38 protein-coding genes and 3 riboswitches are annotated in these 51,804 nt (G+C 55.4%); of the genes, 33 read left to right on the top strand and 5 right to left on the bottom strand.

From position 1 onward, the window contains the following. From G5B47_RS24280 to G5B47_RS24310, 7 genes are all read left to right on the top strand, one after another. The coding region (locus G5B47_RS24280) for a hypothetical protein (RefSeq protein WP_206107528.1) at nt 1–789 on the top strand (789 nt) is incomplete at its 5' end. A 248-nt stretch (nt 790–1,037) separates the two neighbouring features. Beyond that, a complete protein-coding gene (locus tag G5B47_RS24285; protein WP_038595499.1) occupies nt 1,038–1,967 on the top strand; it encodes a PLP-dependent cysteine synthase family protein in 930 nt (309 codons plus the stop codon). Further along, nucleotides 1,964–2,392 (top strand): Mov34/MPN/PAD-1 family protein, encoded by a 429-nt coding sequence (locus G5B47_RS24290; protein ID WP_165103932.1) that lies wholly within the window; start codon nt 1,964–1,966, stop codon nt 2,390–2,392. Before G5B47_RS24285 ends, G5B47_RS24290 begins: the two co-directional genes overlap by 4 nt. A 4-nt stretch (nt 2,393–2,396) precedes the next feature. After that, a complete protein-coding gene (moeB, locus tag G5B47_RS24295; RefSeq protein WP_165103934.1) occupies nt 2,397–3,857 on the top strand; it encodes a molybdopterin-synthase adenylyltransferase MoeB in 1,461 nt (486 codons plus the stop codon). A 196-nt stretch (nt 3,858–4,053) separates the two neighbouring features. Further along, nucleotides 4,054–5,007 (top strand): family 2A encapsulin nanocompartment shell protein, encoded by a 954-nt coding sequence (locus G5B47_RS24300; protein ID WP_165103936.1) that lies wholly within the window; start codon nt 4,054–4,056, stop codon nt 5,005–5,007. Further along, nucleotides 4,994–6,580 (top strand): family 2A encapsulin nanocompartment cargo protein cysteine desulfurase, encoded by a 1,587-nt coding sequence (locus G5B47_RS24305; RefSeq protein WP_165103938.1) that lies wholly within the window; start codon nt 4,994–4,996, stop codon nt 6,578–6,580. The genes G5B47_RS24300 and G5B47_RS24305 overlap by 14 nt, the downstream gene beginning before the upstream one ends. A gap of 94 nt (nt 6,581–6,674) precedes the next feature. Next, nucleotides 6,675–7,619 (top strand): serine O-acetyltransferase, encoded by a 945-nt coding sequence (locus G5B47_RS24310; protein ID WP_235957320.1) that lies wholly within the window; start codon nt 6,675–6,677, stop codon nt 7,617–7,619. 138 nt (nt 7,620–7,757) lie between these two features. Here G5B47_RS24310 and acnA read toward each other — a convergent pair whose 3' ends face one another. Further along, nucleotides 7,758–10,496 (bottom strand): aconitate hydratase AcnA, encoded by a 2,739-nt coding sequence (gene acnA, locus G5B47_RS24315; RefSeq protein ID WP_165103939.1) that lies wholly within the window; start codon nt 10,494–10,496, stop codon nt 7,758–7,760. Between the two features lie 296 nt (nt 10,497–10,792). On the opposite strand from acnA, the gene G5B47_RS24320 reads away from it, so the two are divergent. The 9 genes from G5B47_RS24320 to def all read left to right on the top strand — a co-directional run bounded on the left by G5B47_RS24320 (nt 10,793) and on the right by def (nt 18,567). Further along, nucleotides 10,793–11,812 carry an amidase domain-containing protein gene (locus G5B47_RS24320; RefSeq protein ID WP_165103941.1) on the top strand — a complete coding sequence of 340 codons (1,020 nt, stop codon included), beginning with the start codon at nt 10,793–10,795 and terminating at the stop codon, nt 11,810–11,812. A 19-nt stretch (nt 11,813–11,831) separates the two neighbouring features. Then, nucleotides 11,832–12,926 carry a D-alanine--D-alanine ligase gene (locus G5B47_RS24325; protein WP_165103943.1) on the top strand — a complete coding sequence of 365 codons (1,095 nt, stop codon included), beginning with the start codon at nt 11,832–11,834 and terminating at the stop codon, nt 12,924–12,926. Nucleotides 12,927–12,968: 42 nt separating this feature from the next. Further along, the gene (locus G5B47_RS24330) at nt 12,969–13,286 is read left to right on the top strand and encodes a hypothetical protein (RefSeq protein WP_025333099.1); all 318 of its coding nucleotides are present in this window, start codon (nt 12,969–12,971) and stop codon (nt 13,284–13,286) included. After that, the gene (gene uvsE / locus G5B47_RS24335) at nt 13,283–14,290 is read left to right on the top strand and encodes a UV DNA damage repair endonuclease UvsE (protein WP_165103944.1); all 1,008 of its coding nucleotides are present in this window, start codon (nt 13,283–13,285) and stop codon (nt 14,288–14,290) included. Before G5B47_RS24330 ends, uvsE begins: the two co-directional genes overlap by 4 nt. A 97-nt stretch (nt 14,291–14,387) precedes the next feature. Continuing rightward, nucleotides 14,388–15,158, top strand: coding sequence for an enoyl-ACP reductase FabI (fabI, locus tag G5B47_RS24340; protein WP_165103946.1), 771 nt, complete (start codon nt 14,388–14,390; stop codon nt 15,156–15,158). Between the two features lie 84 nt (nt 15,159–15,242). Further along, nucleotides 15,243–16,121, top strand: coding sequence for an inositol monophosphatase family protein (locus G5B47_RS24345; protein ID WP_165103948.1), 879 nt, complete (start codon nt 15,243–15,245; stop codon nt 16,119–16,121). A gap of 26 nt (nt 16,122–16,147) precedes the next feature. Further along, the gene (locus tag G5B47_RS24350) at nt 16,148–16,426 is read left to right on the top strand and encodes a hypothetical protein (RefSeq protein ID WP_165103949.1); all 279 of its coding nucleotides are present in this window, start codon (nt 16,148–16,150) and stop codon (nt 16,424–16,426) included. Between the two features lie 191 nt (nt 16,427–16,617). Further along, nucleotides 16,618–17,895 (top strand): stalk domain-containing protein, encoded by a 1,278-nt coding sequence (locus tag G5B47_RS24355; RefSeq protein WP_165103951.1) that lies wholly within the window; start codon nt 16,618–16,620, stop codon nt 17,893–17,895. Nucleotides 17,896–18,000: 105 nt separating this feature from the next. Beyond that, nucleotides 18,001–18,567: a peptide deformylase gene (def, locus tag G5B47_RS24360; RefSeq protein WP_165103991.1), complete on the top strand. Its 567-nt coding sequence runs from the start codon at nt 18,001–18,003 to the stop codon at nt 18,565–18,567. Between the two features lie 205 nt (nt 18,568–18,772). Here def and G5B47_RS24365 read toward each other — a convergent pair whose 3' ends face one another. Together G5B47_RS24365 and G5B47_RS24370 are read right to left on the bottom strand one after the other, a co-directional pair. Further along, nucleotides 18,773–20,089, bottom strand: coding sequence for a glutamate-1-semialdehyde 2,1-aminomutase (locus G5B47_RS24365; RefSeq protein WP_206107529.1), 1,317 nt, complete (start codon nt 20,087–20,089; stop codon nt 18,773–18,775). Between the two features lie 134 nt (nt 20,090–20,223). Then, nucleotides 20,224–21,273 carry an LCP family protein gene (locus G5B47_RS24370; RefSeq protein ID WP_165103953.1) on the bottom strand — a complete coding sequence of 350 codons (1,050 nt, stop codon included), beginning with the start codon at nt 21,271–21,273 and terminating at the stop codon, nt 20,224–20,226. 133 nt (nt 21,274–21,406) lie between these two features. Here G5B47_RS24370 and bcp point away from each other — a divergent pair, with 133 nt between their 5' ends. From bcp to G5B47_RS24395, 5 genes are all read left to right on the top strand, one after another. After that, nucleotides 21,407–21,874, top strand: coding sequence for a thioredoxin-dependent thiol peroxidase (gene bcp / locus G5B47_RS24375; RefSeq protein ID WP_165103954.1), 468 nt, complete (start codon nt 21,407–21,409; stop codon nt 21,872–21,874). A gap of 127 nt (nt 21,875–22,001) precedes the next feature. Further along, a complete protein-coding gene (locus G5B47_RS24380) occupies nt 22,002–26,279 on the top strand; it encodes a 2-hydroxyacyl-CoA dehydratase (protein ID WP_165103956.1) in 4,278 nt (1,425 codons plus the stop codon). A gap of 324 nt (nt 26,280–26,603) precedes the next feature. Continuing rightward, the gene (locus G5B47_RS24385; RefSeq protein WP_165103958.1) at nt 26,604–27,053 is read left to right on the top strand and encodes a MarR family winged helix-turn-helix transcriptional regulator; all 450 of its coding nucleotides are present in this window, start codon (nt 26,604–26,606) and stop codon (nt 27,051–27,053) included. Then, the gene (locus G5B47_RS24390) at nt 27,050–28,549 is read left to right on the top strand and encodes a DHA2 family efflux MFS transporter permease subunit (RefSeq protein WP_165103959.1); all 1,500 of its coding nucleotides are present in this window, start codon (nt 27,050–27,052) and stop codon (nt 28,547–28,549) included. The genes G5B47_RS24385 and G5B47_RS24390 overlap by 4 nt, the downstream gene beginning before the upstream one ends. Before the next feature lie 158 nt (nt 28,550–28,707). Next, nucleotides 28,708–29,967 (top strand): MFS transporter, encoded by a 1,260-nt coding sequence (locus tag G5B47_RS24395; RefSeq protein ID WP_165103961.1) that lies wholly within the window; start codon nt 28,708–28,710, stop codon nt 29,965–29,967. Here G5B47_RS24395 and G5B47_RS24400 read toward each other — a convergent pair. Next, entirely contained in the window at nt 29,942–30,589 is a 648-nt protein-coding gene (locus G5B47_RS24400) for a DedA family protein (protein WP_165103963.1), read from the bottom strand. The two genes, G5B47_RS24395 and G5B47_RS24400, sit on opposite strands and share 26 nt — an antisense overlap. A gap of 136 nt (nt 30,590–30,725) precedes the next feature. Between G5B47_RS24400 and G5B47_RS24405 the strand changes: the two genes are divergently transcribed. From G5B47_RS24405 to guaA, 4 genes are all read left to right on the top strand, one after another. Further along, nucleotides 30,726–32,135, top strand: a complete 1,410-nt coding sequence (locus G5B47_RS24405) for a polysaccharide deacetylase (protein ID WP_165103964.1) — start codon at nt 30,726–30,728, stop codon at nt 32,133–32,135. Between the two features lie 98 nt (nt 32,136–32,233). Beyond that, on the top strand, nt 32,234–33,715 hold the full coding sequence (locus G5B47_RS24410; RefSeq protein WP_165103966.1) for a DUF58 domain-containing protein: 1,482 nt from the start codon (nt 32,234–32,236) through the stop codon (nt 33,713–33,715). Continuing rightward, on the top strand, nt 33,684–36,266 hold the full coding sequence (locus G5B47_RS24415) for a DUF4129 domain-containing transglutaminase family protein (protein ID WP_165103968.1): 2,583 nt from the start codon (nt 33,684–33,686) through the stop codon (nt 36,264–36,266). Before G5B47_RS24410 ends, G5B47_RS24415 begins: the two co-directional genes overlap by 32 nt. A 555-nt stretch (nt 36,267–36,821) precedes the next feature. After that, nucleotides 36,822–38,360: a glutamine-hydrolyzing GMP synthase gene (gene guaA, locus G5B47_RS24420; protein WP_165103970.1), complete on the top strand. Its 1,539-nt coding sequence runs from the start codon at nt 36,822–36,824 to the stop codon at nt 38,358–38,360. A gap of 102 nt (nt 38,361–38,462) precedes the next feature. Here the strand turns inward: guaA and G5B47_RS24425 are convergent, their stop codons facing one another. Next, nucleotides 38,463–39,302 carry an AraC family transcriptional regulator gene (locus G5B47_RS24425; RefSeq protein WP_165103972.1) on the bottom strand — a complete coding sequence of 280 codons (840 nt, stop codon included), beginning with the start codon at nt 39,300–39,302 and terminating at the stop codon, nt 38,463–38,465. 178 nt (nt 39,303–39,480) lie between these two features. Between G5B47_RS24425 and G5B47_RS24430 the strand changes: the two genes are divergently transcribed. The 8 genes from G5B47_RS24430 (at nt 39,481) to G5B47_RS24465 (ending at nt 51,588) form a co-directional block, all read left to right on the top strand. Further along, nucleotides 39,481–41,385, top strand: a complete 1,905-nt coding sequence (locus tag G5B47_RS24430; RefSeq protein ID WP_165103973.1) for a glycoside-pentoside-hexuronide (GPH):cation symporter — start codon at nt 39,481–39,483, stop codon at nt 41,383–41,385. A 311-nt stretch (nt 41,386–41,696) separates the two neighbouring features. After that, nucleotides 41,697–42,290 carry a YdeI/OmpD-associated family protein gene (locus G5B47_RS24435; RefSeq protein WP_165103975.1) on the top strand — a complete coding sequence of 198 codons (594 nt, stop codon included), beginning with the start codon at nt 41,697–41,699 and terminating at the stop codon, nt 42,288–42,290. 158 nt (nt 42,291–42,448) lie between these two features. Continuing rightward, nucleotides 42,449–42,548, top strand: a riboswitch (purine riboswitch). 120 nt (nt 42,549–42,668) lie between these two features. Continuing rightward, the gene (locus G5B47_RS24440; protein ID WP_165103977.1) at nt 42,669–44,069 is read left to right on the top strand and encodes an NCS2 family permease; all 1,401 of its coding nucleotides are present in this window, start codon (nt 42,669–42,671) and stop codon (nt 44,067–44,069) included. Nucleotides 44,070–44,428: 359 nt separating this feature from the next. Continuing rightward, nucleotides 44,429–48,250 carry a phospholipid carrier-dependent glycosyltransferase gene (locus G5B47_RS24445; RefSeq protein WP_165103979.1) on the top strand — a complete coding sequence of 1,274 codons (3,822 nt, stop codon included), beginning with the start codon at nt 44,429–44,431 and terminating at the stop codon, nt 48,248–48,250. 34 nt (nt 48,251–48,284) lie between these two features. Beyond that, nucleotides 48,285–49,289 (top strand): glycosyltransferase family 2 protein, encoded by a 1,005-nt coding sequence (locus G5B47_RS24450; protein ID WP_165103981.1) that lies wholly within the window; start codon nt 48,285–48,287, stop codon nt 49,287–49,289. Then, complete coding sequence (locus G5B47_RS24455; RefSeq protein ID WP_165103983.1) at nt 49,282–49,752, top strand: GtrA family protein; 471 nt, start codon at nt 49,282–49,284, stop codon at nt 49,750–49,752. Before G5B47_RS24450 ends, G5B47_RS24455 begins: the two co-directional genes overlap by 8 nt. 13 nt (nt 49,753–49,765) lie before the next feature. Next, on the top strand, nt 49,766–50,425 hold the full coding sequence (locus G5B47_RS24460) for a class D sortase (RefSeq protein ID WP_165103985.1): 660 nt from the start codon (nt 49,766–49,768) through the stop codon (nt 50,423–50,425). Nucleotides 50,426–50,530: 105 nt separating this feature from the next. Then, nucleotides 50,531–50,611: riboswitch (cyclic di-GMP riboswitch) on the top strand. A 73-nt stretch (nt 50,612–50,684) separates the two neighbouring features. Then, nucleotides 50,685–50,765, top strand: a riboswitch (cyclic di-GMP riboswitch). Between the two features lie 13 nt (nt 50,766–50,778). Further along, nucleotides 50,779–51,588, top strand: a complete 810-nt coding sequence (locus G5B47_RS24465; protein WP_165103987.1) for a transglutaminase-like domain-containing protein — start codon at nt 50,779–50,781, stop codon at nt 51,586–51,588. The last annotated feature ends 216 nt before the right edge of the window (nt 51,589–51,804 follow it).

Below are 51,804 nucleotides of genomic sequence, written 5' to 3' on the forward strand. Positions count from 1 at the left end.
ATCTCGAAAACGGTGTTTTCTTATCAAGGAGCCGTTCTCTCCAAATCAGAAATTCCGCTAAGCCTTAAGGACGGGGATAAGAACAAATGGGTTGCTCCTGCAGGAAAAGCAAATGAAAGAATTATGGTTCAAAGATTAGATGCTTTCAATCTGTATCAGTTTCCTTGGAAAAAGCCAAGCGTCAGCTATGACGCCAAGGTCGTTGACAACGGTTGGGAGTTCGTCAGTGTGATGGACTGGGATTTCGAGCGTTATCCTTATTTGGCGATCAAATACATGGCATCGGGCATTATGAACCAGGTTTATTTTGCGAAAACGGTGAATCTGTATACGAAGAAAGAGGCTCTTTTCAAAGACTTTAATACGGATTTCAAGCTTGAAAGCAGCGGAAGAAATACGTTATTGTTCACCTCCAACGTGTATGATTCGGTGTACCAGCCTTTTCCGCCCAATGTCCTTCGGCCTAAATCTACTGAAATCCAGCCGTACTACCAAATCATTAATGCGGATAAGGGGATCAAGAGCAAGGTGCTGGAAGGAGTTTTTGCCGACAAGGGCGATCACTCGGGGTGGCAAACGGAGCTCATTAACAATCAGTTATTTGTTGGGGATTTGGCGGAGCATACCTGGTCCTTGTATTCGGCAAATGGGTCGGCGATTGTGATGAATCAAGCCTGGCCGGGCAACAGCGAGTCCAAGTTTGCCGGTTACAACGCGGCTGCGGGGATTAGCTACTTTTTGGAATACCGCTCGGGCAAAGCCTCAATTACTGCTTATCCGGTTCATTAATAATATATGTTACTTAAAAAAGAAAGGCGCGGGTCCTAACACGGGAATCCCGCGCCTTCTTGTATGCTCTGCACCTTGTCTATTTCAAGGAGACGAATGTCATTTTTTTTCAAAGAAGCGGCTAGACAGAAAAATGTCGAACTGCTATAATGAGATCAACTTATTCCTACAATATTGCTCGGAATAGTTGGACATGGTATGGATGCGGAGAAACTGGCGAAAAAGCCAGCAGGTTAGGGGACTTCACATTGGCAAATAACCATTACGGGATTATTGAATCTATCGGCAATACACCGCTTATACGTCTTGTGAATGTGACGAAGGATCTGGGGCGAACCGACGTAAGCGTGTATGTGAAGGCCGAGCAGCTTAATCCGAGCGGTTCGGTCAAGGACCGCGCCGCGAAGGCCATGATTTTGCAGGGAATCCAGTCAGGGCAATTGACCAAGGAGAAATCCATCATCGACGGGACGAGCGGCAATACCGGCATTGCCTACGCAATGATCGGCGCGGCTCTCGGGTACAAAGTGACCCTGTGCCTCCCGGGTAACGCGAATGTCGAACGCAAGCGGATTCTGCGGGCTTACCGCGCGGAAATTATCGAGACGGACCCGCTGCAAAGCTCGGATGGCGCTCAGCTTGAAGCCAAGCGCATAGCGGAGCTTGAGGCCGACCGGTATTTTTATCCCGATCAATACAATAATGATGCGAACTGGAAAGCGCACTACGAGACGACCGCCCCGGAAATCTGGGAACAGACGGATCATAAGGTTACTCATTTTATCGCCGGCATGGGCACATCTGGAACCTTTATCGGAACCTCCAGAAGATTGAAGGAGCTTAATCCCGCGATCCAGACCGTTGCGATGCAGCCGGATTCGCCTCTGCACGGATTGGAGGGAATGAAGCATCTGGCAACGACGCTTAAGCCGGGGATATACGACCAGTCGGTAGCCGACGGGCTGATTGAGGTTGAAACCGAGGAAGCGTATGCCATGACGCGCAGGCTGGCGCGGGAAGAAGGGCTGCTGGTCGGAATCAGCTCCGGGGCCAATGTACATGCCGCGCTGAAGCTGGCTGCGACCGTCCCTCCCGGATCAGTCGTCGTTACCATTTTATGCGACAGCGGGCTTCGATATTTAAGCGACGACTTGTGGATAAGGGGGGATGCGACATGATCCATCTGAAGCGGGAGCATATCGACCAAATCAATAAACACGCCGAGGAGGATTACCCGCATGAATGCTGCGGTATTGTGTTCGGGAGACTGGGCGAGGAGCAGTCAAAGGTAGTTAGCGAGCTGCTTCCGATTTCCAATTCACGGGAAGAGCAGGCCAGGCATAACCGCTTCCTCATCACCTCGGAAGACATCATGAGAAGCGAGCTGTACGCGCGAAAGCATAAGCTGGATGTGCTCGGCTTCTATCACTCGCATCCCGATCATCCTGCGCGTCCCTCCGCGTTCGACTTGGAGCATGCCTGGCCGACTTACTCTTACCTGATTGTCGCAGTTGCACAAGGGCGGGCGGGAGAATTGACTTCCTGGGAGCTGAACAGTGACCGTTCCGCGTTCCATTCTGAAACCATTAATAGGGAGGATTAGCCGTATGACAGTAAGTTTGCTTATTCCTACCGCCCTGCGCTCGTTTACGGACGGTTTGTCGGAAATCGGTTTGGAGGCGGCCACGGTTGAAGAGGCGCTGGCTGTACTAACCGAACAATATGTCGATCTTCGGCGGCATTTGTTTAACGATCAGGGCCAGCTGCGCAGCTATGTGAATATCTATGTGAATGAAGAGGATATCCGGCAAAAAAACGGTCTGCAGACAGCCTTGTCGGATGGAGACGACGTCATGCTTGTGCCTTCCATTGCCGGCGGCTCGCCGGCGGAAACGGAAGGAATCGGGAGCCCGGGCCTTGACGGGCTTCCCGAACTGACCAAAGACGAAATTACCCGGTACAGCCGGCACCTTATTCTGCCGGAGGTCGGCGTGGAAGGACAGCGCATCCTCAAGAAAAGCCGGGTTCTGCTGATCGGAACCGGAGGACTGGGCGCGCCGATCGCCATGTATTTGGCCGCTGCTGGCGTCGGGACGCTTGGCATTGTCGATTTTGACTTCGTGGATGAGACGAATTTGCAGCGCCAGATTATTCACGGCACGCGCGATATCGGCAGACCGAAGATTGCGTCCGCCAAAGACCGGATCAAGAGCATTAACCCGAAAGTTAACGTCATTGCCATCGAACAAAGACTGTCCAGCGAGAACGCCCTCGATATTATCAAGGATTACGATGTGGTCGTGGATGGAACGGATAATTTCCCGACGCGATATTTGGTCAATGACGCCTGCGTTTTATTGGGCAAGCCGAACGTGTACGGCTCCGTATTCCGGTTCGAAGGACAGGTCAGCGTATTCTATGCGCAGGAAGGGGCCTGTTACCGCTGTCTGTATCCGGAACCGCCTCCAGCCGGACTTGTTCCCACTTGCTCCGAAGGCGGCATACTCGGCGTTCTTCCCGGCATCATCGGCTGCATTCAGGCAAATGAAACGATCAAGCTGCTCCTTGGCAAAGGTGAACCTCTAATCAATCGGCTGCTGCTGTTCGACGCGCTGAAGATGAAGTTTCGGGAGCTTAAGCTCAGCAAGGACACGAACTGCCCCATTTGCGGAACACATCCTACCATTACATCCCCTATTGATTATGAAGAATTTTGCGGTTTGAAGAAGCCTGCCGAAGAGGAGCCAATCGAGGAGATTACGGCTGCCGAGCTGAAAAGACGCTTTGATGGCGGGGAAGAGGTGCAAATCCTGGACATCCGGGAGCCTCATGAGCTTGCGATCGGGAAGCTGCCGGGAACAAAAGCCATTCCTTTCGGTCAGATCGTTCGCCGCAAAGCGGAGCTTGATCCCCAGCGGGATACGATCGTCATATGTAAAATCGGCCAGCGCAGCGTGATGGCGATTCGTACTTTACGGGATTCCGGCTATACCGGCAAACTGCTGAATTTGAAAGACGGCATGAACGCATGGGCGCAGGAAATAGATCCCCGGATTGCGCAGTACTGATGCATATCTGACTTATAAAACTCATTATAGTAGGCCCATTGCCGAACCAATGCGCTTATGCACGCGGGCATGGAAGGCTCACCGGACCGGTTGGTTTGGCGCGGACTTTGCCGTATCGCTCTAGTAATAAGTACATACCGTTCCGGCGATGGGCCATATTATATATTTTTCATTATTATCTTAAGGGGGCTTTACTATGTCCGAACAAGACAATGGCAATCTGGCCGTACCGGCGCTCGGTTCATCGGCAGCTTATCAACTGGCAAATGTCACCAAATCTGCACCTCAATTCGATTCCCTTACACCGCGCTGGATCACAAGGCTGTTCGAATGGAAGGGACTTGAAACGGGGATTTACCGGCTGAACAAGGTACAGGAAGGCGATACGCCGCTTGATGTATTGTGCAGTACCGGCGACACCTCGAATATTACCGAAGGCTTTGTCGATTATAGTACAAGCCCGCGCGAATACGTGCTGAATTCCATTTCGACGATTATCAACGTCAATACCTGCGTATCGGACATATACAGCAGCCCTTTCAACCAGATTCAGGAGCAATTGCGGCTTGCCATTGAGAGCATCAAGGAAAGGCAGGAAAGCCAGCTCATCAACAGCGATGATTACGGTCTTTTGAAAAATGCGGCGCCTTCCCAGCGCATCCAGACACGCAACGGTGCGCCTACGCCGGATGATCTGGACGAGTTGATCTCCAAGGTGTGGAAAGAGCCTTCCTATTTCCTGGCTCATCCGCGGGCCATCGCGGCCATCGGCCGGGAATGCACAAGACGCGGCGTTCCGCCGCAAACGGTGCAGATCTTTGGTTCGCATTTTCTGACCTGGAGAGGCATCCCTATTATTCCTACGGACAAGCTGTTCGTCGACGGTCATAAGAACCCAAAAGGTAAGGCGGGCAAAACGAATATTCTGCTTGTGCGCACCGGAGAAAATAAGCAGGGCGTTCTCGGTTTGTACCAAACCGGTCTTCCGGGCGAGCAGTCCCGCGGGCTTTCGGTCCGGTTTACGGGCATCGACAAGCAGGGCATCGGCTCGTATCTCCTCTCCTTGTACTGCTCCGTTGCGATTCTTGCAGATGACGCGGTGGGCGTGCTGGAAGATGTGGATGTAGGTAACTACTATGACTACGAATAGCAATCATCCATCCCTTCCGGACCCATCCGTCCTGGCGGCGCTGGCGAGTGCATACTTTCCGGAATTTTCATCTGGGAAAGCGGCTGCGGCCGCTTCATCCGCTCCGGAATCTGCACCGTCCGTACAGAATACGGTTCCTTCGCCTCCAGCCTTTGCACCGTCCGTACAGGGGGGGTCTCCTGCGGCGCCATCGTACCATGGATTATGGACCGAGGCGGACTTTCTGCGGGCGATTCCCGGCGCGTTTGAATCGGACAATCTGGGGACAAGCTCTTTGCCGGGCAGCTATGCACCGTCGATTGAGTTCTTGTCAGGCAGCCAAGCTCCATCCGCCGTTTCGGCTCCCTCGCTATCCTTCGGGGCGTTTGATGTAAACGCGGTGCGAAAGGATTTTCCGATTCTGGCGGAGAAGGTGAACGGTAAAGATCTGGTGTGGCTGGACAATGCCGCGACGACCCACAAGCCCCGGCAGGTTATTGAGCGGATCAAGTACTATTATGAGCATGAGAATTCCAATGTGCACCGCGCGGCTCATGAGCTGGCGGCGCGCTCCACAGATGCTTACGAGGGCGCCCGAGAGAAGGCGGCCCGGTTTCTGAACGCCCCTTCGGCGAAGGAAATCGTATTCGTCCGGGGAGCGACCGAGGCAATTAATTTGGTAGCAAGCAGCTACGCCAGACATCATTTGCAGAAAGACGATGAAATTCTTATCACGTGGCTGGAGCATCATGCCAACATCGTGCCCTGGCAATTGGTCTGCGAGGAGACCGGGGCGAAGCTCCGTGTCGCGCCTGTCGATGAGAGCGGACAAATCCTGCTGGACGAATATGCGAAGCTGCTGAGCTCCCGGACGAAGTTCGTCTCCCTGACGCATGTATCCAACGCGCTCGGTACGGTTACTCCGGTAGCGGAGATGGTCAGCCTGGCCCACCGTTACGGCGCCAAAGTGCTGGTTGATGGCGCGCAGGCCGTCTCCCACTTGAAAGTGGACGTGCAGGCGCTGGATGCCGATTTCTACGTGTTCTCGGGTCATAAAGTGTTTGGTCCCACAGGAATCGGCGTCCTGTATGGTAAACCCGAAGCGCTCGAAGCCATGCGTCCCTACCAGGGCGGGGGCAATATGATCGTGGATGTAACGTTCGAGAAGACCATTGTTCACCCGGCCCCGGCCCGTTTTGAAGCGGGAACCGGTAATATTGCTGATGCGGTCGGGCTTGGCGCGGCGCTGGACTACGTTTCCTCAATCGGCCTGGATGTGATTAACCGTTATGAGCATTTTCTGCTGGAGTACGGCATAGAATCGCTTTCCCGCGTCCCTGGCCTGCGGCTCATCGGCACGGCAAAGGAAAAAGCGGGCGTGCTGTCCTTCGTTCTCTCAGGGTTTACGACGGAGGAGGTTGGCAAGGCCCTTAGCAATGAAGGGATTGCCGTTCGTTCCGGCCACCATTGCGCTCAGCCGATTCTCCGCAGATTCGGGCTTGAGAGCGCGGTAAGACCGTCGCTGGCATTCTATAACACCTGCGGGGAAATTGACGCCTTGACGTCTGTGCTGTTGAAGCTGAAGCATAGCTGAAGCGTACTGAAACGGCTGCGGTATCCGCCGTCAATCCCCTATCATCTCCGGCGCCGGACGATGCCATATAAGCAGGGGGAAAGGAGGTTGAGTCTTGAGCAGCATTAATGACAACCGAATGAACCGTCTCGTTGCGGAGATTGCGGCCAGCTACCGGGAACAGCCGATTAATCCTTTACTGGATTATTCTTTGCTTCCGAGCCGCAAGCTGGTTATTGAGAGCATACATTTGGTTTGGGAACTGCTGTTTCCCGGTTATTTCGGCAAGCAGGATTTGAATGACGAGACGATGGAGTATCACATTGGCTCTGTTCTGATACAGATTCAGGAGAAGCTGTCCGACCAGATTGGCCGCTCTCTGCTGTACCGGAGGGGACAGAATTCCCATTCCTCCCAAGAGGTAAGACCGGAGGCGGAGGAAATCATTCATCAATTTTTGGCGGAAATACCGCGGATACGGAGCGTGCTGGCCACCGATGCCCAAATCGCTTTCGACGGAGATCCGGCGGCCAATGATTTGAGCGAGATCATTTTCTCCTATCCCGGCTTATTCGCGGTGGGGATCTACCGTATGGCCCATGAACTGGAACTGCTGTCTGTCCCGCTTATTCCCCGGATTATGACCGAATATGCGCACAGCGTCACAGGAATTGATATCCATCCCGGGGCGAAGATCGGCAGTTCCTTCTTTATCGACCATGGTACCGGGGTAGTGATCGGAGAAACGACGGAGATCGGTGATCGGGTGAAGATTTACCACGGGGTGACGCTGGGAGCCTTGTCGCTCCGAGAGGGCCATTCGATGTATGGGAAAAAGCGCCATCCGACGCTTGAGGATGATGTGACGGTATATTCCGGCGCATCGATTCTGGGCGGGGATACCGTCATCGGCAAAGGGGTCGTGATCGGCAGCAATGTCTCCATCTTCAAGTCCGTGCCTGCCGGCGCGAAAGTAACTGTAAAGAACCCGGAACTGATCATCAAAGGCCAGGCGCCGCAAGAATTCCCGCAGGAATTCACCTGGGATTGGGTGATTTGAAGCTCCGATACTCAAAAAAACGAACCCGACTTCCACTCAATAATCAGTGGAAGGACGGGTTCGTTTCTTCTTGTTTAACAGGTTAAGCGGGTCATGCCTGGAATGGCATCATAGGATAGCCCCGCGCCGTTTTATATTTTACTCCGCTGCCGAAGCAGTAGGAGACGCGTCCGCCAGCATCTGGCGCAGCACCGTTTGCAGGATGCCGCCGTTGCGGTAGTAATCGACATCAACCATACTGTCCAGCCGTGCGATGACCGGGAAGTCGAACTTCGTGCCGTCCTCGCGGGTGGCGGTAACCGTCAACTCTTGTCCAGGCTGCACGTCATTGCCGAGGCCGGTAATATCGAAGGTCTCGCGGCCCGTCAGCCCCAGATTGCTCCAGCCGTTGCCTTCCTGGAACTGCAGCGGCAGTACGCCCATGCCGACGAGGTTGCTGCGGTGAATCCGCTCGAAGCTCTCGGCGATGACGGCTTTGACGCCCAGCAGGAACGTGCCTTTGGCCGCCCAGTCGCGCGAGCTGCCCGTGCCGTATTCCTTGCCCGCGATAACGACGAGGTTCTGTCCGTCGGCCTGATAACGCATGGAAGCGTCATAGATCGGCATCACTTCGTTGGTCGGCAGGTAGGTGGTGACGCCGCCTTCCGTCCCCGGAGCAACCGCATTCCGGATCCGGATATTGGCGAACGTTCCGCGCATCATGACTTCATGGTTGCCGCGGCGGGAGCCGTAGGAGTTGAAGTCCTTGCGCTCAACGCCGTGCTCGCTGAGGTATTTGCCTGCAGGGCCGGACGTTGTAATATTACCGGCAGGCGAGATATGGTCGGTCGTTACCGAATCGCCCAGCAGGGCGAGTACGCGCGCATCGTTGATATCCTCGATGTCGCCGAGTCCGTCGGCCAGATGCTCGAAGAACGGCGGGTTCTGGATATACGTCGATTTCTCGTCCCATTCGTAGAGCTCGCCTTCCGGAACGGGAATCGCGTTCCAGCGCTCGTTGGCCGTAAAGACGTTCTCGTATTTGCTGCGGAACATCTCCGGGCTGACCGACAACTGAATCGCTTCGCGGATCTCAGCGCTTGTCGGCCAGATGTCTTTCAGGTAGACCGGCTCTCCGAGCGAGTCGTAACCGAGCGGATCGTTCTGCAGGTCGATATTGACCGTGCCTGCGATCGCATAGGCCACAACCAGCGGCGGGGAAGCGAGATAGTTCGCCTTGACCTGGGCATGCACGCGTCCTTCGAAGTTCCGGTTGCCCGAAATGACGGAAGCCACGGTCATGTCGTTCGCCGCAACCGCCTGGGCCACCTCATCCGGAAGCGGTCCCGAGTTGCCGATACAGGTGGCGCAGCCGTATCCGGCGACGTAGAAGCCGAGCTCTTCCAGCGGCTTCAGGAGACCTGCCTTCACCAGGTAATCCGTCACGACAAGCGAACCCGGCGTCAGGCTGCTCTTGACATAGCCCGGCTTGGTCAGGCCGCGCTCTACGGCTTTCTTAGCAAGCAGACCCGCACCAAGCATAACGCTTGGGTTCGAGGTGTTCGTACAGCTTGTGATCGCCGCGATGACGACTGCGCCGGTGGACAGCTCGCTTTTGCTGCCGTCTTTATGCTGAAGCTCGACCTTTTGTGCGATTTTCTCGTCGCTCAGGCCGTAACCGCCTTTGTCGATCGGAGTGCGGATAATGCCTTCGAAATTCTCTTTCATATGTGTAAGCTCGATCCGGTCCTGAGGACGCTTCGGTCCCGCCAAGCTTGGCACAACCGAGGCCAGATCCAGTTCAATCGTATCGCTGAATACCGGGTCCGGCGTTTCCGCCGTACGGAACATGCCTTGGGCTTTGTAATACGTCTCCACCAGTTCGACCTGCTCATCGGAACGGCCCGTGCTGCGCAGGTAGAACAACGTCTCGTCGTCCACAGGGAAGAAGCCGATCGTCGCGCCGTATTCAGGCGCCATGTTGGCGACTGTCGCCCGGTCAGCCAGGCTGATATTGGCAAGGCCCGGGCCGTAAAATTCGACAAATTTGCCGACCACGCCTTTTTTGCGCAGCATTTGGGTAACGGTCAGCGCCAGATCGGTTGCCGTAGCGCCTTCCACCAGACTGCCTGTCAGCTTGAAGCCGATAACGTCAGGGGTCACAAAATAGAGCGGCTGCCCCAGCATGCCGGCTTCCGCCTCAATGCCGCCGACGCCCCAGCCTACAACGCCCAGACCATTAATCATGGTTGTGTGGGAGTCGGTGCCCACCAGCGAATCCGGATACACGGTCGTTTCGCCGTCCACCGTCTTCGTGGCCGCCACCGAAGCCAGATACTCCAGGTTGACCTGGTGCACGATGCCGGTTGCCGGAGGAACGGCGCGGAAGTTGTTGAATGCCGTCTGCGCCCAGCGCAGGAACCGGTAACGTTCCTCGTTGCGTTCGAATTCAACGTTCATATTGTATTCCAACGCGTCCTTGGTGCCGAAGGCGTCAACCATGACCGAATGGTCGATAACGAGGTCGACCGGCACGAGCGGATTGATCTGCTTCGGATCGCCGCCGGCTTTTTTTACAGTATCGCGCATGGCCGCAAGGTCTACAACCACCGGTACGCCGGTGAAATCCTGCAGCACGATCCGCGCCGGGATGAAGGGAATTTCCTTCCCGCGGTCGATGTCGCCCGCCCAGCCGGCGAGCTGTTTGACATGCTCTTCTGTAATGGCTCTTCCGTCGAATTGGCGGACGGCCGCCTCAAGCAGCACTTTAATGGAAAAAGGAAGGGAGGAGATATTGCCGAGTCCCTGCTGTTCAAGCGCTTGAAGATCATAGTAGCGGTACGTTGTGCCGCCCGATGTGAGCGAGCGAACAAGATTGAAATTATCCTTGCTTGGCATGAATTTGCCTCCTTGTTTCATCTGTTGAAACTCCATTTCATATTCATCTCTGCCTTTTAGTATAACGGTTACAGGAGGGGGAGTAAAGTTTTTTCCTTCATTTTAATCGAAAAATCCGCATCCCTTCGGCCTCCGATTTATTGTCCGTATAGCCGCCCGTTCCGCCTCATATATATAGTACGGCAGCATACTGCCCTGGCAGAGCTTAACCGGCTTTGCTTATCGGAGTCCTTTGCGGGCAGCGCGTAAGTGCGGCGTAATTTTGGATTGGTGCGGAAAGGGGCGGGAAACGGGCAATGGATCAGAAATGGAAGAAAAGTCTGTATATATATGTAGACCAATACAACAAAAGCCGGGTGGTGCCTGAAACCGAGGTCTTCTCCGGGAGCGGCTCAGGCCTCGATCTTGGGCAACAGGAGCGCGGCCGGAGAATGGCGAAATGGTACGAGGACAGGGGGATTAAGCCCCGGCGCTGCGAGACGGGGGTGAAGGTGCTGCGGTCTGCGCAGCGGAATGAGGGGGACATCCTGGCGGAAGTCGCCCTGCACAGCGCCTTTTTCTATGAAAAAGGCGGGATCACGCACCGTGAGGACAAGGTGGAGCGGGAGCGCTTGATCTTTGCGGGCGGGAACGGAGAGGCCGGGTGGGCCTTGGCTGGTGTGGAGCGCGACATTCCGGAGCGGGGCTTTCGAAGGGGCAAGGGGGGGGCCGCCAGCGTAGAAATTCATACCCTTGAAGAAGCGTTCGGCCAGCCGTCACTTCCGGGCCCGCTGCTCAGCCGCAGGGTGCTCTCCACTGCTACCCGCGATGTCCGTTACCGGCGGGAAGACGCCGCGGCTTATGCGGACCGGTGGTGGAATGATTTTAATCCGGAATATGAAACCTTCGCCGTCGACTGCACCAATTACGTATCCCAATGTCTCTTTGCAGGGGGAGCACCGATCAACTATACTGGTAAAAGAGAAACGGGCTGGTGGTACAAAGGTTATGTAGGCGGACAGGAAGGGTGGAGCTACAGCTGGGCGGTCTCGGACAGTCTCCGCCGTTACCTGGATGGAGAGCGGCGCTCAGGCTTGCGCGCCCAGATTGTGGAGCGTCCCGAGCAGCTGATGCTTGGAGACGTCATTCAGTATGACTGGGACGGAGACGGCCGCTATCAGCACAGCACCGTCGTTACGGCGTTTGACGCGGGAGGCATGCCGCTTGTCAACGCGCATACGGTTCCCAGCCGCCACCGCTATTGGGACTATCGGGATTCCTATGCCTGGACCGACAGAACGGCTTATCGTTTTTTTCACATTTACGACTACTTATAATTCAGAGAGAGGTTAAGGGATGGATAATGCAAAGCTGACCGTGGGCCTGGCGTACGGCGGGAAATCGGGGGAGCACGAAGTATCGCTGCAGACCGCTTTTGCCGTGATGAACGCTTTTGACTACGATAAATATGAGATTCTGCCTTTTTATATATCAAAGCAGGGGCTGTGGAAGATCGGGGAGAAGCTGCAGGCCCCCTTCAGTCGGCTGGAGCAGCTTAAGCTGGAAGGAGAGTCCGCGGATACGGGCAAGGCGCTGAACGCCGTATTCAGCGGACTGGACGGCGGCGAAAGAGCGGTGGACGTGATGTTCCCGCTGCTGCACGGCACGAACGGGGAAGACGGGACGATTCAAGGCCTGTTCGAGATGGCTAATATCCCTTATATCGGAGCGGGTGTGCTGGCTTCGGCGGCGGGCATGGATAAAGTCATCATGAAGAAGCTGTTCGCGGAGGCGGGGCTGGAGCAGTGCAAGTACTGCTACTTTCACGCCAGCACATGGAAGCGCAAGAGCCATGATCTGATCATCGAGGTCGAGGATAAGCTGGGGTATCCGGTATTCGTCAAGCCTGCGAATCTGGGTTCCAGCGTCGGCATTTCCAAGGCTGTCGGCAAGGAGTCCCTGATCAAAGCCGTCGAGACCGCCTTCCGTTACGATACCAAGGTAATTATCGAGGAGTTCGTCGAGGCGCGCGAGCTGGAGGTCAGCGTGCTGGGCAATGACGAGCCGGAGGCATCCGTTCCCGGCGAAATCGTCTCCTCCGGCGAATATTACGATTATGCGGCCAAATATATCGACGGGAAGTCGCAAATGCTGATTCCGGCTCCCGTCGACCCCGAGACCGCCGACCGGCTGCGGGAATTGGCGATAGCCGCTTTTCGCGCAATTGAAGGCAGCGGCATTACGCGGGCCGATTTCTTCGTCCGCAAATCAGACGGCAGAATATTGATCAACGAAGTCAACACGATGCCCGGCTTCACGCCGTTCAGCATGTACCCCCTGCTGTGGCGGGAGACGGGCGTAACCTATCAGGCTCTGCTGGACCGTATGATCGCGCTGGCGCTCGAGCGGTATAATCTCAAGCAGGGCTTGAAATACGATAACGAGCAATAATAGAGAATAGGCGGATGATCCGGCCGGAAAGGAGAAGGTATCATGGGATTTCAAACAGAGTTTAATTCGGTATGCAAATTCAAGAATGAACAGGAATTGTATGAGCTGCTGGAATACGGACGCTGTAAAATGCTGAAGCAAGGGTTCCGCATCTTTCCGACCGGGCAGAAGGTTATTGCCTATACGCCGGACAACGTCGCTGTGGCTATCGTCAAAATCTCGGCGTCCATCGCGGAGATTAACTTCCAGGGCCATGAAGTAACCGCAGTCGAGATGGAACTGGTCCGCAAACTGAATGATGAAGAATCCAGAGTACAGACGGCTCTGGCCGACGAGATGTTCTTCGGAGAGCGGGAATGATCGTCCGCTTCGGTTATGTTGCAATGTCCACTGTGATCAAAAATTGTTCACCGTCCAAGACGATGACCATGGCTTCGTTCAGTAAGCTGGACGACCGCGAGGCGGCGGTCCGCCGCCTTGAGTCGATCGCCAGGGGCAATCTGCATAACACGCTCAGGCTGCTGAGGCATAACCGGGCATCCGATATTAAAGTTTACCGGCTGACCTCGAAGCTGGTCCCTCTGGCCACGCATCCGGAGCTGCGGGATTGGAACGCGCTGGCCGCGCTGGCCCAGGATTTTGCCGAGGTTGGCCGATATATTAAGGAGAACGGGATAAGGGTGTCCTTTCATCCCGATCATTTTACCGTGCTGAGCACGCCAAGGCCCGAGGTACTGGCCAGTTCCGTCCGTGACCTCCGCCACCATACGGACATGCTGTCCGCAATGGAGCTTCCGGCTACGGCCAAGAACAATATCCATATCGGCGGCGCGTACGGGGATAAGCCCCTTGCGGCGGCCCGGTTCGCCCAGAACTTCCGGGAGCTTGCGCCGGAACTGCAGGAGCGCATCACCCTTGAGAACGACGACAAGACGTTCAACGCGGTGGAGACGCTGGAAGTCTGCAAGACGCTTGGTCTCCCGATGGTGCTCGATCTCCATCATCAATGGGTGAATAACGAGGGAGAGCTTCCCTGGGAGCTGTGGCCGGACATCAGCCGGACCTGGCAGACGCCGTTGGCTCAGAAGGACGCCCCAAGCGACCGGCCCCTTCCGCCCAAGATTCATGTCTCAAGCCCCCGCAGCCTGTCCGATCCCCGCAGCCATGCCGATAACGTGGACCCGGCGCCGCTGCTCGCTTTTCTGAAGCGGATTGCACCGGATACGGCGGCGGTGGATGTCATGATCGAAGCCAAGGCTAAGGACGGCGCGCTGTTTGAGCTGATGGAGACGCTAAAAGGAATGGAAGGCGCAGGGAGCGGAATTACTGTGCTGGACGGAGCAAGCATTCGCATCGAGGCCTAAAATATGGCATTGCCGACTTGATAAGTAGCCGCAAATGCGGTACGTTGAAGGAAACTTCGGTTTACCCTATATCTTAACAATTAAAGGAGCATACGAAATGGGAGAACTGCTGACCGGAAAAAATATTGTGGTAATGGGCGTGGCGAACGACCGCAGCATTGCCTGGGCGATTGCCAAGAGCTTATCGGAACAGGGGGCGCGCCTGGCCTTTACATATGAAAGCGAACGTGTGGAGGGCCGGGTGCGCAAGCTGGCCGAGACCATTCCCGGTTCGGTCATTTTGCCGTGCAACGTGACGGTGGACGAGGATATTGACAAGCTGGCGGAGGAGCTGAAAGAGAACTTCGGCGTGCTGCACGGCATTGTGCACAGCATTGCCTTCGCCAAAGGCGAGGATCTGGAAGGCCGCTTTGCCGCCACTTCGCGTGCCGGCTTTGCGCTGGCGCATGACATCAGCGCTTATTCGCTGGTCGCTGTCGCCCAGCGGCTGCATCCCCTCATGACCGAGGGCGGGTCCATCATTACGATGACCTATATGGGCTCGGAGCGCGTGATGCGCAATTATAACGTCATGGGCGTAGCCAAAGCAGCGCTTGAAGCTTCGGTTCGCTATCTGGCAAGCGATCTTGGTCCGGACAACATCCGCGTGAACGCCATTTCCGCCGGACCGATCCGCACCCTGGCTGCCAAAGGCATCAGCGATTTCAACTCGATTCTGCGCGTCGTGGAAGAAAAGGCGCCGCTTCGCCGCGGCACCGATGCCGCCGAAGTCGGCGATACGGCAATGTTCCTGATAAGCCAGCTGTCGCGAGGGATTACCGGAGAAGTAATCTATGTCGACGGCGGGTACCACATCATCGGAGGTTAGCAAGCGGGCCGGACGGCAAGGTCCCCGCGAGCTGCGAAGGGATCTCACGCCCGGCTATCAAGTTTAAGAAAGCGGAGTGAAGAGATGAGTTCTTTAAATCCTAATAGCAGGAATGAGCGGGAGCCCTATGTCGTATCCAGCAAGGGTTACACGGCGGTAGCCATCAACGCGGCCGCTAAAGCCGGGGAGTACATCAAGAGCAGACAGGGGACGGTCAAGGAGCTGGGAACGAAGTCATCGGCTCAGGATCTGGTGACGGAAGTGGACAAAGGCGCGGAGCAGATGATCCGCAGACTTGTGCTGACGCATTATCCCGATCACGCCATTCTGGGCGAGGAGGGAGTGGTGCCCGGTGCCGATGCCGTGACCGCCGCGCTGGAGGAAGCGAAAGAGAATGAGTTTCTCTGGATCGTCGATCCGGTGGACGGGACAACGAATTTTGTCCATGGCTTTCCTTTTTACGCGGTGTCGATTGCGCTCGCCGTACGCGGCGAATTGACGGTCGGCGTCATTTACGACCCGGTGCGCGATGAGATGTTCGTGGCCGAAAAGGGCAAGGGCGCTTACGTGCATGGCGTCAAGACCGCCGTCTCTTCGGAAACTTCGCTTGGCGACAGCCTGATCGCGCTCGGCTTCCCGCCGGACCGGCAGGTTGCGCAGCCGGCCAATCTGGCCGCTCTGCAGAACATTCTGCCGAAGGTCCGGGGGATCCGCGCCGGAGGCTCCGCCGCCCTGCATCTGGCCTACGTGGCTGCGGGACGGGTCAGCGCCTACTATGAAGTCGGCCTGAGCCCTTGGGACTGCGCCGCAGGTGTGCTGCTGGTCAAGGAGTCCGGCGGCCAGGTTACCGATACGCAAGGCAACCCGTACCATATCGGCACACGCCATGTCGTGGCCAGCAACGGGCATATCCATGAGGATATCGTATCTTCGCTGAAGGAAGCGGGAGCGACCGGATTCTAGCAAGAGCGAAAGGAGGCGGGCTTTTAGTGAGCGGGAAGGAAGATCTGGAGCGCCGTTTGAGCGAATTGCTGAACGAGGGCGAGCTGGAACAAAGCAGCCGGGAAGCAAGGGAGCTTCGCCAAATATCGCCGAAATACGAAATCCGTATTCAGACAACGCTTGATCCGATTGTGGAGGAAACGCACCGGTACCGGTCAATCGCCCGAGAGCTGGACGACCGGTACGATAAATACCTGGAACGGACGCGGAAGCGGCAGGATTCCGTTTCTCGCGAATCGGCGGGAGACCAGGAAGGAAGCCCTTAAAGGCGACCGGTAAGGCCGGAGCACCGGGGACGAACGGGCACGCGGCTAGCTAATATCATATTTAATCAAGAGAAAGAGTCAAGGGCGCGATGATGTGGAACCTTGGCTCTTTTTTGCTCGGCGCCGAGATCTACCTTTACAGGATTTGGAATGATAGAATGGAAGAATCATGGCAGACTTGGAGGGATATGATGATCAATTTGCGGAAAAAATGGATAAACGCCGCCAGCTTCCTGCTGCTCGCAGCCACCCTGCTGGGCACCTCTGCCCCGGGCGCTTTGGCAGCCGCCGCAAAGACGCCGCAGCCGGAAACGGTCGGCATCGTGGCTTTGGGAGACTCCGTTACGGCAGGCTATGAACCGGGCATGACGATAAGCTCTACGCCCTACGGCTACGCGGAGCGGCTGCTGGAGCAGGCCTGGTTTCACGGCAAGCGGGCAGAGCTTAGCAATTACGGCATTCTCGGGCTGAAGACCGCCGGACTTCGACAGCTTACGGCGGCAATCAAGGACGGCACGGCCATTACGGCCGACAGCATCCAGCCCGGCATCGCCGATCCGCGCCTGCCCTCGTTTGCGGCCAAAGCCGAGCAGACCAAGGCCGATATTGCCGCAGCGAAGCTGATTACCATCACGATCGGCGGCAATGATGTGAGCAGTCTGCTGCAGCAGGCGAAGGACTTGTCGGATGCCGATCTTCAGGCTCGCGTGCAAGAGCTGCTGGCGGCTTACACGGACAATGTCACGGCCGCGCTGGAGAACCTGCGGGCGATAAATCCGAATGCGACGATTATTATCGCCGACCAGTATCAGCCGGTTCCGCAGCTCTATGCCGGCCAGAGCTACGCGAAGCTGATGAGCGCCGCTGCAAGCTTTACGCAGGCGGCCGACCGTCTGGCCGCAAGCGTGACGCGCCCAGACGCCCCCGTGCTTGTCGCCCATGCGGCCTCGCTGTTTGCGGGCCAAGAGGGATCGCTGACGCATATCATCGCTGACTCCGACTTCCATCCGACCCAGCTTGGCTACGAGACGATTGCGAAGGCGTTCACCGAAGAGGTCTGGGGCGACTACCGGGTGCCGGCCTCCTTCCTGACACCTTCCGCCTCACAGCGGCCGATGACGATTGTCGTGAACAGCCAGGAGCTGAACACGCCGAACAAACCGGTCGTCCGCAGCGGCCAGAACTTCCTTGCGCTCGCGGATGTTCTCAAAGCGATGGGCGCAAGCGGCAAGTGGGACAACAAGACGTCCAGCGCGACCATTGTATACGGCGGACGGACGGTCGTCATTACGATCGGCTCCAAGACGATCCTGGCGGACGGCCGCAAGATCGCGGTAGATACTCCGGCTTTTCTGCAAAAGAATGGCAAGGAAGTCAAGACCTATTTGCCACTGGCCGCCCTCGCCTCGGGCCTGGGCTTCGACGTGGAATACAGCGCGCAGCTGCGTACCGCTTTTATCAACCCTTAAATATATTAATAATCAAGCAAGCGCGTATTAAAAGTTCATCATGTGAAGCAAAGGTGGAGAGCAACGGTGTCTAACGCAAAGTTTACGAAGGATTATGTGATTACGATGGACGATATTGTAAGAGAGGGGCATCCGGCGCTTCGCATCATCACAGAGCCGGTAAAGCTGCCTCTGACGGAGGAGGACCGCGAAACGCTGCTGTGCATGCTTCAGTTTCTGAAGAACAGCCAGGACGAGGAGATGGCCGCGAGGTATAAGCTGCGCTCCGGTGTTGGGCTGTCGGCCAATCAGATCGGGCTGAACAAGCGGATGTTTGTCATGTATTCCCATGACGAGACCGGCGCGCTGATCGAGCATGCCCTGGTCAATCCAAAGATCGTCAGCCATTCCCTGTCGATGATCTACTTGCCGGATAGTGAGGGCTGCCTGTCGGTCGACCGGCCGATTCAGGGCTTTGTGCCGCGGTATGAGTCGGTCAAAGTAAAAGGGTATGATCTGGGTGCGGGCAAAGAGGTCCAGCTTCGGTTCAAGGGCTATACGTCAATCATCATCCAGCATGAGATGGATCATCTGGACGGAAAGATGTTCTACGACCGGATCAATAAAGATAATCCGTTCAAGCTGCCGCAAGGTGTATCGATTCGCAGCCTGTACGACCGGGATGAAGATTAAAGCTTGAAACGAAATGATTCACAATGAATAATTTTCAGAAAAAAGTGCAGATTAAGAAGCAAGGCGGCCGTAGCTATCCTCGATCGGGGCGACGGTCGTTTTTTTTACGCGTTAATCTAGAGACGACCCGGATGCAAAAAAGCGCCGTTCAAAGGCGATACTGCCCTGCCTTTGAACGGCAACCCGTCCGCTGCTTGCGTTACGCTTATCGTTCTTCCTTCATCGCGCGGAAGGAGGCTTCCGCCGCTTCCAGCGTAGCGTCGATGTCTTCATCGGTGTGAGCCGTGGTCAGGAACCACGCCTCATACTTCGACGCCGCCAGGTTGATGCCGCGGTTCAGCATATGGCGGAAGAAGCTGGCGAACGCTTCGCCGTCGGTATCCTGGGCCTCATCGTAGTTGGTCACGGGATGATCGCAGAAGTGGGTGGAGAAGGCGCCGCGAATGCGGTTGATCGTCAGCGGAATGCCGTGACGGTCGGCCGACTCTTTCAGTCCGTCCGTTAACCGGATAGCCAGCCGCTCCATCTCTTCGTACACGCCTTCTCCCTGGAGTATCTCCAGGCAGGCAATGCCCGCCGAGATGGACGCGGGGTTGCCCGCCATAGTGCCGGCCTGGTAGGCCGGTCCGAGCGGCGCTACCTGATCCATGATCTCCTTGCGGCCGCCGTAGGCGCCGATCGGCAGACCGCCGCCGAAGATTTTGCCCATCGCCGTCAGGTCGGGTACGATCTGCTCGTGATTGTCCAGTCCGGCGTAAGTTTGCGCGCCGCCGTAGTGGAAGCGGAAGTTGGTAATCACCTCGTCGTAAATGACGAGCGAGCCGTTGTCATGCGCCAGCTTGCACATGCCCTCGAGGAACCCGGGCTTCGGCATGACCATGCCGAAATTACCTACGATCGGCTCGACCATGACGGCGGCGACGTCGTCGCCCCACCGGTTCAAGGCCTCGCGCAAGCCGTCCAGGCTGTTGAACGGTACGGTGATAACTTCGTGGGCGATGCTCACCGGAATACCGGCGCTGTCCGGGATGCCCAGCGTGGACGGGCCGGAGCCTGCGGCAACCAGCACCAGGTCGGAGTGGCCGTGGTAGCAGCCGGCGAACTTGATGATTTTACTGCGGCCGGTGAACGCCCGGGCGACCCGGATCGTCGACATGACGGCTTCGGTGCCGGAATTGACGAACCGTACCTTGTCCAGTGACGGAATGGCTTCCTTGACCATTTTGGCCAAGGTAATCTCAAGCGCCGTCGGGGTGCCGTACAGCACGCCGTTCTCTGCGGCTCTTGTGATCGCGGCCGTAATATGCGGGTGGGCAAACCCGGTAATGACCGGGCCAAAGGCCGCCAGATAATCGATATAGCGGTTGCCGTCTTCGTCCCAGAAGTGGGCTCCCGAGGCGCGCTTCATGAAGACGGGCGCTCCGCCGCCTACGGCTTTGAAGGATCGGGAGGGGCTGTTAACTCCTCCGACAATATGCTTAAGAGCCTCTTGATACAGCTGTTCTGAGGTGGAACGATTCATAACAATAGTCATCCTTTCGTTTTAAGGGATAGCGCAAGGCAACGGGCGAACAACGGTCCATGCCGTTGTCCGCCCGTTGCCAGGGTGAAGCGCCAATTGTTCAATCCGCCGCCGAAAAGACAGCGGCAGGCTAATTACTGGGAGCTGTCGCTTCCCGCCGTGGCGGAAGGCGATGAAGATGGAGACGGAGAGGCCACAGGTTCTTTTTTGGCCATCGTTTCCTGCACGAACTGCTTCAGTTCATCGTAATCCCGGACGCCCAGCACGGACGATCCCCGGATGGTCTCCTCTTTCAGGAGGTTCATCGGCGGGATCTGCTCGCTGCCGGCCACGCTGCTGCCATAACCGACGTTCGCCAGCTTCCACATATCGTTGATGGACAGATTCGTGTCGATATAGGGGCTGACCTGCGACAAAATGCCGGGAAGCTTAACGAGCGATGTGGTGCTCTTGAGCTTGTCCGCCACGGCGCTCAGGAAGGCCCGCTGGCGCTGGGTGCGCGTAAAGTCCGAAGTGGCGTCATGCCGGAAGCGGACATATTGTAGCGCCATGTTGCCGTCAAGGTGCTGATAGCCTTTTTTGAGATCGATATCGTATTCGGGGCCGTCGGCCTTGGTCTTGTAGACCATGTCCTTCTCAACCGTATAATCTATGCCGCCCACCGCATCAATCAGCTTGATAAAGCCTTGAAAGTCGGTGTAGACGTAATATTGAATCGGAATGCCGAGCAGATCGCTGACCGTCTGCATCGCCGTGTTGGGGCCGTAAATGATCGCTGTGTTTATACGGTCCTCGCCGTGATCGGGAATTGGCACATAGGTATCCCGAAGGATGGAGAAGACGTGGGCTTTCTTGTTCACCGGATCGAGGGACACGACCAGCATTGTGTCGGAACGCGGAATTTCACCCTTTTTCACACCGCGCGCATCCACGCCCATCAGCAGGATATTCACCGGCTCCGTACCTTCCCATTTCGGAGGCTCGGGCGTATCGGCATCTACCGTTTTCACATTATTAAAAGGGGATTGTTCGCCCTGCTTCTGCAGGCCGTCAAGGCCTTGATAGATGGAAGTGAAGTAATACACGGCTCCCCCGACCAAGAGCAGGAGAAGGAGACTGAAGCTCCAAATCAACGGTTTCCTGGACTTTCGCTTTTTTGCGTGTCGTTTCGATCGTGGCGGCATTAATCGCTCTTCCTTTCACATTCGCATTCCCTACATTATAATTTCTTTTATGGTTACAATCAATTCTAGGTCCCGTTTGGCGGGACAGTACCCACTTTAGGGACGATTAACAAATCGGAGGAGTGCATAAACTATGGAAGAACTGACCATCGGACAAGAAGCGCCGGAATTTACGCTGCCCGCTTCAGACGGAAGTGAGGTAAGCCTGAGCCAGTACAGAGGACGGAAGGTTTTGCTCTATTTTTATCCGAAAAATATGACCCCGGGCTGCACCCAGGAAGCCTGCGAATTCCGGGACGTCAATGACCGGATTACGGCGAAGGGCGCCGTCGTTCTCGGCGTGAGCCCAGACAGCCTTCAGTCGCACGCCAAGTTTATCGCGAAGAATGAACTGCCTTTTCTGCTTCTGTCCGACGAAGACCACAAAGTAAGCGAGCAGTATGGGGTATGGCAGCTCAAGAAGCTGTACGGCAAGGAATTTATGGGCATTGTGCGCTCCACCTTCCTGATCGACGAGTCGGGCAAGATAACGGATATGTGGAAAAAGGTGCGGGTAAAGGGGCATGCGGAGACGGTCGCGGCGCGCCTTAACGGAGAATAGGTCGGCAGGCGGGGTTACCTCCGGTCAATTACATTTTTAATTGTTACATTTTTAACAGCTTTCATTAGCCTATTATGTGATATTTTTCCTAAAGTTAAAAATTTCAATAAGGCATGGTGATTGCAGGATGCAGCTGAGGATCGGACTGGATGTCGGATCGACTACGGCCAAGTTGGTTGTCATGGAGCAAAGCGAGATTGTCCATCAGGATTATGTCAGACACTACAGCGATATCAAAAAAGCGGTGCTCACTTTGCTGGATAAGGTCATCTACCTATTTCCTGGAAGGGAAGCGGTGCTCGCGGTAAGCGGTTCTTCGGGCCTGTCCCTGTCCAAGCTGGGGGATGTGCCTTTTGTTCAGGAGGTCATCGCCTGCACGAAAGCGATCGGCGAGCTGCTTCCGTCCTGCGATACCGCCATTGAGCTTGGGGGAGAGGACGCCAAGCTGATATATCTCAGCGGCGGCATCGAGCAGCGGATGAACAATGCCTGCGCGGGCGGGACGGGCGCTTTTATCGATCAGATGGCCGCTCTGCTGAAGACTGACCCTACCGGGCTCGACGCGCTTGCGGCGGGTCACGAGCGGATTTATCCGATCGCTTCCCGCTGCGGCGTCTTTGCCAAGAGCGACATTCAGCCGCTGCTCAACGAGGGGGCGCGCCGCGAGGATGTGGCGGCTTCGATCTTCCAGAGCATCGTCAATCAGACGATCTCTGGACTGGCTTGCGGGCGTCCGATTCGCGGCCGCGTCGCTTTTCTGGGCGGTCCGCTGACGTACTTGTCCCAGCTGCGGGCCCGGTTCGTAGAGACGCTCGAGCTTGCGGAGGACGACATCCTGTTCCCGGAGAGATCGCAGTATTTCGTGGCGATCGGCTCGGCGCTGACGGAAAGCGGCGGGGCCGCTGTGCCGCTTGCGGAGTGGCGGGCGAAGATCGCGGCCGTCGATTTTGCGTCGGAGCGCTCCGAGGACGGCGAGCTTCCGCCGCTCTTTGAGACGAAGGCCGAGCTTGACGAATTCCGGCGGCGGCATTCGGAGGCCGGGGCGGTACGGGCCGATCTGTCCTCTTACCGCGGACCGTGCTATCTCGGCATCGACGCCGGCTCGACGACAACGAAGCTTGTGCTTACGGGCGGCGACGACGAGATCTTGTATACATATTACGGGAGCAATCAAGGAAATCCGCTAAAATCGGTTAGCGAAGCGCTGAAGGAGATTTACCGGCTGCTGCCGGACGGCTGCCATATTGCGGGCTGCTATGCGACCGGCTACGGCGAGGGGCTGATCAAGGCGGCGCTGAAGGCCGACGGCGGCGAAGTGGAGACGGTTGCCCATTATAAAGCGGCCGCCAAGTTTATGCCGGAAGTCGATTTTATTCTCGACATCGGCGGCCAGGATATGAAATGCATCAAAATCCGCGGCGGCGCCATCGACAGCCTCATGCTGAACGAGGCCTGCTCCGCGGGCTGCGGCTCTTTTCTGGAGAGCTTTGCCTCGGCGCTTGGTCTTGGCGTCTCCGAGTTCGCCGAGGCCGCGCTGCATTCGGAGAAGCCCGTCAATCTGGGCTCCCGCTGCACCGTGTTCATGAACTCGAAGGTGAAGCAGGCGCAGAAGGAAGGGGCGTCCCTGTCCGATCTTTCGGCCGGGCTGGCCTACTCCGTCATCAAGAACGCGCTGCAAAAGGTTATCAAAATCCGCAGATTCGATGAACTGGGCGAACACATTATCGTGCAGGGCGGCACTTTCTATAATGAAGCCGTGCTGCGCGCCTTTGAGCAGCTGACGGGAAGAACCGTCATTCGCCCGGATATCGCCGGCGTGATGGGAGCCTACGGCTGCGCCCTGCTCGCCAGAGAGAACGCTGCGGAGAGCGGCGTCAGCACGCTGCTAGGCGCTGAGGAGCTGGAGAGCTTTGCCTACGAGGTGACGCAGGGCCGCTGCGGCCGCTGCGGCAACAACTGCCCGCTGACGATCAGCCGGTTCCCGGACCGCAGCTTCCATGTCACCGGCAACCGCTGCGAACGCGGAGCCGGCGGGAAGAAAGAAAAGAACAAGCTGCCGAATCTGATGCAGTATAAATACGAACGCTTCCTGGATTACGCTCCCCTCCCCGATGAGGAGGCCGAACGGGGCGTTGTCGGAATGCCGCGCGCTATGAACCTGTTCGAGAACTATCCGTTCTGGCATGCGTTCTTTACCTCTCTTCGCTACAAGGTGGTGCTGTCTCCAAAGTCGGACAAAAAGCTGTACGAAAGCGGCATGGACACCATTCCGTCCGAAGCGGTCTGCTATCCGGCCAAAATGGCCCACGGCCATGTGCAGAGCCTGCTCGGCAAGGGCGTCGATTTTATTTTCTACCCCGCCATCGTGTATGAGAAGAAAGAGGATGAAGCCGCCGACAACCACTTTAACTGCCCGGTCGTGGCCTCCTACCCGGAAGTCATCCGCAACAATATGGATGGCCTCAAAGAGAAGGGCATTCCGCTTGTCAGCCCGTTCCTGACCTTTGATGACATTTCGGCGCTGACGAAAGGGCTGGCGCGCACGTTCCCGGATATCCCGAAGGATGAGATTGCCGCCGCCATTCAGGCCGGGCTGGCCGAAGCGGAGCGGGCGAAGAGCGACTTGCGCCGGAAAGGCGAGGAGACGCTGGCGTTCCTGGAAGAGACCGGCACCAAGGGCATTCTGCTGTGCGGGCATCCGTATCACGCCGATCCTGAAATCAACCATGGCATCGCGGATCTTATTACCGGCATGGGGCTGGCCGTTCTTACCGAGGATGCCGTCTTCCATCTGGGAAGCGCCGAGGGCGAACTGGGCGTGGTCAATCAATGGACCTACCACGCCCGGATCTACCGGGCCGCGCGGCTCGCTGCTGAACGCAGTGACCTGGAGCTGGTGCAGCTTACTTCGTTCGGCTGCGGCATCGACGCCATTACCTGCGATGCGGTACAGAATATTCTGGAGCGGAAGGGCAAGGTGTACACGCTGATCAAGATCGACGAGATCAGCAATTTGGGAGCGGCCCGCATCCGCCTGCGCTCGCTGCTCGCGGCGATGCGCGAGCGGGAGAACAGAGAGGAAGCGCCGCTCCGGGCCGAGGCTGCCGGGCAGACTGTGCCGTTTACCAAAGACATGAAGTCGGCTTATACGATTCTTGCGCCGCAGATGTCGCCGATCCACTTCGAACTGTTCGAGCGGGTGTTCCGGGATTTCGGATACCGGCTAAAAGTGCTCGAGAAGTCCGGCCCCGAGGAGACGGAGGAAGGCCTGAAGTTTGTCAACAACGACGCCTGCTACCCGGCCATTGTGACGATCGGCCAAATCCTGTCGGCGCTGCAGAGCGGGGATTACGATCCCGACCGGACGGCGGTCATCATGTCGCAGACAGGCGGAGGCTGCCGGGCAACGAACTACATTTCCCTGCTGCGCAAGGCGCTTAAGGATGCGGGCCTTGAGAAGATTCCGGTGCTGTCGCTGAACGCTTCGGGTCTGGAGAACCAGCCGGGCTTCCGGATCGGACTCAAGATGATCAACCGGATGTTCGCCGCGGCGTGCTACGGCGACTTGCTGATGCGGCTGCTGCACCGCTTCAGACCCTACGAGAAGGTTCCGGGGAGCGCCGAAGCGCTGTTCCGGAAGGGGATGGAGCGCTGCAAGGACAGCCTGTCGTCCTTCTCGTTCCGCGATTACAAGAAGCTCGCCCGCGAGATTGCTTCGGAATTCAGCCGCCTGCCGCTGACGTCTGCGGTTAAGCCGCGGATCGGTGTGGTCGGCGAGATTCTGATCAAGTTCCATCCCGATGCCAACAACCGGATTGTCGATCTGATCGAAGCCGAGGGCGGGGAAGCGGTGCTGCCCGATTTCCTCGATTTCATCTTCTACTGCTTGTACAATCCGATTTACGGGGCGGGGCAGTTCGGCAAGAACAAAACGCTCGGGCTGATCAACCCGCTGCTCATTTCTTATCTGCAGATGTACCGCAAGCCGATCGCGGCTGCGCTTGAAGAGGCGGGGGTCGCCCATAAGGACAAGAATATTTACCGTCTGGCCGAGAAGGCCGAACGGCTCGTGTCCATCGGCAACCAGATGGGCGAGGGATGGTTCCTGACCGCCGAGATGATGGAGCTTCTTGACCACGGCGTCAACAATATCGTCTGCATCCAGCCGTTCGCCTGCCTTCCGAATCATATTACCGGGCGCGGAACGATGAAAGGCCTGAAAGAGCTGTATCCAAGCGCGAATATCGCCGCGATCGATTATGATGCAGGGGTCAGTGTCGTGAACCAGACGAACCGGATCAAGCTGATGATGTCGATTGCGGCCGAGCTCGAGAACGGCGGGACGTTCTTTGAAGAATCAAGCGGCCCCAAGGCGGAGTCGCAGCTGAAGACGGCCCGGGCTTAGCAGCCAAGGGAAAGGACGGCGCGGCATTTATGCTGAACCGTCTGCACTTAATGAGCGAACCGTTCGCTTTTTTTTGAGAAAATAATCAAGAGATTCTGTCCGGAGGGACAGGGTCTCTTTTTCTTTTTTCATAAAAGAATTTATAAGTTTCACGCTTATAAAAGGCCTTGTATTTCTACGAGAAACGTACTTGCGTCTTAAAAGACACCGTCAGGCATTTCTTCCTGGAAACTTTCAACGCTCGGTTGACGGAAATTTAAGTAAGCAGTAAAATATTTCGCATACGAAATATATAGGTTTAAAATAGATGGAGGTTCAAGATAGATGGATGACAGGGAACAGCTTGATGAAATCGTGTCCTCTTTCCGGCGCATCAGCCATTCGTTTCAGCAGCTGCTGTGGAAGGACGCGGAGCAGTTCGGTATTACTCCCGCCCAGCTGATGGTGCTGCGCAAGCTTTCGCTTTGCTCGGAGATGTCGGTAACCGAACTTGCGGAACGGATGTATCTCGGTAACAGCTCGGTCAGCGGACTGGTTGAACGGATGGTGAAGGCGGAATTGATTACAAGGAAGCGGGCGGAGGACGACCGCCGTATTTTCCGGCTCGCGCTGACGGAGAAAGGCAAGGAAATCTGGGAGGAGAGCGAAGTGGAGCTGAGGAAGCATTTGCTTCCGCTGACTCACATTCCCCGGGAAGACGTGCAGGAGCTGCTCCGGATTCATGGCCGGATTATTGAAATATTAGAACAAGGGAGAGAACAGTCAGAATTATGAGCACGATAACCGCAAACGCTGCAGTGGCGGCAAAAAATATCCGCAAAGGCCCGATCATCGCGGCGCTCCTGATCGGCGCGTTCGTCGCGCTGCTGAATCAGACGCTGATGAACGTCGCTCTGCCGAAGATGATGGACAGCCTTGGCATCGAGGCCAATACGGCTCAATGGCTGACCACCGGCTTTATGCTGGTGAACGGCGTATTTGTTCCGGTAAGCGCCTATCTTACCGAGAAGTTTACGACGCGAGCCCTGTTTATTACGGCTATGTCCTTATTTTCAATCGGTACGCTGGTCTGCGCACTCGGGACCGGCTTTGAGTTCATTATGGTCGGGCGGGTCATTCAGGCCGCGGGTGCAGGCATTCTGATGCCGCTGATGAACATCGTATTTCTGATGATCTTCCCGATCGAAGAGCGTGGCAAAGCGATGGGACTGATGGCGGTCGCCATGATTTTTGCGCCGGCCGTTGGCCCGACTCTCTCCGGTTGGGTCGTCCAGAACTATTCCTGGCGGGTGCTGTTCTATATTGTGCTGCCGCTCGCTATTTTCGCCACGCTGCTGGGCGTGAAGTTTATGCAGAACGTGACGGTCAAGACATCGCCCAGGCTGGATAAGCCGGGAGTTATTTTCTCGACGCTCGGGTTTGGCGGACTGCTGTACGGTTTAAGCGACGCGGGAACCGACGGCTGGAACAGCATCACGGTTATCCTCTCGCTGACTGTAGGCGTGATCGGACTCGCCCTGCTCGTATGGAGAGAGCTGGTCGCGGATAAGCCGATGCTCGAATTCCGCATTTTCCGCTACAACATGTATTCACTCACCACCGTCATTAACATTATCGTCACGATGGGCATGTATTCCGGCATGATCCTACTGCCGCTGTACCTGCAGAAGATCCGCGGGTTTACACCGCTGGAATCCGGCGTCATGCTGCTGCCGGGAGCGATTCTGATGGGGATTATGTCTCCGGTCACCGGCATGATTTTTGATAAAATCGGGGCCCGATGGCTGACGATCGTCGGACTGGTCATTACGGTCCTTACGACATGGGAGTTCAGCCAGTTGACCGATTCGACCACGTATACGCATTTGATTCTGACCTACACGGCGCGGATGTTCGGCTTGTCCATGCTGATGATGCCGATTACCACCGCCGGTCTGAACCAGCTGCCGCAGCGCCTCAGCTCGCACGGAACCGCAATGGCCAATACGCTGCGGACCGTGGCGGGGGCGCTCGGAATGGCGCTGTTTGTCACCTTGATGACGAACCGCACGAAGAGTGAAATTACCGACGCCGTAGTAAGCGGCCAAATCTCGCCAACTGACAAGCTGGCTTTCGTCAGGTTCTCGCAGGAAGCGATGATTCACGGGATTACGTATGCCTTCGTCATCGCGACATGGGTAACGGTGGCCGGGCTTGCGCTGGCCTTCTTCATCCGCAAAACATCGCCGCAGCCGGATTTCCTGAAGACCGGGAACGAAACTGTTACTTAAAAAGAATAATAACGTAAGAGGGGCTCCTTCCAAGGTTGTAAAACTGGGAGGGGGCTTTTTTCTGTGTAAGAAGGGAAAGAGGGATTGCTATCAGCAGTACATTTGATTATTATCTAATTAGATATTTATTTAATTTGTGGTTTGAGAGGATGGAGATTATGAAAAAAAGTACGACCGGCCGTGATGGCGTAAGCGTCGGCTATTACAGGCTGTTCTTCGCCGGGATTATCAACGGGATCGGGGACCGCTTCAGCCAGGTGGCGATGCTGTCGCTGATTCTAAGCCTGACCGGATCGGGCATGGCCGTAGGGCTGTCGCTTGGCATCCGGCTGCTTCCTTCCCTTGTGCTGGCCCCCCTCGGGGGATATCTGGGCGGAAAGCTGCCGCGCAAGGCAGTTATGATGGCGACCGATATCGCCCGCATTCCTTTCGCGCTCTCTTTCCTGTGGGTGACGAGTGAAGATCGGCTGTGGCTGCTCTACGCCGCCAGCTTCGTGCTCGCCGCGGGCGAGGCGATTTACGCGCCGGTCCGCAAATCATCGATACCGCTGCTTGCGGAGCGGAGCGCACTTATGCGGATTAACGGTATGGAGCAGCTGATGACCGGGTGTGTGCTGATTCTGGGGGCGCTGACGGGGGGATTCGTCTCCCATTGGCTCGGACCGGAGACGGCATTTGTGCTGAATGCATGCTCGTTTCTGGCTGCGGCGGCGATCATTTCCGGCATTTCGTTTCCAAGCAGCGCGCCGGAAGGCAGGGAAGAGGAGGTTCGGGGTGATGAGCCGGAGCCCGGCAACGTATCCCACCGGAAAGGGCTGGTCTCGCTGGTGGCCGGAAGCCTTGTTTTGCAGACGGTACTGGGATATGAGCTGCTTGTTCCGCTAGTGAACGGGCTGGACAATGTGCTGATCAGCGTGTATGCCATCCAGGTGTTTCAAGCCGGGGATATCGGTGTGGGGGCTTTTTATGCAGCGCTCGGCGCCGGGCTTACGCTCAGCTTCTGGGCCGGAGGATGGATCAAGCGGAACTTTTTGGCGGCGGCGCTGGGAGGGCTGCTGCTGGAAGGTCTGCTGCTGATGGGAATCAGCGCGGCCGGCGGCTTTTGGGCTGCCTGCGGATTGTATGTGCTGCTGTCCCTGGCCTCGGGAATCGGAGGCGCTTCGCTCGATACGCTGCTGATGCGGGAGACGCCCGCCAAATGGCAGCCTGTATTGTTCGGGCTTCTCACTGCGGTGACCAATACACTTCTAGGCTTGTCCATGCTGCTGGCCGGTTGGCTGCTGGACGGAACGGCCCCCCGTACGCTTGGATTTGCGGGGGGCGCCTGCTTTGCCGCAATTGCGATTGCGCTGGGGGTATACGTATGGATCGGAGGCGGAAGGGGCGGGGCAGTCAGCGTTCCTTCGAGGACTCTTTAACCCTCATGACGCCAAGGACTTTAGGTCTGCGGCGGTAGCGGAAGTGGTAAGCGAAAATCAGTGCGGCGGCCAGGACGGCGGCGAGCACGATCCACGGGGCGTAAGCCTCGAACAGATGGAACACTGCGGTCCATTGAGGTCCGAACACCCGGCCGATTCCGACAAACAGAATGACCCAGAACAGCGCGCCTCCATAGGCGTACAGGGCAAACTTGCGGAAAGGAAGGGCGATGATGCCGGAGAAATAACCGGTAAAATGGCGTACCCCGGGGATGAAATAACCGATCGAAATCAAAATGCTGCCGTACCGCTCGAACCAGCGCTGCGTTTTCTCAAGCTTGGCGGGCGAGAAGAGGAACCACCGGCCGTATCGCTGGATGAACGGCAGACCGGCTTTTACGCCGATGAAATAGGTAATAGTCATCCCTACGGTCGTTCCAAAGAAGGCGACGATAATGAGCAGGATGAAGTCAAGCCGCCCCGTATAAGAGAGATAGCCCGCAAAGGCCATCGTTGTTTCCCCCGGAAAGGGCAAAGCGATAAATTCCAGCAGCAGCCCGAAGAACAGCACACTGTATCCATACTGCGCGAATAATTCCTGTATCCATTTCAGCATTTCCATAATTGTTGTCACTCTCCAAAACAATGGGCTGCGGACGCCGTTCTGCCCCCTGAAGGAGCACGTCTATTTTGCGGCTTGTCCTCATATAATCCAGCACAAGGCTTAGGTAGCCAATAGAATGCTGGAGGTCGAGATTATGGCTTGGAAAAAGCGCGGAATCAGCCGCCGTACGGCTGTCCGGCTCGTGCTGGCCGCCGCGGTTCTCGCGGCAGTCCTGATTTACCGTGAAGCGGGGCTCAATCCATTTGGAAAAGAATCCGCAGGACTTCATGACGCAGACGGCGGGGGAGGCGCCATAGACAGGAGAGGCCCGCTGTCTGTTTCCTCTCAAGCCCCGGCGTCCGCCAGGGCTCCGAAGGGACAGGCCATCTCAGGCTTGCCAATTGAAGGCGTTGCGGGGGCGTCGCCGGACGTACACCTGGCACCCCCCTCTCACTCACAGCGGTCAGCGGTTTCCCGCATCTCCGCAGCTTCCGGGCGTCCGGTAAAGACCGCTGCGGCGGCGGTTAGGACAAGCGCCCGGCCCAAAACAGTCTACCTGACGTTTGACGACGGACCCAGCGCCGTTACCCCCAAGGTGCTTGAGATATTGAATCGGGAACGGGTAAAAGCAACTTTTTTCGTGCTGGGAAACGAGGCGGAAACGCATCCCGAATGGATTAACGCAATCCGGGAGCAGGGCAGCACTATCGGAAATCATACCTACGATCATAACTATAAAGAGTTATACAGCGGCTTTACCCGGTTCTGGAGCCAAATTAAAAAAACGGAGGAAACCATCCGCCTCATCACCGGGACCCGGCCGCAGCTTGTGCGCGCTCCAGGCGGAACGTTTGGTCATTTTGATGATACCTACTTCCAACTGATGAAGCAAGCGGGCTACCGGGTGACGGACTGGACGGTGGACAGCGGCGATTCGAAGCGGCGGGGAGTGCCCGCCTCGGAAATTACGAAGAACTCCATACCGGATACGAAGGCCTCCAAGGTTATTCTGCTGCTGCATGACGGCGCGGGGCATGAGGAAAGCGCAAAGGCGCTGCCTGAAATCATCAAGCGGTATAAAGCGGCGGGGTATGTCTTCAAGACGCATCCGGGCAAGAGCGGCTCGGGAAGAATCAAGCCGGCTGAAGCATGGATCGAAGCCAATGTCCTTCCCAACGCAGCCTTGTTTGCTCCCGGAAAAAAACTCGTAGTGGAAGCCGGCATGCTGCAAGCCTCACTTCAGCCCGGGGAATACCGTATTGAGGATGGGCGGTATATCGTCCCGCTTCGTTCCGTGGTCGAGCGGTTTGGCGGCCGGGTAAACTGGTCTGCCGGCACCCATAGCGGCCAGGCCGAGCTGAACGGGCGGGAAATAACGGCAGACACGGCCAGTGGTAGGCTCACTCTGACCGGCGCCGGACCGGAGCAGGAAGCGATCTCTTCGGGGGTTGTGCTTGAGGGCGGCGCCATTTGGCTGCCGCTGCGGGATTTGCTGGAGGCCGCGGGACACCCGCTGCTCGGAGTGGCAAACGAACCGGAAGCACGGACGGTGAAGGCATCCTGAATCAGTGACAACGGGATGCCGCATTATGCAAGGTCTGTCTGCTCCTTTTCATGGGAAGAATAATAGAAAACCCTTGATAAGGAAGGAGAATGCACTTTATGAAATCCATTCGCCAGACCGGTCTTCCTGCCGCTTCCCCGAATATCAGTCTGCCCGGCCAATGGGCGCGCGCGCTGGCCGCAGCGGGCATTGTCGCCGGACTGTACGGATCGCTTGGCGGCTCCGCCCTCTTGTTCCTTCTTATATTCATCGGGCTCGTCATGCTCGGCGGGCTGCTGCTGCAGACGCTTGGTCCAAGAAAGATTGAGCTGGTCCATACGCTTTCTTCTTCGCAGCCGACGGCGGGGAACGGCGTGCTGGTAGCCGTCAGCCTCAGCTTTCGCTCCCGTCTGCCGATTCCCTGGCTGATGATAGAAGAGCGCTGGACCTGCGGGGACCACCGCCTGCTGCTGTTCCCCGGATTCCGGCGCGAATTTCAGTATACGTACCGTCTGGAGGGGCTGACGAGAGGCCGTCAGCAGCTGCTCTGCTGCCGCGTCAGCTGGGGCGATCTGCCGGGCTGGTTCACCGGGACAACCGCCCCCGAGGCCGGTCACTCGTTCAAAGTGCTGCCGTCGCCGCTTTACCTCGGAAAGAGGCAGTCTGAGGAAGGAGCCGGGTGGCTCCCGGACCAAGTCCCAAGCCGAGGGCGCCAAAGACCGGATGAAGGATTTGATATCCGGAACTATCAGCCGGGTGATCCGATGAGCCGGGTGCATTGGAAAAATACGGCCCGCCGCGGCTTCCTCCAAAGCCGCGTTCCAGAAAGGGAGAAAGGGCGCATGCTCTGCGTCGTCCTGGACAACTGCCCAAGCTCCTATGAAATACTGTGGGAGTCGCTTCCTCCAAGAGGACAATCCGCGCTGGGGGAACCGCCCTTCGAACGGGCCGTTTCGGCGGCCTTGGGTCTGCTGCTTAGCGCGGAACGCGCGGGCGCCTACACCCAATTGTTCACCGGGGGCTGGCCGGAAGGGATGGCCAGATACGATGGACTGGGCGTCATCCCGGGACGGGTGCTCGATACCCTGTCGGAGATCGCGCCGGACGGAACGCGCTCGCTGTCCAGACTGCTCGAAGACGCTTCCCGGCAATGGATTCCCGGCATGCGCGTTGCGGTGATCACAGGCTGTCCCGACCGGGAAGCGGCGCTGACCATCTCCCGGCTGCTCACTCAGGGGATCAAGGTGGATCTGTATTATGTATGGGACAGGAAGGCCCCGGGAAAGCGGAATTCGGCCTCCGGCCCCGGACAGCGCCGCCCATCCGCCGAAGCGGGGGCGCATGTTTCCGATTCCGCTCCGGTCCTGAGCGATAAGCTCACTGCCTTGTATGAAGCCGGGCAGGGCGGAGGTTCCGCATCGCCGGAGCCGATGTCCGGCCTTGGCGGAAGCGAAGCGTCAGGCCCCGCACCCGCCGCGACGATCTGCGGCAGTCTGGGCCGTCAGGGAGCCGGCCTGTACTGCCTGGAGCCTGTCCCTCCGGCCGGCTCAAGCGGGGAGGAGAGAACGGATGGCGAAGCCCGCAAGCCGTCGGCTCGTTAAGCCGCCCGTTAATAATTGCCTTCCGCTGTCCGGGGGGGATAGACCGGAGTGGTACCGCCCGGACGGAGGAAGTCCCCAAAGCGTACCTGACGGGGCACCGCTGTACAGTGTCCCGCTTTGGCAGGCGAGCCGCAAGGAGTTCGGGGTTCGGGTCGCCGGAGTCTCTTCCCGGGAGGCAGACGGAGCCGGTTGCGCTTCACCCGAAACGTCACTCACCTATCGCGCGCTGTTCTCCCTGTCCCTGTTCGGGTTGTTCGCGGACTGGCTGCATCCGCTGTACCGGATGAACCTTGGGACGGAGACGGAACAGCTGCTGGACGTACTGGCGCTGATGGCTGCGGCGCTGCTTGCCGCCGGGATGCTGCGCGTACCATCCTGGCGGATCATTCCGGTCCGGTTTGCCATTTTTGCGCTGTCCTGGTTCTATTTATGTTCGGGACTGGCGGGTACGGCCTGGCCGGCCGAGTATTTCCCGGGTATCGGGAAGGACGCCGTGCTTCTCCTGTCCGGCCAAATTCATGAAATAAGCGCCGAGAGCCGGCTGCTTCTGCTGCTGACCGGCTGGAGCCTGCTTGTCTCATCCGTGCAGCATCTGGCGCTGTTCAGAGGGAGCACGATGCTCTTCACGTCCGTGACGCTGGTCTATTTGCTGGTCTTAGACAAGGGGCTCGGGCGAGATACGTCTGCAGACATCATGCTTTCCGCAGCGCTTATCGCTTGGATGCAGGGGATGAGCGGGCTGCCGCGTCTCTTGGACAAAGCCGGCGGCGCTGCAGGGATTCCGTCTCGCCGCTGGGCAGCCGGAGCTTGCGTTCTGGCGGCGGGCTTGACGCTCGCCGCCTGGGCCGGGACGGCAGCGAGCGGGGGGCAGCCGGGACGGCTGGAGCCGCTGCAGTCCGCCGCCCAGCGGCTGCAAGCCTGGGCGGCGGAGGGACTGCGCAGCCGCGCGGCAGAGATAACCGGGACGGCCGGTTACAGCACTGGCAGCGAGCTTGGCGGTCCGCTTACGCGAAGCGGGGCTCCGGTCTTCACGGTGGAGAGCCCCGAGTCCGCCTATTGGCGCGGGGAAAGCCTGGACCGCTACGACGGGCGCCGCTGGTCCCGGAGCGGGAGCCTGAGCTTGCCGCTCAGCCTGACCGCGCTTTCCGCCAAGGAAGACGCAGGATCAAGCGGACAGACTCTGAGGCAGGTCTTCCGCTTCGCGGCACCGTCCGCGGGCGGCATACCCGTATTCGGAGCGGGCAGGGTACAGTCCATCTCGGACGTCCGGCAGCTTGACGGCAGCCGGCTCGGCTATATGTTGACGGGAGGAGAAAGGGACAGCTTTGCCCTCCCCGATCTGGCGGGCTCCTCCAAAGTGACGGAATATACGGTCGAATCGCGGCTTCCCGAGAGCGATCCCGAGGTTCTTCGGAAGCTGGGGGGGAGCGACCCTCCGGAAGTCCGGGCGAAGGACCTTGAGCTGCCGTCAACCCTTCCGCAGCGGGTAAAGAAGCTGGCCGCCAGCCTGACGGCCTCGGTCGGCAGCCGGTATGACGTGGCATTGGCCGTCCGCGACTATTTGCAGAACGCGTATCCCTATACGCTGGACACGCGCGTGCCGCCGACGGGCTCCGACTTTGTCGACGATTTTCTGTTTGCGGAGAAGAAGGGCTACTGCGTCCACTTCGCCTCCGCCATGACCGTCCTGCTGCGAAGCGAAGGCATTCCGGCCCGCTTCGTCCAAGGCTACGCGCCGGGCCGAAGACTCGCGGGAGGCGGCCCGCCGCGCTATGCCGTAACCGAGGGCGACGCCCACGCCTGGGTCGAGGTGTATTTCCCCGGCGCGGGCTGGGTCCCCTTCGACCCGACGCCGGCCTCGGCAGCGGGCGCCGCGCTGCCGCCCGTCGCCGCGGCGGCTGCGCCCGCGCCGCCGGTGCCCCCCGCGCCCGCCGCAGCCGGCGCGGGAACGCTGCCCGCCCCCGCGCTGCCCGGGGGCGGCCCGCCTGCGCCGCCCGCAGCCGCGGCGGCGCTGCTTACCGCCGCCGCGTGGCGCTGGCGGCGGAGCCTGGCGCTGCTGCGACTCGGGCGCAGCAGCGCGGGCAGGGAGCGGCTGCTGCTGGCCGCGTCCCTGTCCTGGCGGGTGCTGGCCGCGCGGTACGGCCCGCCCGCGCCGGGGGCGACGGGCAGGGAGTATGCCGCGTCCCTGCCCATTGAAGATGCCGGACTGCGCGCAGCCGTCCGGCGGTTCGTCCGCCAGTGGGAAGCGCTGGCGTACGGTGGTACGGGAGGCCCTGATCTGCGCAGGGCTGCTCCCGCTCCGCATGGGCGGCATCAGCCCGGCGGTTCCGGGCCGGACTCCGCTCCGGCTGGCGACTGCTTACCGGGCTCCGTCCCTGCGCGCAGCCTCCCGCAGCGCATCCGCCGCTTAGCCGGCGGCTCCGTCATTCCGGCGGTATTCCCGGCCCTCCGCCAGTCTTCGAAGGCTGCCGGAGGGCCGGGGACGCCGGCTCACTGGAGCGCAGGAGCATTCATGCGCGATTGTCTGCGGATCGCTTTCTATTTGAGCTAAAGAGGCGGGTGCCTGGACGCCCACCTCTTGCTTTTTGCAGATAACCTGCGGTTGTACATCTTTTGGCGTCTAGCTGATAACCTGCGATTGTACATCTTTTGTCATCTGGAAGTCGTCACTGAACAATATGCGTGCTAAAGTACAGTTTTTTACCCGTTCAGCCTCATATGCAGCCGGTACAGCCTCAAAATTCCTGCACAATTGTAGGAATTTCCCTGCTGGCATAAGTATTCGCTGGAAAAACCTGCACTATAGTAGTTTTTGTAAGAGGCAGAACTATAAATCACAACTAACCTGGCATTGATCCCTTTCGAGTCCATCTCGAATTCATATACCCCGGGGGAGAAGCGCTCACGAAATGGTTGACTTCAATCATTGACTTCAATATACAAGTCAGTCGAAGCTGTATTTTTCGATTGAGAAAGACATTCTGCTTCTGTGAAAATCTTTTGCCAAAAGAATCCGTAAGCGATTACGATGCAGCCTGTCCGCCTTTCCTTGACGGTGCGAATTCCGTTCTCGTATAATGAATCCAACAATCAAGGGAGGCAAGTAATGAACAAGCCAAATGAAATTATCGTTGTTCTCGATTTCGGAGGACAATACAACCAATTGATCGCGCGCAGAATTCGGGATTTGGGCGTATACAGCGAACTTCTGCCATATAATACGCCAGTCGACCGGATCAAGGAGCTCTCGCCCAAAGGTATCGTATTCTCCGGCGGCCCGATGAGCGTTTACGCCGAGGACGCTCCGCATGTGGACCCGGCCATTTATGATCTCGGACTGCCGATTTTTGGGATCTGCTACGGCATGCAGCTGATGGCTCATCAGCTAAGCGGCAAGGTTGAGCGAGCATCCAAGCGGGAATACGGCAAGGCGGATCTGACTTTCGAAGCCGGAGCGACGCTGGTCAAAGGCCTTGAAGGCAGCCAGACTGTATGGATGAGTCACGGCGACCACGTGTCCCTGCTTCCGGAAGGCTTCAAGCTGGATGCCGGTACCGAAAGCGCGCCGATCGCGGCAATGAGCCACGAAGGACGGAAGCTGTATGCGGTGCAGTTCCACCCGGAAGTGCGCCACTCCGTGAACGGCAACGAGATGATCAAGAATTTCCTGTATGAAGTTTGCGGCTGCGATGGCAACTGGACGATGGAATCCTTTATCGAGGATGCCATTCAGGATATCCGTGCGAAGGTCGGCGACAAGAAGGTGCTGTGCGCCCTGAGCGGCGGCGTCGATTCTTCCGTTGTCGCGATGCTGATTCACCGCGCCATCGGTGACCAGTTGACCTGTATGTTTATCGACCACGGTCTGCTCCGCAAAGGCGAAGCCGAGAGCGTAATGGAGACGTTCGTCGGCAAATTCGATATTCATGTCGTCAAGATTGATGCCCGTGATCGTTTCCTCGGCAAGTTAGCCGGCGTAGACGATCCCGAACAGAAGCGTAAGATTATCGGTAACGAATTTATCTACTGCTTCGACGAGGAATCGGCCAAGCTCGGCGATTTTGATTTCCTTGCCCAGGGTACGCTGTACACGGACATCGTGGAGAGCGGAACCGCCACGGCGCAGACGATCAAGTCGCATCATAATGTCGGCGGACTGCCGGAGGACATGAAGTTCAGCCTGATCGAGCCGCTGAACACGCTGTTCAAGGACGAGGTGCGGAAGGTTGGCGAGGAGCTTGGCCTGCCGCATGCCATCGTATGGCGCCAGCCGTTCCCGGGTCCGGGCCTCGCCATCCGCGTGCTGGGCGAAGTTACGGAGGACAAGCTGACGATCGTCCGCGATTCGGATTATATCCTCCGCGAGGAAATCGCCAAGGCGGGTCTTGAGAGCGAAATCTGGCAGTACTTCACCGCGCTGCCAAACATGAAGAGCGTAGGAGTCATGGGCGACGCCCGAACCTACTCCTATACGGTAGGCATCCGCGCCGTAACGTCCATTGACGGCATGACCGCCGACTGGGCCCGCATTCCGTGGGATGTGCTTGAGAAGATTTCCGTGCGGATCGTCAACGAAGTTGAGAACGTCAACCGCGTCGTTTACGATATTACCTCTAAACCGCCTGCAACGATTGAGTGGGAGTAACCTGCTGGTTCCCCTTCAAAATCCCCACCAAGAAATTTTCTTGATGGGGATTTTCTTCATTTGGAAATCATCAAGATGAACGGAAGAGTATTTAGTAAAAAATCAAATTTTTTTTGTGCTTCTAAAAATTGTCGGTGAAACGCCAAACTTATGTTTAAATGCTCTCGAAAAGGAGTCCACATTTGAATATCCTACTTCCTCAGCAACTTCATAAACGGTTTTTTCACTGGTTTTCAGTACAATTCTTGCTTGTTGCAGGCGATGAGCTTTTAAATATTGAACAGGAGGAACACCGATTTCTTTTTTAATCACCTGACTGAGATAGGCTGGAGCCAGGTTCAATGACTCAGCGATTTCCTGAATCGAAAGATCGAGACGCGAATAATTATTGTGAACGAAAAGTAAAAATAATTCACAATACTTTTTCTGCTTTATATTCATTGGATTGAGCAGAGCATAGTTTTTTTCGATTTTGAAATGAGCAAAAATCGTATAAAACAATGCCTGCACACTCATTTTTTCCTTCATATCAAATAAATCCATTTTCATCATTCTTTCGAATAGCTTCGGCAACTCATTATCGGGTGAAACCGTTCCAACTGAATCACGGCCATTGATGCCATTGCATAACAACAATTCCGCTGCTCGACTTCCGTTAAACCCAAGCCAGTAATATTCCCATGGATTTGTTTCATCTGCTTGATAGAAATGCACCTCGTTAGGACGAATAACAAAAAAATCTCCTTTTTTTAAATATTTCTTTCCTCCATTTCCTTCAAAGATTCCCCCTCCTGATACTATGTAATGCACAACGTAATTTTCTCTCATGCCCGGACCATAGCTATGCAGTGGCGCACAAATTTCATGACCTACATTAAAAAAATAGAAGTCAGCAAAATAATCTTCCTTAATAAATACATTCCAATATTTCCGTTTGTTCATCGTTAAGCCTCCATTACTCAAATCTTCCAAATAAAATTACAGTCCAGCGTTACTCGAAAATTCGGAATCTTCTAAAAAAATGTAGGATTTAACAAAATTCATTCCATTCTAAGTTGAAAACGTTACCTTTACTATTTAAATGTAAAGAAATCGGATACATGCAAAGGAGATTCTTAGGATGGAAAATTCAAAAGGAAACATCGTTTCACGGTTGTCTTACAGTTTTGGTGCTTTTGGGAATGACTTGCTGTTTGGATTACTCAGTACATATTTCATTATGTTTGTGACAACCCACTTGTTTAACAGTGGAAATAAGGCGCAGGATGCGAAAATGATTGGATTTATTACACTTATTATTTTCTTGTTACGGTTTGTAGAATTAGCCATTGACCCATTTATTGGGAATGCCATTGACAACACCCATACGCGTTGGGGGAAATTCAAGCCTTGGGTTGTAGTGGGAGGTGTCTTAGGACCAGCGGCTTTAGTCATATTATTCACAGATTTTGGCGGACTTACGAAAAGCAATCCAATGCTCTATCTTATCTTGTTTGCCATTCTATATATTATGATGGATATTCTATACAGTTTCAAAGATATTGCATTTTGGTCCATGATTCCTGCATTGTCTTTTGATTCACGTGAACGTGAAAAAACAGCCACATTTGCTCGAATCGGGTCAAATATTGGTGGAGGAACCATTGGTATTGTGGTCATGCCTTTAGTGCTGCTGTTCTCACTCCATGCCGATGATGGAACAGGTGATTCTCGCGGATGGTTCTGGTTTGCGCTGATTATTGGTTGTGCAGCAGCTCTATCAGCAGTCGTAGTTGGATTAGGGACAAAAGAAGTGGATTCTGATTTGCGAAAGAACAAGGAAGCAACAACGTTTAAAGGAGTCTTCCGCGTTCTTATGCACAACGATCAGCTTATGTGGTTATCGTTAGCGTATGGTCTTTATGCCATTGGAATGTCTTTAACCAACTCATTTGAACTCTACTACTTCACATTTATTTTAGGAGATGCATCGAAATTTTCAATTTTGGCACTACTAAATACAATCGTTGGCTTAGCTGCCATTTCGATTTTTCCCACATTGGCGAAGAAATGGAATCGCCGAAATGTATTTCTAGTAGCCATTGCCTTAATGTTGATAGGCTTAGTGGTATTCAGTCTTGCGAACAGCTCTCTTATTCTAGTGCTTGTCGCAGCGGAGTTATTTTTCATTCCACAACCACTAATCTTTTTAGTGGCTTTGATGACGATTACTGACTCAGTAGAATATGGTCAATTAAAATTAGGACATCGCGATGAATCGCTGACTTTATCTGTTCGCCCATTGTTGGATAAGCTTGCAGGAGCGACTTCAAACTTAGTTGTTGGTATCACGGCTGTAGCAGCCAGTATGACAGCAGGAGCCACAGCTGCAACGATCACGAACCACGACCGCTTTATCTTTAAATTCGTTATGCTTGGTGTCCCGGCAGTATTCATTTTAGTTGGTGCATTTGTCTTTTTCAAAAAAGTGAAACTCGATGAAAAAATGCATGCTTCAATCGTTGACGAGCTTGAGAGAACATGGGCAAAGGACTTTGATAGCCAACCGAATTCCAAAGCTGTACTATCTTATTACGCCCCAGTCGCTGGTGAATTGATTCCCCTTGAACAAGTTTCAGATGAAGTATTTTCGACTGGATCAATGGGGAGAGGATTCGCAATTAAACCCAGTGATGGGAGAGTTTACGCGCCATTTGATGGCGTAATTGAGGCAACATTCTCAACGCGTCATACTGTCGGTCTTGTCTCCGAAAATAAAATTGCAACATTGATTCATATTGGGATTGGAACAGTTAAGATGAAAGGAACTGGTTTTATCAATTATTTCGAACCAGGGCAACGTGTTTCACAAGGGGAGCTTCTAATTGAATTCTGGTCTCCAGCCATTAAGAAAGCCGGATTAGATGATACTGTTATTGCGGTAATCACGAATTCTGATAATTTATCTGAATTTGAAATCGAAAACAAGGGTGAAGTTACAAAAAATGACATTGTTTTGACTTTAGAAAAAAATAAGGGGGGATGATCATGAAACTTATCGAATTTAATGAAGAAATCAGGTATATCTTTGATGTGTATGAAGGACACTTATTATAACTTTATTATGGGAAAGCAGTAAAGAATTACAACAGTCTGCGGAAGTTTCCAAGGGCAACTCGTTCATCGTTCTCACCAAACTTACCTGGTGCCACAACGACTCCAAGCCGCCGGCCACCATCGAGTGGGAATAGGCCTGCTGTAAAAATTACTCTCTTTTATTGCGTTGTTCTGAGCAATAGAAGGGGTAATTTTTTTATGACATACTGACATGGAAATGATGAAAAGGAGTGTTCTTTGATGACCAATAGCAGAATGAATCCTAAGGTTGATGAATTTTTAAGTAAAGCTAAAAAGTGGCAGGAAGAGTTTGAGAAATTGAGAATGATCATTCTTGACTGTGAGCTGACCGAAGATTTTAAGTGGATGCATCCCTGTTACACGTTTGAGAAAAAAAACATAGTTCTAATACATGGATTTAAAGAATATTGTGCACTTCTGTTTCACAAAGGTGCCTTGTTAAAGGATACCCATGGGATTCTAATCCAACAAACGGAGAATGTGCAGGCGGCTCGCCAGATTCGGTTCACCAATTTTCGGGAAATAGTCGAGATGGAAACTATTTTGAAAGCCTATATTTATGAAGCCATTGAAGTTGAAAAAGCCGGTTTGGAAGTAAATTTTAAAAAGCATACGGAATTCAACATTCCTGAAGAATTTCAAAATAGACTCGATGAAATCCCTGACTTGAAAACTGCTTTTGAAGCATTGACGCCGGGACGGCAAAGAGCATACATTCTTTATTTTTCTGAACCCAAACAATCCAAAACCCGAGTGTCAAGAGTTGAAAAATATATGCAGAAAATTCTGGGCGGAAAGGGATTGAATGATTAGTGCTATAGCACGCGCCGAAGCGCGTCTACCAATACAATTCGTTCTCGTAAATTAGGACTGCGGCAAAACTTGTCATAATAACGAACAATGACAAGAACATGACGGGAATTGTTCGTTTTTATCATTGACAAGCCATGTCACATACGCCTAAAATGAGAAAGCATTAGCAACAGGATATTCGTATAATCCCGGGAATTGGCCCGGGAGTTTCTACGAGGTCACCGTAATGGCCTGGCTACGAAATTAAGAAAGCTGTCCCGATTTGAAGCTGCGGCCCGTTCCGCTGCTGCTTCGGGAAGCTCTTTTTCAGGCCGGCGTCCGCGAGGGTGCCGGCTTTTTTGCTGCTGCTTCAAACAATTACAACAGGGGGAGAACATTTTGGAACGCTTTTTCAAACTCAAAGAGAACGGCACTACAGTACGCACCGAAATTATGGCCGGTCTGACCACCTTTATGGCAATGGCGTATATTTTGTCGGTGAATCCCGGCACGTTGACCGCCTTCGGCCGTATCGATATGGGTTGGTATTCGGTATTTTTGGCGACCGCGCTGGCCGCCGGCATTTTCACCATCGCCATGGGGCTGTTCATTAACTTCCCGGTTGCGCTTGCGCCCGGCATGGGTCTTAACGCGTATTTCGCATCGGTTGTCCTGTCCTCGGCGACGTCGGCCCATCCATTTACTTGGCAAATGGGCTTGACGGCTGTCTTCATCTCCGGTCTGATCTTCATTCTGCTGACCGTCACCCGGGTTCGTCAGATTCTGCTCGATGCGATTCCGGACAGTCTCAAGCATGCGATCACGGTCGGCATCGGACTCTTCATCACGATAATCGGCCTGAAGAACAGCGGAATTATGACGATTGGCGTAGAGGCGGGCAATGCGATTCCGGCCAATACGTTTACCGATGTGCTGTACTTCGAAACGGTCTTGCATCTCGGAAGCCTTAATAATACCAATGTTCAGCTGGCACTCATCGGTCTTGTGCTGATCGGCATTCTGATGGTGCTGGAGGTCAAAGGCGCAATCCTGTTCGGTATTCTCGGCACCACGGTAATCGGGATGCTGATGGGGGCGGTCGATTTTGCTACCCTGTCCAATCCGTCTACGCCATGGGTTCCGGATTTCACGCAGCTGAACTTCCTGGCGTTTGACTGGAACGGCATTCTGCATACCGGCATTATTTCGGCGATTGCCACCTTCACCTTCGTCGAACTGTTCGACACCTTCGGGACGCTCGTCGGAACAGCGCAGCGCGCAGGAATTATGGACAACCCCGAAACGGGTAAAAAACGCGTCGGCAAAGCGATGCTCGTCGACGCGGCTGCGGTCGCCGGCGGCGCCATGCTGGGCACATCGACCACAACGGCTTACATCGAGAGCGCGGCGGGCGTGGCCGAAGGCGGACGTACGGGACTTACCGCCGTCACGACAGGCGTGTGCTTCCTGCTTGCCCTGTTCCTGGCGCCGGTTGCCGCTCTGATTCCCGGCTCCGCCACGGCGGCGGCCCTGATCATTGTCGGCGTGCTGATGGCGCAGTCCATCCGCCGGATTGATTTTAACGATATGGTTATCGCCATTCCGTCGTTCCTGACCCTCGCGATTATGCCTTTTACCTACAACATCGCGAACGGCATTTCTTTCGGTATCGTTACTTACGTGATCCTGGCGTTTGTGGCTAACCTTGCAGGCAAAAAGAAATACGACATCCACTGGATGATGTGGCTCCTAGCCGTACTGGTGGTCCTTCGTTACTTGCTGATCGGCAGCCAGGGCTAAACCGCGGCGGCTCCCATGCGGCTCCTTCCAACCGGAAGGGGCCGTTTCTTATTTCTACGAGAAACGTACTTGCGTCTTGAAAGACGCCGTCAGGCGTTTCTTCTTGAAATATCAGACTTCCATGCCAGTATAAGCTTCGCGCCTACCCTTAACCTGATATTTTTACGAGAAACGGATGCCTTCCTCTTTCAGAGGACGGCGAAGCCGTTTCTTCTTATATAAAGAGCGCAATTCACCGTATTTTCGGAAGTCAGACCGGACTTTAATTCACATGGCAATTCGATTATATTGAAATGAGGGAAAAATAAAGCACACTCACATACATAGATTCGGACGATTATACGAAGGTGGTTACAAGGATGAAGAAGTGGCCAAATGCCGCAAAATTGATGTTTATGCTTCTGCTGTGTATGCTTGCCCTGCCTGCGGGAACAATGTTTGCGGAAGGGAATCTTTTGCAAAATTCCGGCTTTGAGGAGTCGGCTTCGAATGCGCCCGCTTCCTGGAACAAGGACGTGTGGGTTCAGGGCGACCAGGCAAGCCTGCTGTCTGTAGAATCCACCGATGTCCATTCCGGCAGTTTCGCAGCCGCTGTTGAAAACCTGCAGCCGAATCATGCCAAATGGATTCAGACCGTTGCCGTCAAGCCTGACACCCATTACCGGATATCCGGTTGGGTGAAAGTGGTGAACGCGGGAGCGGAGGGCATTGGGGCCAATATCTTCGTCGTCGGCGTAGGCGGGGGATATCCAAGCACCAAGGATACCGGCGGAGGCTGGCAGCAGCTCACGTTCGTGGGCAAGACGGGCCCGGATCAAAAAGAAATGGGCATCGGCGCCGCCCTCGGCGGGTACGGCAATTTGGCCACCGGCAAAGCGTACTTCGATGATTTGTCTGTGGAAGAGCTGAGTTCCGCCCCGGCCGGGGCTTCGGTGCTCTCGCTTGATCCCGGTTCGTCTTCGGCGGGTACGTCGGGAAAGCCGGTTAAAATTTCATCCAAGGATATTTTGCTCTTCTCCGCGTTGTTCGCCTGCCTGTTTGCGTGGGTGTACCGGACCGCGCTTCGCAGCCGGCGTCTGCTCCGAAGAGAGAATTACAATTTTAGCCTATGGCTGGGTCTGGTTCTTGCTGCGGCTTTCCTGCTGCGCCTGTGGCTCGGCTGGACTTCGCAGGGCTATATGAACGATATGAAGACCTTTATGTACTGGGGGCAGCGGCTCGCCGAGGTGGGCCCGGGACGCTTTTACCAGGAAGGCCTGTTTGCGGATTACCCTCCAGGGTATCTTTATATATTGTATCTTCTGCATATCATACAGGACGGGCTCGGCCTGAGCCCGGATTCTCCCGGAGAGATGCTGCTGTTCAAGCTGCCGGCGATTCTATCGGATATTGCGGCCGGATGGCTCATTTACCGGATCGGAAGCAAGAAGCTGGGGAGCGGGATTGCGCTCGGACTTGCAACGCTGTATTTGTTTAACCCGGCCGTACTTACGGATTCGGCGGTGTGGGGGCAGGCGGATGCCTTTTTCGTACTGTTCCTGCTGCTCAGCATTAACGCCGTCTCGGATAAACGGCTGGCCGTTTCCGCGCTCTGGTTCGCGGTCGCCACGGCGGTGAAGCCGCAGGCGCTTATTTTTACGCCGGTGCTGCTGTTTGCACTCCTTCACTACCGCGCCTGGAAGGAACTGCTAAAGGGTGCGGTGTACGGGCTGGCCGCGTTTGCCCTGATCACCTTGCCGTTCTTTTGGGGCAACGGGGGGCTCGGCGGACTGATTGATCTTTACAAAAGCACGCTGTCTTCCTACCCTTACTCGACCGTCAACGCTTTTAATCTCTATATGCTTATCGCTCCGAGCTGGGCGCCGATCGACCGGTTATGGCTCGGAATCCCTTTCCGTGCCTGGGGCAATATCGCGATTATCGCCGCCGTGCTTTTGGCGGGGGCCTACTCGTTCCGCAAGGACAAAAAGGATCTGTCCAAGTCCTTCTTTATCGGTCTGGTTCTGATTGTGGTCATGTTTGTCGTCGGGACCAAAATGCATGAACGCTACATGTTCCCGGCACTTATCCTAAGCTTGTTCGCTTTTATGGAGACCAAAGACCGGAGGCTGCTGACGCTGTTCTTCGGCCTGAGCTTGACCCAGTACGTCAATGTGGCTTATGTGCTGCTGCATCTGAATGCCGGGCAGAATCCGGGCTCGGACGGCATTGTTCTGGTCACATCAATCGCCAACATCGGGCTGCTACTCTTCATGCTGTACATCGGGTGGGATATTTACTTTAGGGGAAAAATCCTCCCGCTTGCTCCTCCGTATACGGACCGGCAGCTTCGTGAAGCCGACCTGGCGCTCGCCGGAGAGCTCCGTCCTTCAAGTCACGGCCGCCCGGGAGGCGTATTCCCGAGGCTGGTGCGCAAGGACTGGTTGTGGATGGGGGGCATTACCCTGCTCTATGGCGCGCTGTCTCTGGTCAATCTCGGCTCGTCCTCTTCGCCGCAGACGGTCTGGGCGCCTTCAGCCGCTGGTGAAAGCTTTTATGTGGATTTGGGAGCCGCGAAGCAGCTGGATAAGGTAAGAATATTCGGCGGCGTGGGCACGGGCGAATTTACGCTGGAGTTTGGGGACACACCTGGTACCTGGTCCGGACCCGTCAAGATTAAGGAGGACGTCGGCAACGTCTTTATCTGGAAAAGCCAGCAGCTTAACGCCACGGCGCGTTACGTCCGGGTCTTCGTGAATAACCCGGGTTTCTACCTGCATGAGATGGCCTTTTACGAGCAAGGCAACGCGTCGCCGCTGGCCGTAGCCGATGTGTCGCCGGATACGGGAGGAACTCCCAAAAAAGGCGAACCGGCAAACCTGTTCGACGAACAGCAGCTCATTCCGGCGAACTCGGACTTTATGAACAGCACCTATTTTGATGAGATTTATCATGCCCGAACCGCTTATGAGTATGCCCATGGCATCGTTCCATATGAGAACACGCATCCGCCGCTCGGCAAGCTGCTGATTTCCGTCGGCATGGCGCTGTTTGGCGTCAATCCGTTCGGCTGGCGGATCGTCGGTACGGTGTTTGGAATCGCCATGCTGCCTGTCATTTATATGATGGCGCTGCGGCTGTTCGGGCGGACGCGCTACGCGGCGCTTGCGGCAGGGCTGTTCGCGCTGGACTTTATGCATTTCACGCAGACCCGGATCGCCACCATTGATGTGTACGGCGTCTTCTTCATCATGCTGATGTTCTATTTCATGCAGCGTTATACCGTCATGAATTTCTACCGCGATCCGCTGAGCAAAACGCTGTGGCCGCTCTTTTGGTCCGGGCTGTTCTTCGGCATCGGCGTCGCCTCCAAATGGATTGTCCTTTATGGAGGGGCGGGTCTTGCGATTATGCTTGGCATATCGCTATTTGACCGGTTCCGGCAGCACCGGGCCGCCCGGCGCCTGCTTGCCGCCGGAAAGGGTGGAGACGCGGAACTGTTCTCCGCCTGCCGGGAGGCTGAACGAACGTTCTGGAGCAGAACGATCATCACGCTGGCGTGCTGCCTTGTCTTTTTTATCGTGATACCGGCCGTGATTTACAGTCTGTCGTTTATTCCCGTTCTGTCCGTCACACCGGAAGGCTATACGTTTAAAGGACTCATTCAAGCGCAAAAGGACATGTATGATTACCACAGCCAGCTTGTGGCTACCCATCCGTTCTCTTCCCAGTGGTGGCAGTGGCCCTTCATGAAGCGGCCGGTATGGTTTTTCAGCGGCGGGGAGGGCCTGCCGGCAGGACAGGTGAGCAGCATTGTGACAATGGGCAATCCGCTGATCTGGTGGACCGGTGTGTTTGCCATTCTCGCTGTGCTCTGGCTGACGCTGAAGCGCCGGGAGAAGCAGCAGTACGTCATTTGGATCGGTTATTTTTCCCAGTATGTTCCCTGGATGCTCGTTCCGCGCGAGACGTTCCTTTACCATTATTTCGCCATGGTGCCGTTTCTGATTCTGGCGCTGGTCTATGTGCTGAAGCTGTCGGACGGATACTTCCCGGAATCGCGGTCGAGAGTCATTCGTTATGTGTTTGTCGCGGGAGCGGCGCTGCTCTTCGTGATGTTCTATCCCGTTCTGTCGGGACTGCAGGTTAGCGGAGATTATGTGACGGGCGTCCTGCGCTGGTTCCCGACTTGGGTCTTCTAGAGTCAGACCTGTCCACAACTTAGGAGGAAAAGAAATGAATGCCAGATACAGCGTGATCGTCCCGATGTATAATGAGGAAGAAGTCATCTCCCATACGTATGAGCGCCTGAAAGAAGTCATGGACCGTTCCGGAGATGCGTACGAACTGATTTTCGTGAACGACGGAAGCCGGGACCGCTCAGCCGAGATGATCCGGGAGATTGCAGTCCGGGACGAGCATGTGAAGCTTATTGATTTTTCGCGGAATTTCGGCCATCAGATCGCGATTACCGCCGGTATGGACTATGCCCGGGGCGAAGCGGTCGTCGTGATCGACGCGGATCTTCAGGACCCGCCGGAGGTCATCCTGGAGCTGATTGCCAAATGGAAGCAGGGGTATGAGGTGGTGTATGCCAAACGGCTGAAGCGCCACGGCGAGACCTTTTTCAAAAAAATGACCGCCAAGCTCTTCTACCGCCTGCTCAGCAGCATGACTAGCGTGGATATCCCGACCGATACGGGCGACTTCCGCCTGATTGACCGCAAGGTGTGCGATGTGCTGCGCGAGCTGAAGGAGAAGAACCGCTATGTCAGAGGTCTTGTCAGCTGGGTCGGCTTTCGTCAGACGATGGTGGAGTACGTACGCGAAGAGCGTTTTGCCGGGGAAACGAAGTATCCTCTCAAAAAAATGATCCGGTTCGCGCTCGACGGCATCACGTCCTTTTCGCACAAACCGCTCAAAATTGCGTCTTATCTCGGATTTCTGCTCTCGTTCTCCAGCTTTATCTTTCTGTTCTTCGTCTTGATGCAAAAATGGTTCACCTCCCGCACCGTGCCCGGCTGGGCCTCCATTGTAGGGGTGAATCTGCTGTTTAACGGTATTGTGCTTATGATTCTCGGGGTAATCGGGGAATACATCGGCCGGATTTACGACGAATCGAAGGATCGGCCGCTGTATATTGTCCGCCGGACCGTGGGCTATACCAGCCTGAAAGAAGAGGAAGCTGAGCTCCTTCGTGAGGAAGCCGGACTGACGCGGAAGGGCGTGCCCCATGAATAACAAAAATATGCGCGGCGACATAATCCAGTTCGTCAAATTTAATATTGTCGGTCTGCTGAATACGCTCGTCGATATGGCCGTGTTCGCGCTGCTGAATTCGCTCGGACTGTACTATGTCGTGGCCCAGATCATCTCCTATGGGGCGGGAACGGCCAACAGCTTTATTTTAAACAGCAATATAACGTTCAAGGACCGGAAGCGGTCCAAAGAGGACGGTTTCGATTATAAGCAGCTAATGAGGTTTATTGTTTTGAATGTGGTTGTGCTTGGTATATCTTTGCTGCTGATGAGCTTGCTAATCGACCGGCTGGGACTGAAGGAACTGGTATCGAAGGTGCTGGTTACCTTTGTTACGGTCATCATCAATTTTGTCGGCAGCAGAAAATGGGTGTTCGTGAACCCGAAGCAGCCCCTGTCCGTTTCGGGCGAGGTGGTCTCCGGAGGGGATGCGGACCAACGTTAGAGGGTGAGATAACTTGCGCAAGCTGTCCTACATCATTATTATTGCGGGCGTTCTGCTGCTGCTGTATCCGAAGGCCAGCGAATGGTTCGAAGACTGGCAGCAGCAGAAGCTGCTGGAGGAAGCGGAACGGAACTTTGAACAAGGAACGAATACGGCTCAGACCTCTGTCGATCCCGACTTGCGGCTCAAATACGCCAAAGTGACGCAGCTGCTTGCGGATGAATCGGCATTGGGCGAAGAGTCTGAGCCTGCGGATAATAATGGGGCTTCGGACGCCGGCGAGCAAGCGATCGGACTGATTGAGATCGATACGATTGATGTCAAGCTTCCCGTGCTTGAAGGAGCCACCAAAGCGAATATGAGGCATTCAGCCGTGCATCTGACCGAGACCGCTCCGCTGGGAGAAGTCGGCAATGCGGCCATTGCCGCTCACCGCGCCCATACCAAAGGAAGACTGTTTAATCGCCTGAACGAAGTGAAGAACGGAGATACGATCACCGTTAAGACCAGAGGGAAAGTCTATAATTATATCGTTTATGATATTCAGATCGTTGATCCGACAGACATTTCCGTGCTGGAGGGCAATAAAAAAGACCGGATCTTGACGCTGATTACCTGCGATCCGCTGACCAACCCGACCCATCGGCTTATTGTCCACGCAAAACTTCCGTGACTGTAGCGGAAAAATGTTAAAAGAGGCGGATGGAGTGGGTATATCTTCCTATTATTCTATTGTTATTTGATATTGATATGGTAAAATATATGTAGAAAAGCTAAACACGATAAATGGCAAACCTATCGAAAGGTAGGGACGCAAAGCTACAGGGCCTTCCCGTCAGGATGGCAGCCAGCTGCCGAATGAAGAGGCTTTTTTTGTTTGATTTTTAATATAAATTCTGGTATTTATACCAAAAACAATAAAGATAAAGCTTGTGTGACAAAGGCAAACCTGCCGAAAGGCAGGGACGCAAAGCTACAGGGCCTTCCCGCCAGGATGGCAGCCAGCTACCGAAAGGAGTTTTATCCATGAAGAAGTTGTATGCGGTGATCCTCGCTTTATTAATAGTCGCCGCCTCCGCCGAAGCGACTCCGGCAGCCGCTGCGAGCAGCGGGTTCGAATGGCTGGATGCTTCGGAATTAAGCCAAGGCGTTGTCGGCATTCAATATAACGTTCCCCAGAACAAGCGCACTAAACTGATGATCACCAAGAACGGCAGCAGCTATACCTACAATCTGTTCGCATCGGAGCCTAATGAATCCTTTCCTCTTCAACAAGGCAACGGTACCTACCGCATCTCCATCCTTGAGAACACCAGCGGCAATAAATATAAAGTAGTGTATTCCGACTCGGTCGATCTCTCGCTAAGCGACCCCAACGCTGTATATCTGAGTTCCGTGCAGAATGTGAATTGGAGTCCCTCGGACAAAGCGGTACAGAAAGCGAAACAATTGACTCAGCATGCTGCCACGGACAAAGAAAAGGTAACCGCCATCTACAACTATATCATCTCTAACATAAAATATGATTACGCTCTGGCTGCTAATGTAGCCAATGACTATGTGCCGAGTATCGACAATACGCTTGCCTCTAAAAAAGGAATTTGCTACGACTACGCCTCCCTTTTCGCCGCCATGCTTCGGAGTGTGGATGTACCGGCTAAGCTGGTCATGGGCAATAGCAGCTATGTAGCTGAGTACCATGCCTGGAACGAAGTCCTCATCGGGGGCAAGTGGGTCACTATCGATACAACAGTCGATGCGGGCTTGGGCAAGGGCGGCAAGACGGCTCCCCTGATTAAAAGCGCAAGTAAATATACGGCCGTGAAGTATTACTAAGCACGAGCAATCCGCTTAACCAATAAGTGGATTGTTTTTTTGTGATTTGGGGGTTGCCATATTCACTGAGAAGAGGTATTATAGGTGAGTCGCTCTTGGGAGGCACAAGCATTTAAGGATAACTTGAAAAAAACTTTTTATAAAAAGCTTGCGTTCCTGAGTAAGACATGATATATTATAAAAGTTGCTGCTGACAGAAGTTGAGCGGCGGCAAAT

The sequence above is a fragment of the Paenibacillus apii genome (assembly GCF_011043685.1).
Lineage (GTDB): Bacteria > Bacillota > Bacilli > Paenibacillales > Paenibacillaceae > Paenibacillus_AQ > Paenibacillus_AQ sabinae.

Coding starts and splice junctions, on each gene's coding strand:
- G5B47_RS24455 (WP_165103983.1), top strand. CDS start 49,282: ATGAATAACAAAAATATGCGCGGCGACATAATCCAGTTCGTCAAATTT.
- G5B47_RS24290 (WP_165103932.1), top strand. CDS start 1,964: ATGATCCATCTGAAGCGGGAGCATATCGACCAAATCAATAAACACGCC.
- G5B47_RS24330 (WP_025333099.1), top strand. CDS start 12,969: ATGGGATTTCAAACAGAGTTTAATTCGGTATGCAAATTCAAGAATGAA.
- bcp (WP_165103954.1), top strand. CDS start 21,407: ATGGAAGAACTGACCATCGGACAAGAAGCGCCGGAATTTACGCTGCCC.
- G5B47_RS24380 (WP_165103956.1), top strand. CDS start 22,002: ATGCAGCTGAGGATCGGACTGGATGTCGGATCGACTACGGCCAAGTTG.
- G5B47_RS24400 (WP_165103963.1), bottom strand. CDS start 30,589: ATGGAAATGCTGAAATGGATACAGGAATTATTCGCGCAGTATGGATAC.
- G5B47_RS24300 (WP_165103936.1), top strand. CDS start 4,054: ATGTCCGAACAAGACAATGGCAATCTGGCCGTACCGGCGCTCGGTTCA.
- G5B47_RS24345 (WP_165103948.1), top strand. CDS start 15,243: ATGAGTTCTTTAAATCCTAATAGCAGGAATGAGCGGGAGCCCTATGTC.
- G5B47_RS24390 (WP_165103959.1), top strand. CDS start 27,050: ATGAGCACGATAACCGCAAACGCTGCAGTGGCGGCAAAAAATATCCGC.
- G5B47_RS24395 (WP_165103961.1), top strand. CDS start 28,708: ATGAAAAAAAGTACGACCGGCCGTGATGGCGTAAGCGTCGGCTATTAC.
- fabI (WP_165103946.1), top strand. CDS start 14,388: ATGGGAGAACTGCTGACCGGAAAAAATATTGTGGTAATGGGCGTGGCG.
- G5B47_RS24415 (WP_165103968.1), top strand. CDS start 33,684: ATGGCGAAGCCCGCAAGCCGTCGGCTCGTTAAGCCGCCCGTTAATAAT.
- G5B47_RS24320 (WP_165103941.1), top strand. CDS start 10,793: ATGGATCAGAAATGGAAGAAAAGTCTGTATATATATGTAGACCAATAC.
- moeB (WP_165103934.1), top strand. CDS start 2,397: ATGACAGTAAGTTTGCTTATTCCTACCGCCCTGCGCTCGTTTACGGAC.
- G5B47_RS24385 (WP_165103958.1), top strand. CDS start 26,604: ATGGATGACAGGGAACAGCTTGATGAAATCGTGTCCTCTTTCCGGCGC.
- guaA (WP_165103970.1), top strand. CDS start 36,822: ATGAACAAGCCAAATGAAATTATCGTTGTTCTCGATTTCGGAGGACAA.
- G5B47_RS24435 (WP_165103975.1), top strand. CDS start 41,697: ATGACCAATAGCAGAATGAATCCTAAGGTTGATGAATTTTTAAGTAAA.
- G5B47_RS24410 (WP_165103966.1), top strand. CDS start 32,234: ATGAAATCCATTCGCCAGACCGGTCTTCCTGCCGCTTCCCCGAATATC.
- G5B47_RS24425 (WP_165103972.1), bottom strand. CDS start 39,302: ATGAACAAACGGAAATATTGGAATGTATTTATTAAGGAAGATTATTTT.
- G5B47_RS24325 (WP_165103943.1), top strand. CDS start 11,832: ATGGATAATGCAAAGCTGACCGTGGGCCTGGCGTACGGCGGGAAATCG.
- G5B47_RS24450 (WP_165103981.1), top strand. CDS start 48,285: ATGAATGCCAGATACAGCGTGATCGTCCCGATGTATAATGAGGAAGAA.
- G5B47_RS24445 (WP_165103979.1), top strand. CDS start 44,429: ATGAAGAAGTGGCCAAATGCCGCAAAATTGATGTTTATGCTTCTGCTG.
- G5B47_RS24405 (WP_165103964.1), top strand. CDS start 30,726: ATGGCTTGGAAAAAGCGCGGAATCAGCCGCCGTACGGCTGTCCGGCTC.
- G5B47_RS24370 (WP_165103953.1), bottom strand. CDS start 21,273: ATGCCGCCACGATCGAAACGACACGCAAAAAAGCGAAAGTCCAGGAAA.
- G5B47_RS24365 (WP_206107529.1), bottom strand. CDS start 20,089: ATGAATCGTTCCACCTCAGAACAGCTGTATCAAGAGGCTCTTAAGCAT.
- def (WP_165103991.1), top strand. CDS start 18,001: ATGGACGATATTGTAAGAGAGGGGCATCCGGCGCTTCGCATCATCACA.
- G5B47_RS24305 (WP_165103938.1), top strand. CDS start 4,994: ATGACTACGAATAGCAATCATCCATCCCTTCCGGACCCATCCGTCCTG.
- acnA (WP_165103939.1), bottom strand. CDS start 10,496: ATGCCAAGCAAGGATAATTTCAATCTTGTTCGCTCGCTCACATCGGGC.
- G5B47_RS24430 (WP_165103973.1), top strand. CDS start 39,481: ATGGAAAATTCAAAAGGAAACATCGTTTCACGGTTGTCTTACAGTTTT.
- uvsE (WP_165103944.1), top strand. CDS start 13,283: ATGATCGTCCGCTTCGGTTATGTTGCAATGTCCACTGTGATCAAAAAT.
- G5B47_RS24465 (WP_165103987.1), top strand. CDS start 50,779: ATGAAGAAGTTGTATGCGGTGATCCTCGCTTTATTAATAGTCGCCGCC.
- G5B47_RS24355 (WP_165103951.1), top strand. CDS start 16,618: ATGATCAATTTGCGGAAAAAATGGATAAACGCCGCCAGCTTCCTGCTG.